The organism is Ignavibacteriales bacterium (genome assembly GCA_026390595.1).
GTDB lineage: Bacteria > Bacteroidota > Ignavibacteria > UBA10030 > UBA10030 > UBA9647.
This window is the reverse complement of the sequence record JAPLFQ010000021.1, coordinates 57,672-115,342: the sequence shown is the minus strand read 5'-3', so window position 1 is coordinate 115,342 and position 57,671 is coordinate 57,672. Positions and strand designations below refer to the sequence as shown.

Sequence of the window (57,671 nt, the reverse complement as noted above, 5' to 3'; positions counted from 1 at the left end):
ATATGCTGCACAGCGGTCACGTCGCGTTTCTCAACGAAGCGGCGGAACATGGCGATGTGCACGTTGGAATCGGGTCGGACGAGACGGTAGGCAGACTCAAGGGAAGATATCCGATTAACAACCAGGATGAGCGAAAGTACATGCTCGAGGCGCTGCGGTGTGTCACCCGGTGCACAGTGAACGCCGGCTCGGGAATCATGGACTTCGTCGGGAACGAAGATGTGCTGTCGGCGGATATTTTGTTCGTGAATGAGGACGGTCATACTCCCGAAAAAGAGGAATTCTGCCGGAAGAACAACCTCCAGTACGTCATCAGCAAGAGGATTCCGCATGGCGATCTCCCTCCGCGTTCAACAACTGCGTTGAAACGGGAATGCAACGTCCCGTTCCGGATCGATCTTGCCGGAGGCTGGCTTGATCAGCCGTATGTGGCGAAGCATCATCCGGGGGCCGTCGTCACGATCTCGATCGAGCCAACCATCGAGTTCAACGATCGGAGCGGCATGGCTTCGAGCACCCGCCATCGCGCGATCGATCTCTGGCATACTGATATTCCGGCAGGGGACAAGGAGAAGCTTGCCAAGACGCTCTTCGCGTATGAGAATCCACCGGGAACAGAAATCGTGTCCGGTTCCCAGGATGCCCTCGGCATCGTGATGCCCGGCCTCAACAAACTGCATTATGACGGCCGCTATTGGCCCCAGAGCATCGAATCGGTTCATGATGAGCCTATCCTCGGGTTCGTTGAGGACCATCTGTTCCTGCTGACGCTTGAGCCCCGGGTGAGCACCTTCTCCGTGCTGGAAGGGACGAAGATCGATGCGGGCGGAGCACGGCGGCTCGCGGAAGCAACAGATCAATGCTGGGACGCGATCCTGGCGAGGGACTTGGTGCAGTTTGGCAAATACTTCACTCACTCGTTTGACGCTCAGGTGGCGATGTTTCCCCATATGGTTGATGACGCGATCATGTCAGTGATCGATCGCTACAAATCACATGCGCTCGGGTGGAAGCTCTCGGGGGCCGGCGGGGGAGGATATCTGATCCTCATCGCAGAGAACAAAATCGAGAACACGATTCAAGTCAAGATCCGCCGAAAACAAGGGAGTGACTGACATGACCAAACGCTATTGCCTGACGCTCGACCTGAAGAACGACCCGGAGCTGATTCGCCAATACAAATACTGGCATGAAGACAAAAACATCTGGCCGGAGATAACGCGTGGAATCCGGGACGTAGGTCTTGAGGATATGCAGATCTACCTGCGCGGCACGAGGATGTTCATGATTGTCGAGGCCGGAGCAAGCGTAGATTTCGATGCTGCGATGAAGCGGCTTGGCACCTTGCCGCGCCAGAAAGAATGGGAAACATTCGTGGCCAAGTTTCAGGAGCCGCTCCCGGATGCGAAGCCGGGTGAAAAGTGGCTCCCGATGGAAAGAGTTTTCAAGTTGCCGTAATCATCTTCTCGTCACCATTGCTCAATGGAGGTTGCATGAAAGACCATCGAATCAGTAGAAGAGATTTGTTGAAGAAAGGGTCTCTCCTCGCGCTGGGAGCTCCGTTCTTGCACGCCAAAGAAGCAAGCGCATCTGAGCCGGAAATGCTCTCCATTCCACAGGACATGGATTCGTGGAAACCGGATCGGCCGCTGACGGCCATCGTCCTTGGCGCCGGGAACCGGGGCAATGTGTACTCCGGGTACAGTCTGAAATTCCCCGACGAGTTGAAGATCGTCGGCGTGGCAGAGCCTAACGAGTTCAGGAGGAACAGATTTGCGAAGAAGTATCAAATACCGGAGCAGCATCAGTGGGTGACGTGGGAACACGCGCTGAAAGTGCCGAAGTTCGCCGATGCGCTGATCATCACAACGCCGGACCACCTGCACTACGGCCCGGCCATGGGCGGACTCAAAATGGGATATGATATGGTGCTTGAGAAACCGATTTCCCAGTCGTGGAGAGAGTGCAACGACATCATGAAGCTCACCGAGAAGGCGCAGAGGATTGTCGCAATATGCCATGTGCTGCGCTATACTCCGTATTTCAGAAAACTCAAAGAGATCATGAATTCCGGCGAGATCGGGGAAGTTGTCAGCATCCAGCACCTGGAGCCGGTTGAGCATGTCCACATGTCGCACTCGTTCGTCCGGGGCAATTGGAGAAACACAAAAGAATCGAATCCCATGATTCTCGCCAAATCATGCCACGATCTCGACATTCTGCGCTGGATGATCGGCAAGCAGTGCACGAGAGTATCTTCGTTTGGGTCGCTCACATTCTTCAACAAGGCGCACGCGCCGGAAGGATCCACCATGCGTTGTACGGGCGGCTGCAAAGTGGAGTCAACCTGCCCGTTCTCGGCGCTGAAGATCTATTACCGCAATCGCACGTGGCTCACACACCTGGATCTTCCCGCAGAAGGAGATCAGGGGCCGGCAATCATGAAACACCTCACAGAAGGCCCGTACGGCCGCTGCGTGTTCCATTGCGACAACGACGTCGTCGATCATCAGATCACGAATCTCGAATTCGGGGGAAATATCACTGCAGCATTCTCGATGGAGGCTCTGACCTCCTACGCCGGGCGGCGCACTCGCGTCATGGGTACGAAAGGGGACATCGTGGGTGATGAGAACATCTTGACCGTGTTCGACTTCAGCACTCGCAAAACGAAAACCTGGGACGCCAGCGCGGCGATCAAAGTCCAATCCGGTCACGGAGGCGGCGACTATGGCTTGCTGCATGATTTCATTCACGCAGTGAGCACGAAGGATGCGAAAGTGCTTACGTCCACGATCCAGGAATCCATGGAAAGCCATCTGATGGCGTTCAAAGCTGAGGAAAGCCGTCATGGAGGAAAGACGATGGCTGTAAAAATGAGTTGAACTTGCCTTTCATGGGCTCAGCACGTATGAACAATATGGTGAGACCGACGTCCCCTCTCAAATTGCTCATGCTCATGGTTCTGCCGGTCCACTGAGAATATTCGTGTGGATTCTGACGGTGAATATGAGTTCTTTGTCAGATGCGGTGAAGGCTTGAATGAGGACAAATCTGATGCGAAATATGCACGGACTCTCCAATCCGACCTAAGATGAGAAAGAACGATCTCGTTTGCCTCCTTGCAGCCATCGTGACACTCACGTCATCTTCCTATGCCCAACTGGACGCGCGCTGGATTGGCGATTGGAAGGGCATGATGCAGATCTACAGGCTGGGCAAGACTGTTGACAGCGTATCCGTCACGATGACGATCAAACCCTCGGCCAGGCAGGGGAGCTACATCTGGAGAACAGAGTATCACTCTGCGAAACAACCGATGATAAAGGACTATACGCTGCGAACTATCGATGCCGCCAAGGGAATGTACGTCACCGATGAGGGGGAAGGCGTTGAACTAACCACCTATCTCGTTGGGAACAAGATGTATAACGTCTTTGAAGTACAGAACACGATGCTCACTGCCACCTACGATCTGATTGGCAATGAGCTGATTTTTGAAGTGACATCGGGCAAGAAGGAGCCCCCGACAGGGGGAGGGGTCACTAATTACTCGGTGAACAATCTCCAGCGAGTCGTTCTGAAGAGAGCGGATCCCTCTAAGTAGTGACTTCGTGTGCTCACTGTGATCTCCAGCGTTGGAATTTCTCTATGAACACTCTGCGAGACAGGCTGCTGAGAATCATCGCTTCTCTCTTCGTATTGATGAGCGGTGGGTTGTTTTCTCAAAATCCGATCACGCCATCCGGCGTCTACATTGCAGATCCTTCGGCACACGTTTGGCCGGACGGCAAGATGTATATCTACGGTTCGTTGGATGAAAGCCCGCAGTACTACTGTTCGTGGAAACATCACGTCCTTGTGACGGATGATCTAAAGACCTGGAAAATCTACCGGAATGCCTTCTCCTCGAAGGGAGACGGAGACGCCGTCTCATACAACGACGATCTTCTCTTCGCCCCTGATTGTGCGGTGAAGAAAGACACTTTCTATCTCTACTATTGCCAGCCAAGTCGCAAGGTGCCGGAAGGGGTTGCGACATCCACGAGCCCAACGGGTCCCTTCGAACATGGTCAGGCGCTCGATCTGGGCGGACAAAACCAGATCGATCCGTCGCTGTTCATCGACGATGACGGCCAGGCGTACTATCTGTGGGGACAATTCACCATGAAAATGGCGAAAATGAAGCCCACCATGCGCGAACTGGATCTGTCGACAATCAAAGATAGCGTGCTGACGGAAGGAGAACATTTTTTTCACGAAGGTGCATTCCTTGCCAAACGAAACGGCATCTACTATCTGATCTATTCCGACATCAGCCGGTCCGAAATGCCGACGTGTATCGGTTATGCAACCAGCACGTCACCGTTCGGTCCATATAAGTACGGCGGAGTCATCGTCGACAACGACCATTGCGACCCGGGCAATTGGAATAACCATGGCTCCATTGTGAAATTCAGGGAGAAGTGGTACGTTCTCTATCATCGCTCCACGCACGGCTGCAACACGATGAGGAAAGCATGTATCGAACCGATCCGGTTCAATCCAGACGGATCGATCCCGGAAGTTGAAATGACCTCCCAGGGAGCCGGCGATCCCCTGCCTGCCACTTCCACGATCGATGCTGAACGAGCGTGCCTTTTGTATGGCAACGTCAGAATCCAGGCGTTCGCATCCGATAACGAAGAGCTTGCAGGAATGGGGAACGGTGACAAGGCGGTTTTCAAATATGTGGACTTCAAGGCGGGTGTGAAGAGCATTTCTCTTCGCGTCGCTCCGGGTGAAAACGGGGGACGGATTGTCGTTGCCATCGACCAGCCGTGGCACAAGAGACTGGCCAATATCACTATTCCCGGGACGAAGGGAACGAAAGAGTGGCAGACTCTGACGTTTGATGTTGAACCTGTTGCGGGGGTACACGCGCTGTGGCTTCAGTTCTTTGGGAAGGGCAGCCAGATGTTCTCGATCGATTGGCTCAAGTTCAACTGAGATGGGCATACAGATTTGAACTATCATTTTCCACCAGGGTAATAAGAAGGAGCACAGAGCATGATCTCACGCCGGAGTTTTCTGAAAGTCGGAGGCTTGTCCATCTCGGCAGCCGGATTTGCCAGCAGCCTGTTCGCAAACACCTCGTCTTCGCAGGAGGCCAAGCTTCAGAACATGGTATCGGGTGTGAAACCCCTGACGCCGGAAGACTATGAAGAGCGTTTGGAGCAGGCCCGGAAACTGATGGCGAAAACGAACATGGATGCATTGTTCGTGAGTGGCGGATCTGATCTTGGCTACTTCACGAACGTCAACTGGTTCCTCAGCGAAAGGACGTTCGGAGGGATCATCAATCGCAAAGGAAAGACAATCTGGGTTTGGCCTGCCTTCGAGGCAGAGAGCGCCAGGGAAATGATACCGAAGGAACAGGAGCTTCGCACCTGGGAGGAACATGAGAATCCGTTTCAGTTGATCGGCGGAGTGATGAAGGATCTTGGTGCCGCATCAGGAAGGCTCGGCATTGCTCCTGCGACGCGGAGTTTCGTTGGCTTCGGACTCAAGAAGGAAGTTCCGGGACTGGAACTCGTCAATGGAGCGGTCATCAGCGAAGGGTGCAGGGGCATCAAGTCTCCGAAAGAACTTGCGTATATGGAACTTGCGAACAAGATCACCAAGCTCGCATATGCTGAAGGCTTCAAACAAATCAAGGAAGGCATGTCCCCGCGCGATCTTTCGGGCGCCATCAGTTCTGCTCATCAGCAGATGGGTGTCAGAGGGAGCGGCGGACCTCAGTTCGGTTTGAGCACCGCGTTCCCCCATGGATCGCGGGCTCAACGTACGCTCCATGACGGAGACGTTGTTATGGTGGACGGTGGATGCAGCGTCGAGGGATTCCAATCGGATGTCACCCGGACGGTCGTATTTGGAAAGCCCACCGACAAGCAAAAAGCAGTTTGGGATATCGTGAAGAAAGCTCAGTCAGCTGCCCTGAAAGCGGCCCGACCGGGCGTCCCGTGTGAAGAGGTCGACCGTGCCGCCCGGAAGGTGATTGAAGATGCAGGATACGGTCCGGGGTACAAATACTTTGCCCACCGTCTCGGGCACGGAATCGGCATGGACGGTCATGAATTCCCCTACCTCGTGAAAGAGAACAAGCTCAAACTGCAGACTGGCATGACGTTCAGTGATGAGCCGGGAATCTACATCTACGGCGAATTCGGCATCAGGATCGAGGATTGCTTCGTGGTTACCGAAGATGGGGGCCGTTTCTTTGGTGGAATGGAAGCAACAGCAATCGACAAGCCCTTTGGCGAAGCGTAGCTGTTTCCGTTGTTTTGGGTCACCAAAACGACGATGAACCGTGTCTGAGCCGCTGAGCGGAGTATCACCTCGCCCGGCAGGTGCGCTCCGAACTGATTGATCTTCGATTTCTTGTCGGAACTCGATGCGTGCACGAGCACGTTCATGTAGTGATGAGCATCGATGGAAATCTGGAGGAGAGCCTACAATCGCTGGATAATTCGATACTTACGCCGTACCTTCAGTTGCCAGCCGTATCTGCTCTATTCTTCATGTTTCGCTACACCGCGGACGGGCTGTTATTACCGCTCTCCTCGACTCATATCAAATGAAAATGCCTCGCAGTATCTGAAAGGTGTCACGCGTATGAGACCATACAAGAATCGTCTGTCGTTCCTCTGCTTGCGCCCGCTGGCCATTCTTCTTGTTGTCGCGTACTCCTTTTCCTTTGGTCGGCCTCAGCGAGAGCAGAAGTCACAACCATCGATACAAAAAGCTCTGACGATTGAAAACCAGCAGGTGCGATGCACAGTCCAGCTCGACGGGGCAAAGCTGGTCTCCGACGGCCTCGAAGCATTGCCTGCGTGGGCATCGAGTCTCGGAGGAAGCGCGACGAGCATCGAAACTGACGCCGATTTCGCAATCGACCTGATGTACACCGATTGGGACGCACCGGGGAAAGCAAACAACGCCGACAATTTGATCACATTTACAAAAAGTTCATTTCTCTACCAGCGCCAGGAGACTCGTGAAACATCAGACGGCGCGAGGGAGCTTGTGCTCTACTTCGGTGGATTGGGGCACTCCATCCAGCTCGTCATGACGTATCGTCTTGAACCGAAGACGTTTTATGTAAAGAGGAACATTGCGCTTGTCGATACGACATTGAACCGGCATTTTGTGCGCTTCATCTGGCCGCGCTCGGGAGAAGTACTGGGTGTAACAAAAGTGATCAAGGATGGTGGTTTTGGCCAACCCGTCGCTGTTCTCCTGAAACGGGGAGGAGCGTTTTTCGGAGACGAGTACCCGGCGTCAGACAATCGTCTGTCCGCACTCTCAAACGGGAAGTACCTGATCAAGTGCGGGGCAGAGATGGGCGAGCGCATCGGGAGGACGTTGCTCGCAAGCGATTGGTCGGTGGAGGGTATCACTCCGGATCCGTACGTGAAGCTCTGGTTCTCCAGGTATGTGGACAATATTCGTGTGGCGCCGCTGCGATCGTTTTCACTGTACAACACATGGTACGATCTGCGATCGCCGGAATACCCGCGTTGGTCGAAGGACAATGTGATGGGCATCGAGACGTCCTTGAAGATGGTCGATATCCTGCGGCGGAACATGATTGAGAAGCATCACATCCAGCTGGACGCGTTTGTCCTTGACGACGGGTGGGACGTGTACAAGAGCGATTGGGTGCTGAGAAAAGAGCAGTGGCCTAACGGGTTGAAGCCTTTGGCAGACGAACTCGGCAAGACAAACACGAGCCTTGGTGTCTGGATCGGTCCCACGGGCGGCTATTCGTTCCATTCGCAGCGGTTCAATTGGATGAAGGAACATGGGTATGAGACCGTTGGCGACATGATGTGCGTTGCCGGAAAGAACTATGCCGCGCTCTTGCGTGGCCGGGTTTCGGACTTTGTGCAGAATGACGGTGTCGGATATTTCAAATGGGATGGCATCCAGTTCTCCTGCAGCGAACCGAATCACGGCCATCCCGTCGATGTGTATTCGAGGAGAGCTGTGCTGAACTCGGTTGCATCGATGTCCAAGGCTGCACGCGACAGGAACCCCAACATGTTCCTGAATATCACCTCCGGCACCTGGATGAGCCCGTGGTGGGTCACATACGCCAACACAATCTGGATGCAGGGTGCAGACTATGGATTTGCCGATGTCCCGTCGATAAGCTCACGCGACGGTTCCATTACGTACCGCGACTTTGTCCTGTATGAAGACTGGAAGCTTAAGGGGCTCTGGTTTCCCATCTCGAACCTGATGACGCACGGTATTATCAAGGGAAAGAACTTCTCCGTCGGGAATGCGGCCGAGCCGCTTGACAAATTCACCGACGATGTGCTTTTGTACTTCGCACGCGGGGTGGCAATGTATGAGCTCTACATTTCGCCCGATATCCTCTCCGATGGTGAATGGACCTCGATCTCCCGCTCGATGGCTTGGGCGCGGAAAAATTTTGATGTTCTGATGAATACAGAGCTGGTTGGCGGAAACCCGATGAAGGGGGAGACGTACGCCTATGTGCACTACAAGGGAGCGAAAGGAATCATAGCTGCCCGCAATCCCGTCATGGAAGCCTCCAAGGTGGATGTGGAACTGGCAGTCTCACAGGGGCTCGACCCGAAAGCCTCTTCTTTGGTATTGCAGCGGCTCTATCCGACTCGCTGGACTTCCCCGAAGCTCTACAAGGCAGGAGACAAGATCACCCTTCCGCTTGATGGCTTCGAAACTGCGGTCTACGAGCTCTTTCCGATACAAGATGCTACTGAACCGCTTCTTGCCGGAGCAGTGTACGATGTCGTCGGCAACGATCATGTCGCATGGAAATCCGTGGTTCATTCGGTAACTCCGGATTTCAGGATACTCAATCCGTCAGTTCTCAGATCAGAAGCAGATGCTTCGAATACAATCCGCGATTTGCAGATGGGGCTCACCGGAGGCCGATCGGCCGCCGTCGTCGGTGACGTGAAGATCGACGGGTCCCAGAGTTCGACCGGCGTGGTCGCTGTCACGTTCACCGCCGCAGAGAATGCAGCGGATGCAATGATGGCCGTCCTCCTTGCGCAGGACAATTCCACCAAGGCAAAAACAACATTGAAAGTGACGGCGCAGGTTGACGGACAAGACACAAAGGTATCGACGGAATACCAGGAGGGAAAGTCGCAATGGTACACAGTCGCTGTGACGCCTGGAAGGCATAGTTTGACCCTGAAGATTGCGCCGACGAAAGACAGCCTCTCCTGGCAGGGGAAGGCGACAGCCTGGTTTGTCGCGAAGCAGCGGCAGAACACGAAGGTTTTGGAAATAGCTCTTAAGCAGTCTCCGCTGGAGCGATCACTCCCACCGATCGTCTGGCAAAGCGGTGAAGTGCGGAAGAACTTGAAATTGGGAGAGGTGAAGCTTTCCGCAGCGAAATTGAAGTAGTGTGAACCGATAACAGGTGCGTATGAGCGAGCAGTTGACTGATCGGCGTGAAGCCTTGTTGAAACTATCCCATGAGCTGGGGCGTGAGGATCGCGGATGGGCGATCCTGGGCGAAGGAAACGCGTCAGCTCGCGTTGACACTGAGAGCTTTCTTGTGAAGGCGAGCGGTAGCAGCCTCGGAACGCTGCGTAAGGAAGAACTCGTGCAATGCAAATCGCTGCAGTTACTGAGTCTCATGGACAGACGGAGTGCGACAGACCAGGAGGTCGATTCCGCTCTCTATGCATGTAGAGTGGGAGAGGATACGAAGAAGCCATCAGTTGAAGCGGTTTTCCACGCTTATCTCCTGAGCTTGCCGGGTATTGCGTTCGTAGGTCATACGCATGCTCCGGCGGTAAACCAGGTGCTCTGCTCGCGCCGAGCGAGGGAATTTGCAGTGAAGAGAATATTTCCGGACGAGGCTATTTGTTGCGGAACCGAATCGGTCTTCATTCCGTACACGGACCCTGGTCTGAAACTTGCACAAGCTATCAAGAAGACCACTGAATCATACCATAAACGAAAGAGAATCTATCCTCGGGTCATCGTGCTTCAGAACCATGGCATTATCACGATCGGCGGAACGACGCAAGCCGTGCTTGCCGCGATGATGATGGCAGAAAAGGCTGCAACGATCTGGGTGGGGGCAGTCGCTTTGGGTGGACCTGTATTTATGACGAAGCAACAGGTCGACCGGATTGCTACCAGACAGGACGAAGAGGTTCGTCGTCGTGCGATGGGAATTTGAGGTCAAAGGGAGAAAATCTTGGAAACGCGAAAATCGTACCGCTTTGTAAACTATCTTTGGGATGATGCCGTCGCTGCAAAGCTCGATCCCGTGGGACAGCTGATCTACCGCTCCAATCTGCTGGGAACCGATCAGCGCATCACAAATACGGGCGGAGGAAACACTTCGGCGAAGGTGAAGGAAATCGATCCGATGACCGGACTCCTGGCAGAGGTCCTTTGGGTCAAGGGCTCAGGCGGAGACCTGCGGACTTCGACGAAAGAGAACTTCTCCTCTCTCTATCAGGAGAGACTTCTCGCATTGCAGCCGAAGTATCTGAGGGCAGGGAAGAAGGGGCCGAAAAGTGAGATCGAGGATTCCATGGTCGGAGCGTATCCTCACTGCACGTTCAACCTGAACCCCAGGGCGACATCGATCGATACCCCGCTCCACTCATTTGTACCGTTCACGCACGTTGATCACATGCATCCCAACGCGGTGATCGCGATCGCAGCGTCGAAGAACTCCGAGAGATTGACACGGGAGATTTTCGGTGACGATATCGTCTGGATAGGATGGCAGCGACCGGGATTCGATCTCGGACTGAAGCTGCAGGAAATCTGCACGCAGTATCCGAAAGCCAGGGGTGTCCTCCTCGGTCAGCATGGGATCATCAATTGGGCCAATGAGAGCCGTGCATGCTATGACCTGACGCTCGATCTGATCGAAAAAGCTGCAGCGTTCATCGATACACGCGACAAGAGAGAGAAGACATTCGGCGGAGAGAAATATCGTTCGCTCGATCCTCAGAAACGGCGTGAAGTGTTCGTCCAGATTCTTCCGTGGCTCCGTGGACAGGTGAGTCAGCAGAAACGCTTCATAGGAACAGTCCAGGACGACGACACGATGCTGCGATTCGTGAACAGCGTCGATGCTCCGCGGCTGGCTGACCTCGGAACGTCCTGCCCCGACCATTTCCTCCGGACGAAAATCAAGCCGCTCTACGTCGATTGGAACCCGGGTGAGGAGAATCTCGATCAGTTGAAGAAGAAGCTGGCCGACGGATTGGCCCAATACCGGAGAGACTATGCAAGCTACTACAACCGCTGCAAGCACTCCGACTCACCTGCCATGCGCGATGCCAATCCAACTGTGATGCTAATCCCGGGCCTTGGTATGATCGCGTGGGGGAAAGACAAAAGCGAATCACGCGTAACCGCGGAGTTCTACAATTGTGCGATCGATGTGATGCGGGGTGCAGAAGCGATGGATGAATACATTCCGCTCCCCCAGCAAGAGGCATTCGATATCGAATACTGGCTCCTCGAGGAGGCAAAGCTCAAACGCATGCCTCCTGAGAAAGAACTCGCACGCCAGATTGTGGCAGTGATTGGTGCTGGAAGCGGGATCGGAAAAGAAATCGCTCATCGCGTCGTGAGAGAAGGAGCGCACGCGGTGTGCGCTGATGTCAACGCCGATGCAGCGAAAGCGACCGCGAAGGAGATAACCGATAAGTTCGGGCTCGGCATCGGTGTAGCGGGAACCGGTATCTCGAACTGCGGTCCGGCGATCGGCCTCCTGACGGACACAACGAACAGGAACGCCATCAAAACGATGCTCGAGGACATCACGCTTGCCTATGGAGGCATCGATGGCGTCGTAGTCACGGCAGGTGTGTTCGTTCCTCCTGATATGAGCGGCCACATTCCGGATGACAAATGGGCGCAGACGTTCGCGGTCAATGTCACGGGTGTCTACCTGGTTGCAGATGAAGCGTGGAAGATCTGGAAAGAACAGGGGCTGAAGGGAAGTCTTATCGTTACCACCAGCGCGAATGCGGTTGTCGCCAAGAAGGGGAGCCTTGCGTACGACAGCAGCAAGGCAGCAGCAAACCACCTGGTGCGGGAACTGGCGCTTGAACTGGCGCCCCTGGTTCGTGTGAATGGCGTCGCCCCTGCCACGGTAGTTGAAGGCAGCGCGATGTTTCCTCGTGATAGAGTCATCGCGTCCCTCGCGAAGTACAAGATTGTCTATTCCGAGACCGACAGCGATGATACGCTGCGGTCGAGGCTGGCCCAGTTCTATGCGGAGCGGACGATGTTGAAGCAGGCGGTCACGCCGGCCGATCAGGCAGAAGCAGTGTTTCTGCTCCTCAGTAGTCGATTGGCGAAGACTACGGGCCAGATTCTTAGCATCGATGGCGGGTTGCACGAGGCGTTCTTGAGGTGAAAGGCGATGGATGGATCATCGTCCCCATCGATGTGAGCCCTCTCTAACGGCGTAAGGATCAGTCCATGAAACGAGCAGACACGTCTCTCATCCCCACTGAGCGAATAGAGCGCTCAATCTTGTCAATCAGAACCCATAAGGTCATTCTCGACAAAGATCTTGCTGCGCTCTATGGCGTTCAAACTCGTGATCTCAATAAGGCGGTTGGGCGCAATTTCGATCGTTTCCCGCCAGATTTTTTGTTTCAGTTGACTGCTGGTGAATTCAGAGATTTGATGTTCCATTTTGGAACATCAAGTTGGGGAGGCACTCGGAAACTCCCTTACGCCTTCACAGAATTGGGAGTTGCGATGCTCTCCAGCGTTCTAAAAAGCAAGCGGGCGGTGTTGGTCAATATCCAGATCATGAGAACCTTTGTAGCGCTTCGAAAGATTTTTGAACCCCACAAGGATGTCTCCAGGAAGCTGGATGAAATGGAAAAGAAATACGACCGACGATTTCAGATAGTCTTTGAAGCAATCAAGCAGCTATTGGAACCGCCGGCGAAGTCAGATCGAAAGATTGGATTCAGGATTGAGGAGCCAAAGACCCCATACCGAGGAAGAACGAAACGGTAATCTACGTTCGCTGGAGAATTTCTGATGGGAGTGGCGCGAAATACGTTACTGTGGATATCGGAAAACCGAAAACTCCGACAGGCCTTGCCGAAGTACAGGTTCATCCGGCGGGCGGTCTCTCGGTTTATGCCGGGGGAACTGCTTGAAGACGCCCTTCGGGCGGCGGAGAGACTGAAGCCGCTGTCTATCTCTTCGGTCTTCACGCTGCTCGGGGAGAACGTAGCCGACGAACGGGAAGCGAAGCAGGAGGTCACACACTACGTCGCTATGCTGCGCCAGATCAGCACGCGCGGCCTGGACACTCACGTCTCTGTGAAGTTGACTCACCTTGGCCTCGATCTCAATGAAGATCTTTGCGTCAACAACCTTTTGGCGATAGTCGCCGAGGCCAAAGCGCTGAACAACATGGTCTGGATTGACATGGAGCAAAGCCAATATGTTGACCGCACCATCGATGTGTACAAAAAGGTCCGCAAAGACTATCCAAATGTCGGGCTCTGTCTGCAGGCCTACCTCTACAGGACGGAGAAAGATCTCGAAGACCTCTTTCCTCAGAAACCTACAATTAGATTCGTGAAGGGGGCATACAAAGAACCCCCGTCGGTTGCATTCAAAAAGAAATCCGATGTTGACGAGAATTTCTTCAAGCTCAGCAAAGCATTGCTTGGCCAGGTTGGGAACGGAGCGAAACTTGTTGCCGGAACTCATGACATGCAGTTGATTCGCAGGATACAAGTGGAAGCAGAACGGGTGGGAGCACAGAGGTCTGACTACGAGTTTCATCTTCTCTATGGGATACAGGCGAACGAGCAACAGCGTCTTGCCCGTGAAGGATATTCTGTTCGCGTGCTGATCAGTTACGGGAGCTTCTGGTTCCCCTGGTATATCCGCCGGCTTGCTGAACGGCCTGCTAATGTCTGGTTTGTTGTGCGGAAGATGTTCTCATCATAGAAACATTGCCGGAACCCCGGGTTCGGGTCTTGTGACGAACCCAAAAGAAACAGGAATTTGATCAATTCAATGGGGACTCAACTATGAGAATGCGCATTTTTGTCGGCATTATGATGATCAGCCTCATGTCGTGCGTTGCGCTGGCACAGTCGAAAATCAAGATTGCCGTGATACCCAAGGGGACGACGCATATCTTCTGGAAATCGGTAGAGGCCGGGGCACAGGCGGCGGGGAAAGAATTGGGAGTTGAAATCATCTGGAAGGGACCGCTCAAGGAAAACGATCGGGCTCAGCAGATTGCAATCGTGGAACAGTTTGTTCAGGAGGGGGTCTCGGGCATCGTTCTCGCTCCACTGGACAACACTGCATTGCAGCGTCCTGTCGCGACGGCCGTGAGCAAAAAAATTCCTGTCGTCATTTTCGATAGCGCCCTGAAAGGAGAGCCTGGCAAGGATTTCGTCAGTTTTGTAGCGACGAATAACAAAAAGGGGGGATCCCTGGGAGGAGAGTATCTCAGCAAGCTGCTGAATGGAAAAGGAAAGATCGTCCTCCTGCGCTATCAGGTGGGATCTGCCAGCACGCAAGAACGCGAGGATGGATTTGTCTCTGCTCTTGCAAAGAGTCCGGGGCTCAAAATGACTGTGGACAATCGCTATGCCGGAGCCACTGCCGGAGAAGCGAAGACCGCGGCAATGAATATTATCGACAAGCTGAAAGAGGCGGATGGCGTTTTTGCACCGAACGAATCTTCCACATTCGGGATGCTCCTGGCGCTCCGACAGAACAACCTTGCAGGCAAGATCAAATTCGTCGGGTTCGACACTTCCCCGCCGCTCATCGAAGCATTGCAAAGAGGTGAGATTGACGCTCTCGTCGCGCAAGATCCGACGAAGATGGGATATGAAGGGGTCAAGACCGTCGTTGCGTCCATCAGAGGCAAACAGGTCTCTGCGACGATCGACACCGGCGAGCGCGTGATAACACGGGAAAACCTTAACACCCCTGAAATCAAAAAACTTCTCGGCATCCAATAAGCTATGCAGGAGTCAACCAATGAAATCCATCAGACTCACAATACTGGTTTTTGTCATGGTTACTCAAGCTGTCCTTGCTCAGGGCGCAGGTGCCCCGAAATTCGGCGATGATGTCGCGTTCCTCAAGAAGCATGTTGACGTCATCGTTCTTTCCGACAAGTCATCGTCGACACAAGTCGCTGTGATCCCGTCATATCAATGCAGAGTGATGACGAGCACTACAGGGGGCTCTGATGGCCTCAGCTATGGATGGGTGAATCGTGATCTCATTTCATCAGGCAAGACGCAACCTCACATTAATGTCTTTGGCGGTGAAGACCGCTTCTGGATCGGTCCGGAAGGGGGGCAGTTTTCCGTCTTTTTCAAGAAGGGGGACGCCTTTGACCTTGAGCACTGGTTCACTCCCGCCTCCATCGATACGGAGCCGTTCGAGTTGGTGAGCAAGAGCTCTGATCGTGTCGTTTGCCGCAAGTCAATCCAGCTGACGAACTACTCGGGTACGACGTTCGATCTGGTAGTGAATCGCGAAATCAGTCTCCTGGACACAAAGTCAGCTCAGAAGTACCTTGGCGTTTCTCTTAAACCCGGCGTAAGAGTCGTCGCGTATGAATCCGTGAACTCGGTCAGAAACACCGGCACAAATCTGTGGACCAAAGAAGGGGGACTTCTTTCCATCTGGATTCTGGGTATGTTTAACGCTTCACCGGCCACGACCATAGCAATCCCATATGTGAAGGGGGATGAAACCAAACTGGGTCCCGTTGTGAACGACTCCTATTTCGGAAAGGTGCCTGCGGATCGCCTGGTCGTGAAAGACGGAATGATCTACTTCGCCGCTGATGCAAACTACCGGAGCAAGATCGGCATTCCTCCGCTCCGTACGAAGCCCATGCTGGGAAGCTACGACGCCGTCAACAAAGTCCTCACGCTCGTCCAGTTCACATTCCCGAAGGGTGCGGTGGACTACGTGAATTCGATGTGGGAGGTTCAGAAGAAACCCTTCGGCGGCGATGTCGTCAACAGCTACAACGACGGTCCTCCGAAACCCGGCGCGGCCCAGCTGGGGAGATTCTACGAGCTCGAGACCTCTTCGCAGGCGCTGGCATTGAAACCGAATGCGAGCGGAACTCACGTGAGCCGGACAATGCACCTTCAAGGCCCGGAGCCTGAGCTCGACGCAATCGCGCGCGCAACCCTGGGTGTTGGACTCGATCAAATCAAGAACGGATTGAAGAAGTAAACCTACTACTTTCGTCGAACCGAATGAAAGTCTGGCTCAAGAAGCTCGGACCTCTCGTTGGTCTGGCTTTCGTTTTCGCGCTCTTCACGTTGCTGACGCCGGGGAAATTTGCGTCCGTCAGCAACCTCCAACTGATGCTGATGCAGACCGCCGTCGTCGGCACTGCCGCTTTGGGGATGACGATGATCATCATCAGCGGAGGGATTGACCTCTCTGTCGGATCTGTTATTGCCCTGACAACTGTCGTGGTTGCTCTGCTCCTCAACATCGGTGCCCCGCCATTGCTTGCAGCCGCTGGCGGTGTTGTGGCGGGGATGATTTGCGGTTCCATGATCGGCCTCCTCATTACTCGTTTCCGGCTTGCACCCTTCATCGTCACACTCGGCATGTGGGGCGCCCTTCGCGGCACCGCAAAGGGACTGGCAAACGAACAGATTGTCGTTACTCCCGGCACCTGGCTCACCAGACTCCTGAACACTCTCACGGAAGAACAGGCCTGGATGCTCCTTCCTCCCGGCGTCTGGATGATGCTGTTTCTTGCTGTCGTTATCGGCGTTGTGCTGAAGTACACGAAGCCGGGGCGGTATATGTTCGCTGTGGGATCGAACGAGGCAGCCGCCAGGATTTGCGGAGTCCCCGTCGAGCGGACGAAACTCCTGGTATACATCCTCGGGTCCGGGTTCGCTGCGCTGGCTGGAGTTCTCCAGTTTTCGTATCTGACCGTCGGTGATCCGACCACGGCCTCCGGCATGGAGTTGGACATCATCGCTGCTGTCGTCATCGGTGGAGGAAGCCTTGCTGGCGGCGAGGGAACTATCCTTGGCAGTCTCGTGGGAGCGCTGATCATGACGACAGTCGGAAACGGTTGTACAAAGATGGAGTTCCCAAACTGGGTACAGGAAATCGTCGCCGGTGCCATTATTGTAATCGCCGTGGCTCTCGATCGGTTCCGCCACCGCACCCGTCAGTAGCCAATTCTCTTTCTCCCGATCACATTCACTATTCCGTTCCTCCAATGAAAACCCTGATCGCTTTTCTGCGATGCCTTTTCCTCATCGTTCTCACGACCTTCACAGCAATCGAGGGGAATGCTGTAACAATGGACAAGAAGGGACCAGCAATCTCCATTATTCCCAAGCCCCTCTCGATGAAGTTGGATGACGGCACGTTTCTTCTCACCAGGAATACAAGTATCAGGTTTGTTGACGATTCAAAAGACGTGCGCATGATCGCAGAACGTCTCGCGGCAAGGCTTTCGGCGCCCACCGGATTCGCGGTCGCCGCCACGCTTCAGAAAGAGGGAAAGGTGCCTTCCGACGCAATCGTTCTCGCACTGGTTGATGACGTGAATCTCGGTCCCGAAGGTTACCGGGTCAGTGTGACGAAGAAAGCGGTCCGCATCGAGGGCTCGGCAGCCGCCGGATTGTTCTATGGGGTGCAGACATTGTTCCAACTCCTGCCGGCAGAGATAGACAAAAGCACCGTGACCTCAGGCGTTGCGTGGTCGGCTCCGTGTGTGCGCATTGAGGACAAACCGCGGTTTACCTGGCGGGGGATGCATCTCGACGTCGGAAGACATTTCTTTTCCAAGGATTCTGTCAAACGTTACATCGACATGATCGCTTCATACAAGATGAATACCTTCCACTGGCATCTGACCGAAGACCAGGGGTGGCGGATCGAAATCAAGAAGTATCCCCGCCTGACGACTGTCGGCGCATGGAGACGTGAGACGATGATGGACTGCACGCCTCATGGCGGGTTTTATACGCAGGACGAAGTGCGCGAGATCGTCGCGTATGCGCGCGAGCGATTCATCACGGTCGTCCCCGAAATTGAAATGCCGGGCCATTCACTAGCGGCCTTGGCTGCCTATCCCGAGCTGTCCTGCTCCGGAGGACCATTCAAAGTGGGAACGGAGTGGGGCGTCGTCAATGACGTCTACTGTGCGGGGAATGAAAAGACATTCCAGTTTCTCGAAGACGTGATAGCCGAGGTCGCCGCACTGTTTCCGGGTCAGTTCTTCCATATCGGCGGCGATGAATGTCCAAAACTTCGCTGGAACAACTGTAAACGATGCCAGGATCGCATGGCGGCAAACGGCCTGAAGAACGAGCAGGAACTTCAGAGCTATTTCGTGAAGAGGATCGAGAAGATGCTGGAAGCTCAAGGAAAACGCCTTGTCGGATGGGATGAAATCCTCGAAGGGGGAATTGCTCCGCGAGCAACCGTCATGTCGTGGCGCGGGATCGTCGGTGGAATCGAAGCGGCCAAATCAGGGCACGATGTCGTTATGACGCCCACATCATACTGCTATTTCGACTATTACCAGGCAGCCGCCGGTGAACCAAAAGCTATTGGCGGCTTTCTCCCGATTGACACGGTGTATGCTTATGAACCGATTCCGACTGAACTGACTGCCGATCAGGCGAAACACGTGCTGGGCGCTCAGGGGAATGTGTGGAGTGAGTGGATCCCCAACTACCGGCAGGCCGAATACATGGCGGCGACACGCATGATGGCTCTGAGTGAGGTCGTCTGGTCCGCCCAATCGCATCGAAACTTCAAAGACTTCATGCATCGCATGACTCCGCAGTACAAGCGGTTGGGATATCGTGACATCAACTACCGCGTCCCGGGTCCGCTCGGCATCGGTGGACGAAAGATCATCTTCCGTGACACGATCGCTGTCATAACGAGTCCGGTACAGGATGCCATACTCTGCTTTACGATGAACGGCGATGAGCCAACACGCAACTCACCTCAGTATTTTAAACCTATTCCGATCAAGGGGGACGTGACGCTGAAAACCATCCTCGTTCTTCCGGACGGAAAGACGAGCAGCACCGTCACGACAAACTTCATGATGGTTGATCCGAACTTCAATGGTGTGGCGTTCAATTATTTCCAGGGAGAATGGGTGATGGTCCCGGACATGAACGCAATGAAGCCGGCACAGTCAGGGGTGGTGTTCGATATCGGACTAGGGAGCGTCCCCAAGCGTTGGGACAACTATGGGCTCCAGTTCAAGTGCACCGTCACAATACCGAGCGCCGGCGAGTATGCATTCTATCTTGCTTCTGACGATGGCAGCAAGCTGTTTCTTGACGACAAAGAGCTTATCAATAACGATGGTGCTCATGGCATGGTTGAGGCATCGTCGAAAACCACACTCACCAGCGGCAAACACAAACTCGAAGTTCGCTATTTTCAACAGGGGGGAGCGCAGGATCTCAACGTCTCGATCGAGGGGCCCGGCTTGCCGAAGCAGCCATTACCCCCCAGATTGCTGTCCATCCACTAGGAGCCGGACTCTCTTGAGCGTACTCTCCGCCCGTCTATTCGCCAGGTCTGCTTTTGTCGGAGGCCTCCTCGCGTGCTGCGCCATTTCGACGGCTCTTGCGCAGCGAAACCTGACCCGCCTCGTCAATCCGTTTGTTGGTACGGCGAAGAACGGCCATACGTATCCCGGGGCAACGGTACCGTTTGGGATGGTACAGTTGAGTCCCGATACCCGCACTGAAGGGTGGGATGCATGCTCCGGATATCACTACTCAGATTCCAGCATCCTCGGGTTCAGCCATGTGCATCTGAGCGGCACCGGCGTTGCCGACTACGGCGACATTCTCATCATGCCGACGGTCGGACCACTCCGCGTCATGCAGGGGGATCCTGTACGTGGCGTGCGGGGGTACTGGTCGAAGTTCCGCCACGCAGAAGAATCGGCTTCGCCCGGATACTACCGGGTGAAACTTGAAGACTATGGCATACAGGCAGAGTTGTCCGCGACGAAGCGAGTCGGTGTCCACAAATACACATTCCCCAAGGCCGATAGCGCAAACATTGTAATCGATCTGAACCATGGACTCGGGCTCGACAAAGTGAAAGAAGCGAGCATACAGATTATTGGGGACGATGAAATTGTTGGGTTCCGGAGATCGGAGGGGTGGGCGAAGGACCAGGTCGTGTATTTCGCGGCGAAGTTCTCCAGGCCGTTCAAGTCATTTGGAATTGCACTTGACGATGTCATACGATCCCAGCGCCGGGAGGCGTCGGGGGAAAATGTGAAGGGGTTTATCCGCTTCAAGACGCAGGCCAACGAGACGATTCTGGTTAAGGTCGGTCTGTCGTCGGTAAGCATCAAAGGAGCCCGGAAGAACTCGATAGCTGAGGTCCCCGGTTGGGATTTTGAGAGCGTGAAAGCCGGGGCGGAGCGTGCTTGGAACACGGAGCTGAACCGGATATGGGTTGACGGGGGCTCGGAGACTCAACGTCGCACGTTTTATACTGCATTGTATCACGCGATGCTCGCGCCGAATACGTTCAGCGACGTGGACGGCCTGTATCGCGGCATGGATGGCACGGCGCGCCAGGCGAACGGATTCGAGATGTACTCCGTGTTTTCGCTCTGGGATACGTTCCGGGCGGAGCATCCGCTGTTCACCATCATCGACCGAAAACGTGCGAGCGATTTCGTCCTGTCCCTGCTGCAGAAGTATGAGGAATCAGGCATCCTGCCCGTATGGGAGCTGGCAGCAAACGAAACATGGTGTATGATCGGGTATCACGCTGTGCCTGTGATCCTCGATGCCTATGTGAAGGGGATACGTTCATTTGATGCAGAGCGGGCGCTGGTTGCGATGAAACACAGCGCCAACCTCGACCATTACGGCTTGAAATCGTACCGAGAGAACGGATACGTCGCAGCGGAAGTGGAATCTGAATCCGTATCGAAAACTCTCGAATACTCGTACGACGATTGGTGCATTGCACAGTTTGCATCATGGCTTGGGAGGAAGAGGGAGGCGGCGGAATTCGGTGAGCGGGGAGCGCACTTCCGGAACCTGTTCGACCCTTCAACCGGCTTCATGAGAGCCAAGGAGAATGCGGCTTGGGTGGAGCCGTTCGATCCGAGGTCCGTGACGGTGCATTATACCGAGGCAAACGCGTGGCAATACAGCTTCTTTGCCCCGCAGGATATTGCCGGCCTGATTGAGTTGAACGGAGGAAGAGAGAGCTTCGTCAGCAAACTCGATCAGCTTTTCTCGGCGAAGGAAGACCTGACGGGCCGTAACCAGCTCGATATCAGCGGAATGATTGGTCAGTACGCTCAGGGGAATGAACCGAGTCATCACGTGGCGTATCTGTATGACTATGCCGGCGCGCCCTGGAAAACTCAACAAATCGTAAGACGCATACTCGATTCATTGTACACCCCGGAACCGGACGGTTTGTGCGGCAATGACGATTGCGGACAAATGTCCGCCTGGTATGTATTCGGCGCGATGGGGTTTTATCCCGTGACACCGGGCCTGCCATACTATTCAATCGGGAGCCCGATATTTGATCGCGTCACCCTCAACCTGGAAAATGGAAAGCAGTTCGTCATCCTGGCGGACGCGAACTCGGGAGCGAATCGCTTCATTCAATCTGCCCGTTTGAACACGATCCCTTCTACGCGCACATACATCGGTCACGAAGAGATCATGCGCGGAGGAATTCTCGATTTTGTCATGGGTCCGCGGCCAAACGAACAATGGGGCTCCGGTCCCGCTGATGCTCCTGCAGTCTCTCCAACGGTTGCCGCGGTCTCAGCGCCGGTGTTGAAGGCTTCATCTGCTGTCTTCACCGATTCTCTTGAAATCAGTATGAGTTGCACCACGCCCGGGACTTCTATCTACTACTCTTTGGCGGGAAACATGAGAGATGCGACATTCCGCAAGTATGACGCTCCGCTTGTTCTACGGGAAGGTACTGCCATCTCGTTCTATGCACAAAAAGAGAACGCCGGAAGGAGCAAAACGATCAGGGCTTCGTTTACGAAATTCACACCACCCGGGACAATCACCCTCAGCACTTCCTACAGTCCTCAGTATACCGGAGGCGGAGATCCGGCGCTGATTGACGGGCGGCGCGGAAATACGGACTTCCGCCTCGGTGCCTGGCAAGGGTACGAAGGGAATGACCTGGACGCTGTGCTTGATCTTGGGAGCATCAAGCGTGTTTCTCGCATCGCGCTTGGCTGTTTGCAGGACAACAATTCGTGGATCTTCTTCCCGACAAGCGTCGAATTCTCTCTTTCGTCGGATGGAGTCTCCTTTGGAAATCCTGTTGTGGTCGCCAACAACGTCAGCCAGAAAGATGAAGGGGTTCGTCTGAAGGAGTTCTCGACCGACACCCGCTCAGCGAGTGCACGGTACGTCCGGATCAGAGCCAAAAATGTCGGCCTGTGCCCTGAATGGCACAAGGGCGCCGGCAGCAGGGCGTGGCTCTTCGTAGACGAAATCAACCTGATCGCGCAATAGTCCGCCCATGAAAATTCAGTTCACTCCTGCATTCATTCGTTCCTCGTCAAGATTGGAGAGATAGGATCATGAAAAGAAGGACATTCATCAAGACGGCCTCGCTGGCAAGCGCGGCAACGTTGATATCTCACGAAGCCCCTTCCGGGATGCCTGCTGCAATCTCGCATACTACCGGGGGAGCGAAGGGATCGGTCATTCTCTCTACCTGGGATTTCGGCAAGGCGGTTCCTGAGACCGCCTATCGAACACTGATGAATGGCGGAACTCTCATCGACGCAGTCGAGAAAGCCGTGATGATTCCCGAAGCCGATCCGAAAGTGACAAGCGTCGGGTATGGCGGCTATCCGGACCGTGATGGCAGAGTCACGCTCGATGCGTGCATCATGGACGGTAACGGGAACTGTGGATCGGTCATGTGCCTCGAACACATTATGCATCCTGTCTCCGTTGCCCGGCTCGTGATGGAAAAAACGCAGCATGTGGTGTTGGTGGGAGAGGGAGCTCTGCAATTCGCGTTGGAGAACGGATTTAAAAAGGAGAATCTCCTGACAAAGGAGGCAGAGAACGCTTACAAGGAATGGTTGAAGACCAGCAAGTACCTCCCTCCAAAAGTCGATGAGCACAATCATGATACCATCGGTCTTCTGGCAATGGACGGCAAGGGGAAGATGGCGGGTGCGTGTACGACGAGCGGGATGGCATGGAAAATACGCGGACGAGTGGGCGATTCACCGATCATCGGGGCGGGACTCTATGTCGACAGCGATGTCGGTGGCGCGACTTCCACTGGATTGGGTGAGGCGGTAATAAAAGTGGCCGGGAGCTTCCTCATCGTGGAATTGATGCGCAACGGCAAATCACCGCAGGAGGCGTGCAAGATCGCTTTGGAGCGGATCGTGCACAAGCAGCCGCACTATGCAGAGAGGGGTGATTTCCTCGCCGGATTCATCGCAATGACGAAGGATGGCGAAATCGGAGCAATGAGCTATCGCAAAGGCTTGCAGTATTCGCTTCACAAGGACGGGGTTGTGAGCATCGTCGATGCAGAGTACATGGTGAAATAGAATCTGGGGGGACGTGCTCTGTCACGTCCCCCCTTCAAGATCGGTCACACCCGCAAGGTGACCAGATAGACGCAAAAACCCAATGGAGTTCTCCCCGTGATCCTCGAAGTCTGTATCGATTCGGTTGCATCTGCGCTTGCTGCTCAGGAAGGGGGAGCAGGAAGAGTCGAGCTCTGTGCTGACCTGGATGTCGGTGGCACGACGCCAGATGCAGGCGTGATGAAGTCCGTTCGCGAGAGCATTTCGATTGCTCTGCACGTGATGATAAGACCAAGACCTGGAGATTTCTGTTATTCCGACCTTGAGTACGATGCGATGAAACGGGAGACAGAGCTGGCCAGGAGACTTGGAGCTGATGGAGTGGTATTCGGTATTCTCACACCGAAAGGAAGAGTCGATCTTGAACGATCCGGCCGCCTGCTCGAGTTGGCAAGACCGCTCTCGGTGACTTTTCACCGGGCGTTTGACGAGACCTTGGACCTCTTGCAGGGGATGGATGACCTGAAAGCTCTCGGAGTCGACCGCCTCCTGACATCGGGCGGCAAAGGAGATATTCTTGGAAACTCGAGATTGCTTGGGGACATTGTTCGCAGATCGGACAGAGCGGTGAAGGTAATGGCGGGTGGGGGAGTGCAATTCGAGAACGTGAGGGAACTTGTGAAAAGATCGAGAGTCCACGAGGTCCATACGCTCTCTGCAGTTCTGCTTGATGAGCCTTCTGGAGCAGATGTATCGAATCGTTCGAGGGTCAATGGCAGGATAGTCGACCGCGAAAAGGTGAGGCGAATGGTTGACCTTCTTCAAGGGCTCTCTTCGAATTCTCCCAGGTGACTTCCCGGTCTGGGATCTGATTTCCACTCACCGATTCCCAAGCATATCACTGGGCTTTTCTTGACTTTTCAGTTCAGAAATGGTATGCTTACCACTGAATGTGAGCGATAACATCAGCACGACCATGAAGATCCCGTCTTGATTTCTCTCTTGGATCAACAGGATTGGCGTTTCTCTCGCTCGCCGCTGATGTATGCCGGTCCCGACATCGCAGCCCCTCCACCGGGCGCTCGGGCCCCGGCATCGTCTGAATCCCTATAAATCACTGCTCCTCCACTCGCAAGGACTGGCGCCGATGCAATCCATCCATCTTGCATTCTCCGACTGGCTAATTATCGCCATCTATTTTGGTTTTGTTCTCGGGATAGGCTTCTATCTCAAACGGTTCACGAAAAACGAAAACGACTTCTTCCTCGCGGGCAGGAAGAACAGCGCATGGGTCGCGGGCCTCGCTTTCCTCTCAGCGAACCTCGGCGCACTCGAGTTGCTGGGCATGACGGGCAATACATTCAAGTACGGAATGTATGTCGCCCATTTCTACTGGATAGGGGCGATTCCGGCTATGCTTTTCCTCGGACTCTACATGATGCCGTTCTATTACAGTGCCCGCATCAAGTCCGTTCCCGGATATCTCAAGCTCCGGTTTGATGAAAAGACCCGGGTCCTCAACGGCATTGCCTTCGCAGTTATGACGCTCCTTGTCTCGGGCATTAACCTCTATGCCATGGCTCTGGTCCTCCACACATTCCTTGGGTGGGACTGGAACATAAGCATGTGGATCTCGGCGGCGACGGTCGCTGGCTATGTAACCCTCAGCGGACTCTTGTCTGCAATCTTCACGGAGATCATGCAGTTCTTTCTCATCTGGTTCGGTCTGTTTCTTGTCTCCGTCCTCGGTATCATCGAGATTGGCAGCGTGAGCGACATATTCCATCGCGTCGATGAACTCTACAAGACCGTGTCATACACGACGCTCTGGTCGACAAGCGGTGATCCCAATCTGAACGGCATGCTCATCACATGGGGGGGCATCATCCTGGGACTCGGTTTTGTTCTTTCGTTCGGGTATTGGACCACTGACTTCCTCGTCGTGCAGCGCGCCTTCTCCGCCAAGGACCTTCGTGCCGCACGTATGACTCCGATTCTGGCCTCCTTCTTCAAGATGGCAGTCCCGTTCATTGTCATCCTCACGGGCCTCATCGCAATAGTGCTCGCCAACGATGCCAAGAGCGGATTCGCTCTCATAAAAGATGGAGGGCAAGTCAATTATGATTCTGCTCTGCCTCTCCTTATTGCACGATACTATCCTCCCGGACTTGTCGGCCTTGGAGTGACCGCTCTTCTTGCCGGATTCATGGCCGGCCAGGCCGGCAACATCAGTGCTTTCAATACGGTATGGACGTACGATATTTACCATTCAGTTCTGAACAGGAAGGCATCCGACGCTCATCTGCTCTGGATGGGGCGCGTCGCGACAATCGTCGGAATCCTGATCAGCGTAGGAACCGCATACTGGGCAAAGAGTTTTCCGAGCATCATGGATTATATGCAGGCCATCTTCTCGTGGGTGAATGCTCCATTGTTCGCGACCATGCTCCTTGGCATGTTTGTCCGATGGATTACCCCAAATGGTGCGTTCTGGGGACTGTTGGCAGGCATGGGGTCTTCCTTCACACTTTTCCTTGCGGTGAAATTCAATTGGTTTGCGGTGAAGTACCTGACACTTTCAGGCACTGCGAGTGATATGGCTGCGAATTTTTGGCGCGCATGGTGGGCCTGGCTGATCTGCTTCTTCGTCACCATCGTCATCAGCCTCTTCACCGAGCGCAAACCGGAAAGCGAGCTGGTCGGTCTCGTGAAGGGTCTCACTCCGGACGTCAGCTCCGAAGGAATTCCGTGGTACCAAAAACCCGAAACGTTCGCGATCATATCGGTCATCGTGCTCGTCGCCCTGAACATCTACTTCTGGTAAACTGGAGCGTGCAATGGAACAGGAACCCAAACAAATGAAGCCGATCTGGTATTTCGTCGGCCTGATGCTGACCGCGATGGGAGCCGTCGTTCTCATCTCGGGAGTGATCGATTACCTGGGAGAGGGGACCTCGAAAACCGTTTTGGCGGAGCTCCATCCCGCTTTGTGGTGGGGTGCGGTGATGATAGTCGCCGGACTCATTTTCTTCCTTCCGAATCGAAAACCGAAGGTTCAATAACCGGGACCGCTGACATTGAACCATCTTGCAAGCAAGCTCGATGCCCTCTTTCAGAAGAGATTCGGAATAAGGGACGACCGGATCATCGTGCGATCGCCCGGAAGGGTCAACCTGATCGGCGAACACACCGACTACAATGAAGGCTTTGTCCTACCCGCCTCGGTGGACAAAGCCATGATTTTTGTCGTCGCGCCTCGCAAAGATGACCAACTTCACTTCCATGCTGCTGATCTGAACGACGATTTCAGCGGATCTATCGCAGCGATTCAGAAATCCTCAAAGAGCTGGCCGAACTACCTTCTTGGCGTCATCGACGAGCTGACCAGGTCCGGGAAACGCCTCCTAGGCTGCGACGTGGTATTCGGTGCCGACATCCCTATCGGCGCCGGCATGTCCTCTTCGGCCGCCATCGAATGCGGCCTTGCGTTCGCCCTGAATGAGCTTTTTCGACTCGATCTCGGCAAGCTCGACCTCGTGAAGCTTGGCCAGAGGGCTGAAAACAAGTTCGTCGGTGTGCAATGCGGCATCATGGATCAGTTTGTCAACATCTTCGGTCAGGATCGCAAGGTGTTGAAGATCGATTGCCGAACGCTCGACTTCGAGTATTTTCCCTTCGAGCGGCCGGACCTCAATATCGTCCTCTGTGAAACGGAATCGAAACGATCTCTCGCCTCGTCTGAATACAACATCCGGCGTCAGCAGTGCGAGGCTGGCGTCACAATCCTTCGGCGCCATAACAAGGAAATTTCAAGCCTGCGTGATGTGACCACGGATTTTCTGCTGGAACATCGGGCCGAGATGGAACCGGTAATCTATCAGAGATGCGAGTACGTTGTGCAGGAGAACCAGAGAGTCCTTGCCGCATGTGAAGCCCTTCAGCGAAACGACTTCCGTTCCTTCGGTGAAAAGATGTACCAGTCACACGATGGGTTAAGCCGCGGATACCAGGTCAGCAGTCCCGATCTCGATTTCCTCGTCGATGCGGCTTCATCCATCAACGGAGTGCTCGGGGCTCGCATGATGGGAGCAGGATTCGGAGGATGCACGATTAACCTTGTCGAACAGGCCAGAGTTCAGGAATTCGTAGACACGATTCATGAGCGGTGCCGCAAGCGTTCGGGCACAGCAAACAACGTGTACGTGACCCGGATTGAGTCGGGCACAGGCCTGGTTTCGGCACTCTGAGGCTGAGCTGCTGCACATACTGCATCGGGAGCATGCTGCTCAGCGTGCCTCACGATGTTGACCATTGTGGAGGAGAGGGTTTACTGAAGCCCTCCGTTGAACTCATCAGGTGTATCCCTCATCGTGTTCTGAATGCTCTGACCGGAAAGACGGACGAACGGGAATCGATATGACGCGAACATTCAGGTTCATCCTCACATTTCTTTTTTCCTTTTCACTGCTTCAGGGCCAATCCCTTAAGACCCTCGATATCAGCACGGCTTGGGGACTCGCGGTCACCGGGTTCCGTTCCGGAACCGGCGCGCATTACGGGTGCGACGATACACTGCCTCTGTTCACATTTGAATTGAATGACACCGTGGTGAGTTCCTTCGCGGTCTCGGCTGTGCAGGAGAAGGACAGCATCCGGTGGACACATGGTTCGGGGATCGAAGGCTCGGTCAGAATCCAGGGAGACTTCTCCCTCGGTTGGAAAGCGCTCCTCACCTTTCGGAATGCGTCCGCACGGAAACTGCAGATCTCGAACGTCGTTCCCCTCGGTGTCGCGCCTGATCACGTCACCATCATTTCTGCAGGACCTGCTGACGTTGCCCATCGTCTGAGTCGCTCCCAGTTGTTCAGGCCTGGAGTCGGACCGATTGGCGTAGTTCTCCCGGACAACGCGTGGGAGCTCGGGTTTTGTGACGTCGCGATTTCTGACTCCCGTTCGCTCACGTCTCTTGCTCGGCGGACGGAATCAGGCAAAGCGGACGTACGCCGGTTCAGGACCATTCTGGAGCCGGGTGGTTCCGTGCAGTACGCGTGTTTTGTTGACCAGCACGAAGGCGATTGGCGAAATGGATTGAGGATGATGTTCCAGGAGCGATGGTTGTATGACCTCGGCAGATTTGACAACACGCTGTTCGAGCGCACAGACCTCGGCTGGATTCGTCAAAGCTATCTTCTCCTCCTCCAATTCGCGTGGGATCAACAGTACTACGACGCCGCTCAGGGTAAGTCTCTCTTTGATCGCTTCATCGCCGAGCAGGACAAGGTGCTCGGCGGTTATGAGGCATTCATGATTTGGCCTACGTGGCCCCGCCTCGGTCTTGACCAGCGAAATCAATGGGATATGTACAGGGATCTGCCGGGTGGGCTGAAGGAGCTGCGGCGTCAATCCGCGGTCATGCACAAACGCGGCGAGAGATTTTTCATTTCCTACAACCCATGGGATGAGAGCACCCGCCATGAAGATCACATCAAGGGCATGGAAATGCTCCTGAAGGAGATCGATGCTGACGGCGTCGTGCTCGATACCTGGGGAGAATCGAGCAGGGAATTTCAAGCAGCAGCTGATCGCGTGAAACCGGGGATTATTCTCTACAGCGAAGGGATGGCCGTTCCAAAAGACATGCCCGGCATCGTCGCAGGCCGCGTTCACGATGCCATCTACCTGCCGCCGCCGCTGAATCTCAACAAGCTCATCAAGCCCGACATGGCAATCTTCCGTGTGATTCAACTGGCCGAAGGCAGGATCCATCGGGAGACAGCAGTGTCGTTCTTCAATGGATATGGGGTGGAACTCAATATCATGAGACCGGGGCGGCCCGACTGGATAGGCGAAGAATTCGCGTACCTGGGAAGGACGACGAAGATCTTGCGCGAGAACTCCTCTGCGTTCCTCAGTCAGTCCTGGACTCCATTGCTGCAAACGAGGATGGACAGCATATGGGTCAATCGATGGCCCACGCCGTCGAAAACGCTCTTCACGGTCTACGGTTTGCGTCCGGAAGGATTCACCGGGCCGCTGTTTGAAGTGAATCCGCCGAAGGATTCACACTACGTCAGCCTCTGGAATCACGAAGAGCTCACGCTCAAAGTGGTGAACGGCACATCGTTCGTTCCGGCGACGGTTGATGGCTTCAGCCGGGCCTGGCTGGATACACGACGGGAAGGAAATGTCGATTGCATAGCGTTGCTTCCAAATCTGCTGAGAGTGAATGTCGATCAGGACTCGCTTCGATTCGAAGCTTCACAGGGAACGAAAGTTGTCGTCTGGGCCGGATTGCCGGCGTACGGCTGCCGCTCGGTTGAATTTCCGATAGGATCACGAACGATCTCTCTGCGTGAGCGCCTCGGGACTCACGAGGAAAAATTTGTGGTGCAACTCTTCCGGGAGAGGGAACTCCTTGACGAACGCGTGGTGAACGTACCGCTGGCCACTCCAAGATTGGTCTCACACGTTCAGCGAACAACTCCGGCATCTATCCATCCGGAGGGAATGGTTGAATTATCATCAGGAACCTTCAAGTTTAAAACATCCAGAAGTTTTCTAAGCCCCAACGAGGCGATTCCCTATCCTGATTATGCCGATGGCCGTATCGTTGGCGTTCAACGACTTTATATGGACAGGTATCCGGTCACCAACTCGCAGTTCAAAATGTTCCTGAAGGCGAGTCGCTACAAGCCAGAAGACACGACGAATTTCCTGAGGCACTGGGCTGCAGGGAGCCCGCCAAAGGGACTTGAGAATCATCCCGTTGTCTATGTGAGCGTGGAAGACGCAAGGGCGTACGCGCAGTGGAGCGGTAAGCGTCTTCCCACTGAAATCGAATGGCAGTACGCGGCGCAGGGGACGGATGGACGGAAATATCCATGGGGAAATACCTTTGACTCGACGCGGTGCAACAACAGTCTGGGGAAATCGACTCCAGTTGGCATGTTCCCCTCCGGAAAAAGTCCGTTCGGAGTGGAAGACCTTATCGGAAATGTCTGGCAGCTGACGAACGATGTGTATGACAATGGCAGCAACTATTTCGGTATCGTGCGCGGCGGTTCCTTCTACAACCCGAGTTCCAGCGTATGGTATATCAAAGGGGGACCTCAACCGGTGGACAATCCCCAAATTCTATTGATGGTTTCACCCGCGCTGGACCGCAACGCTACGGTTGGTTTTCGATGTGTCAAGGATGCAGCTCAAACTCAGTGAAGCGGCAGCATGCTGTTGATCGAAGAACTGCATGATTGGACGATGAGCAAACCAAAGCGGGAAGACGGGAACTCGGCGAAGAATCCGGATGGGCGCGTAATGGCGAAAGATGTTGCCGCGAAACTCGGCATCTCGTCCATGACCGTTTCGAGAGTCATGAACAAACGCTCAAACGTCGGCGAGCAGACGCGCACGCTTGTCCTTGAAGCGGCGCGGGAACTGGGGTACAGTCCCAATCGCATCGCGAAAAGCCTCGTCCTCCGGCGGACAAATTCACTCGGCGTTGTTGTCCCGGAGATCACGCATTCCTTTTTCCCCGAAGCGATACGGGGCATGGAAGAAGTCGCGTATCAAGCGCACTTCCGGCTGATCCTGATGCATTCGGCCGAAAGCGCCGAGCGGGAAAGGGATGCCATCCTCACGCTTGAATCGGAAAGAGTGGATGGGATTCTGATTTCCATGGCCCAGACTGTCGAAGACTACCAGCCGTACCGGCAGGTCATTCGGCTGGGAGTGCCGATAGTGTTCTTCGACCGCTGCGTCCAGGGGATCGGCGCCAGTTGTGTCAGTCTGGATGACGACGACAGCGCATTCAGAATCACGAACCACGTCATCGATCACGGATACACGCGCATCGCTCACCTCTCGGGGCCGCAGAAAGTGTCGATCGGTCGTGAGCGGCTGCGCGGGTTCAAACGCGCTTTGAGCGAACGCGGATTGCAGTGTCGTGACGAGTGGATCGTCGGGTCCGGATTCCAGGAAGAGGATGGCTATGTCGCCATGAAAGCACTGCTGGCGCTTTCGCCCGACCGCCGGCCGCGCGCGGTGGTGGCCGTCAATGACCCGGCCGCGTTCGGGGCGTTCAAAGCTGTCAAAGAATGTGGATTGCGGATTCCAGAGGATATCGCTCTTGTCGGTTTTTCGGATGACATCAGAGCCGAGCTCATGCCGACGCCGTTGACGACTATACGTCAGCCGGCGTATGAGGTGGGGAAGAGAGCCATCCAGAAATTGATAGGAATTATTGAGGGAGAATCTCCGGAAATTGAGAATATTGTGCTTCGGGGAGAGGAAGTTCTCAGAGAGTCATGTGGTCCGGGACACCGGCGTTGTGCGCAACCGGAGTTGGAAGTTCAATCTGACATTCCGGTTGGTGAAGAAGCGAATGCTAAGTAAACCCGGTCGGTGCAGCGCAGGCCCGGGTTCTTGCGTTGTCCGGCACAGTATTGACGAAAACAAAAATCTACGGGAGATCTATGAACGCCTTTCTTACGAAGCTTCTCACCGAACAACCTATCATCACTGATGGTGCGTGGGGAACGCAGATCCAAAGTCTGGGCCTCGCGGCAGGCGCCTGTCCCGATCTATGGAACCTCGAAAACCCTTCTGCAATCGAGAAGGTCGCAACAGCGTACGTCGATGCCGGAAGCCGGATCATACTGACCAATACCTTCGGCGCGAGCCGGATCATGCTCGAACGCCACGGTTTGTCAGACAAAGCGGCGGCGATTAATCGCGCTGGGGCGGAGATTTCACGCAAGGCGGCCGCGAACAAAGCGTTTGTGTTCGGGTCGATCGGCCCTACAGGGAAACTCTACTTCACCGGCGAAATTGCAGAGAAAGAACTGAGCGACGCGTTCGAAGAGCAGGCGATGGCGCTGGCCGAAGGGGGCGCACAAGGAATAGTTATCGAGACCATCAGCGAACTCGATGAAGCGAAGATCGCTCTCAAAGCTGCGCGAAAAACGGGGTTGCCGGTGGTGGTGTCCATGGTGTATGATTCGGGGAAGGAATTCGATCGTACGATGATGGGGACAACGCCCGAAGAAGCGGCCCATGAGTTGCACAACGAGGGAGCGGATGTCATCGGCGCGAACTGCGGCATGGGCATCGAGTTCATTCTGACTGTTACGAAGCGCCTCCGTGCGGCAACAGACCGCCCTGTCTGGATCAAGCCAAACGCCGGTTTGCCAGAGGTGATCGAGGGAAAGGTTGTCTACAATATCGATCCTGCCCATTTTGCAGCGCACGCATCAGAAGTCGTGGCGGCCGGTGCGGACTTTATCGGCGGATGCTGCGGTACTAGTCCGGCGTTTATCAGTCTACTCAAGCGAACGCTTTCGGGCAAATAGCATCAGGCGTTGTCGTCCCGGAACACTCATCCGCAGGAGAAACCAGAGACCCGTATGGGCAAGCCTACCGTTCATCTCATTTGTAACGCACATCTCGATCCTGTGTGGCAGTGGAGGTGGGAAGAGGGATGTGCCGAAGCGATTGCGACATTCGGCAATACCGTCGAACTTCTGCACTCTCACAAAGACCTTGTCTTCAACCATAATGAGGCAGTGCTCTATCGTTGGGTGCAGCGATACGATCCAGCACTTTTCAGGCAGATCCAGAAGCTCGTAAAGGCGAAACGATGGTGCATCAGCGGAGGATGGTATCTGCAGCCGGACGTCAATATCCCCGGTATTGAATCCCTGATAAGGCAGATTCTTGTCGGACGGAAATTCTTCCGAGAGCATTTTGGCGCCGAACCGTTGGTGGCTTATAATTTCGATTCATTCGGACATAGCGGCGGGCTCCCGCAGATTCTCCGACAGGCCGGGTACAAGATGTATATCCACATGCGCCCGCAGCATCCCGACCTGAAGCTCCCCGCGGATCTCTATCGATGGCGCGGTGTCGATGGAACAGAAATCCTCACTCATCGAATCTCAGTCGGGTATTACCACTCGGAGCGTGACAACATCGAAGAAAAACTCCGCGGGGGTGTTGAGGCTGCCCTGAAGATGAATCGCGATGTCCCCGTCTTCTGGGGAATCGGCAACCATGGAGGAGGTGCAAGTCGTGAAGCGCTCGAACAGATCGACGCGTTCATGAAAAAGGAACGACGGGTCAGGATCGTTCACAGTACGACTGAAAATCTCTACATGGCACTCAGGAAACACGCTGCATCGGCTCCTCTCTTCCAGGGCGATCTTCAACGCGTGTTTACAGGCTGCTATACCTCGCTCTCGCGTGTGAAGCGTCGAGCTCAACGCAGCCTTGGCGACATCGTGCAGGGGGAAGCTCTCTGTTCCTGGGCATGGTGGCTGGCAAAGGATCGATATCCAGTGAAAGATCTCGGAGAAGTGTGGGCCGATCATTTGTTTAATGACTTTCACGACATCCTGCCCGGTTCGGGCGTCGAAACGGCCGAGCTGGACGCGTTGGATCAATATGGAAAGATCTCGGAGAGTGTACGCCGCCTGCGGCTCTCGGCAGTCAGCGCATTCAATGCCGGGAAACACCGCAAGCTGTACATTCCGGTTTCAGTCTGGAACACAAACACTGCGACTGCATTCGTCCCGATTGAGCTGGAGTGCATGATCGATCTCCGCCCGCGGTGGACCGGTGATTGGCACCTTCGTCTCCACTCGCTCGATGGTGAGGAAATCCCCTGCCAGGAAGAACAACCTGAGTCCCTCATGCCTTTCAACTGGCGCAAGAGGATTTCGTTCATGGCAGGTCTGCCGCAGGTGGGTGCCGCAAGGTATGAGCTGCGAATTCACGAAGGCAGGAAGATTGACAAGAATGCTCCCGCATTGCTCAGCCATACATTGGATCCGCGGAAAGGATTGATCACAAGCCTTGACGCCGGAGGAGGGAGAGAGTGTCTGTCCGGACCATTGCTCCAGCCGATTGTGGTGGAAGATGACGGAGATTCGTGGGGAGCCGATCGATGGTGCTATCGGGAGGTTGCAGGTCTGTTCCAGGCAAGACCTGACAAGCATGTGGTCCTGGAGAAAGGCCCGATTCGAACCATCACACAATCGGTTTTTCAGTATGCTCGCAGCTCAATTGAGATGCGGATGATTGCGTACTCATCCTGGCCGGTCGTGGAATTCCTGCTCAGGATCAACTGGGCAGAGTCGGCCAAGCGGCTCAAGCTCTCGATTCCTACCGCGTTCAGGAATGAAGCGATCTATTGCGAAGTTCCCGGAGGTGCAATCCTCAGGCCTGCCGATGGCGAAGAACATGTTCACGGTCGCTGGTGTATGCTTGAAGGCAGCATCCGGGGACAAAAGACTGCATTGGCAATCGTCAACAGCGGCCAGCATGGATTTGATTTCTATAACGGTGAGATCCGGCTCTCGGTCCTGCGCAGCGCTGCGTACTGTCACGATCAGGGATTCAAAATCAGCGGGCCGACGGCAAGAAAATACATGGATCAGGGGGTTCACGAAGTCCGGCTGCTTGTGACGGCGGGAAATGCGGAGGAGATCCTCACATCACTTTCCGGCCTGGCCGACTGGCTGAGTGCGCCGCCAATTGTGTATTCTCATCTTCCGATTGGATCGGCGATGAGTCCGTCGGACGAGTTCGTGCGACTTCAGCCCCGGCATGTCCGACTGCTTGCCTCGAAGCAATCCGAAGATGGGAAGGCGCTCATTCTCCGGATGCAGGAGACGGTGGGGCTTGCCTCGAAAGCAAGGCTCTCGATTGGGACGAAGAAGCCAATCCCGCCTCTTTTATTCAAACCATTTGAAATCAAAACGATCCGATTTGAGAAATCCGGTAAGTGTCGGGAAGTCGGATTGATCAGCGAACGTTAGGGAGTTCATGAGACCAGACATCACGCAACTGATCAAGACATTACGGAGGGGCAAAGGGACGCACATCCCCATGATCGAACTTGGGGTGCATCCGAAAATCAAAGAGCGTTTTCTGGGAAGGGAAGTAAAGTCGCTGCAGGACGACATCGATTTCTGGCGAACAGCCGGATACGACTACGTGAAGATCCAGCCTGTGGCGGATTTCAATCCTGCGAAGATTGGTCTCTCGGAGCATCTCACGTACAATCAAGATGGGACGCTGTTTCGGAAATGGGCGTCAGAGAACAAGGGGGTCATCGCCGATTTCGGGGATCTCGAGAAATACACGTGGCCCTCGAAAGCCGACTTCGACTACAAAAAGTTCGAACAAGTGCGCTCCCTGCTGCCCGAAGGCATGGGCGTGATCGCTCAGTACGGTGACATCTTCACGATGACCTGGGAGATGATGGGATTTGAATCATTCTCGCTCGCTATTTTCGAGAATCCGGATCTCGTCAAGGCGCTCAACAACAGAATCGGCGAGCTCGTCATAAGCATGTTCGAGTATTTTGCCCAGTCGGATGCGGTCGATGCCATCTGGTACAGCGACGATATAGCCTTCACAGAGGGGCTCTTAGTGTCTCCCGATACGCTCCATTCATATTTCTTCCCATGGCTCATGCGTATCGGAGAACTCGCCCGTAACTCGAACAAACCATTGCTCTACCACACCGATGGAGTGCTCTGGGATGTTTTCGAGGACATCATCGGCTGCGGGGTCGATGCGATTCACCCGATCGAACCCAAGGCCATGGAGATCGCTGAAGTCAAGCTGCGCTACGGTGACAGATTGTGCCTGCTCGGCAATGTCGATGTGGATACACTTGCCAGGGGCACGCGTGAGGATATTCGGAGAATCGTGAAAGCAAATGTCGAAAAGGTTGGACAGAACGGTGGCTATTGCATTGGCTCAGGGAACAGCATCCCGGAATATGTTCTCTATGATAATTATCTGGCTCTCCTTGAGGCGTCCCGTGAATTCGGCGGGTGAGTTCCATGATCAGAGAGCGAATCCGAAGTGAAATACACGACTGAATGGTATTTCTTGAGCTTCCCGAAGGAGGGTTGAGTAATGAAAACGAAGGTCATCGTTCGATATCTTCTACTGGGCTGTGCTCTCGCCCTGGCAGTCCCTTTTGCGCGCGGGCAGCAACAGAAGACAAGGGCAAAATACCTCGACCCGAAAGTGGCCATCGAAGACCGCGTGACAGATCTTCTCTCCAGGATGACTGTTGAGGAGAGAGTCGCACAGCTTCAATCTACCTTGAAGAAGATCGAGTGGGGCAAGAACTTCACGGTGAACGGACTCGGAGGCATCGGGCCGCTGCTCCGATGGTCTGTTGCGAAGGAGGCGGCTGAGAAGGCAAACGAGTACCAGAAGATGGCACGCGAGAAAACGAGGCTGGGAATCCCGATCATTATTCATGACGAAGCGCTGCACGGCCTCATTGCCAATGGTGCGACGAGTTTCCCGCAGGCGATCGGTCTGGCGGCGAGTTGGGATACCGATCTGATGGCGAATGTTGCGACTGCAATTGCGAAAGAAACGCGCAGCCGCGGTATCCGTCAGGTGCTCTCCCCCGTCATCAATATTGCCAGAGACGTCCGCTGGGGACGAGTCGAAGAAACGTACGGTGAAGATCCCTATCTGCAATCCCGCCTCGCTATCGAATTCTGCAAGAACATTGAAGATGCAGGTGTTATCACGACCCCCAAACACTTCGTGGCAAATGTCGGCGACGGCGGGAGAGACAGTTATCCGATTCACTTCTCGGAGCGGGAGTTGAGGGAAGTGTATTTCCCCCCGTTCAAAGCTGCGTTCCAGGAGGCAAATGCCTCATCTGTCATGTCCGCTTATAATGCGATCGATGGCATCCCGAGCACGTCAAGCAAATGGCTCCTCACGGAGGTTCTGAGGAAAGAATGGGGATTCAAAGGATTTGTCGTGTCCGATTACGGCTCTGTATCTGGCATTATGGATAAGCACCACGTAGCCGCTACGCCGAAAGAAGGGGCCGCGAAAGCTGTGGAGGCGGGGCTCGACGTGGAATTGCCGGACATCTATTTTTATGGCGAGCCTCTCCTTCAGGCTGCCAGGGACGGATCCGCTTCGATGAAAGCTATCGACGAGGCCGCGCGGAACGTCCTGCGCGCAAAGTTTCGGCTTGGGTTATTTGAGAATCCGTACGTCGATCCCGAGAGCGCCGCTTCAGTAAATGATTCGCCCGACCATCGGGCGCTTGCGCGGGACGCCGCCCGCAAGGCAATCGTGCTTCTGAGGAACGAAGAGAATACGCTTCCATTGAAGAAAGAGGTCAAATCCATCGCGGTGATCGGTCCCGAAGCTGAGGCGGCCAGGCTTGGCGGGTACAGCGGTTTCGGCACAAAAGTCGTGACGCTGCTCGATGGAATCAAGAGCAAGGTTCCCGCGGCGAAGATAGTGTACGAGAAGGGTTGCGATGTCGGCTTCACGGCGCTGCCGCCGATATCATCGGAATTTCTAGTGCCTGCAGATGCCAAGCCGGGTGAGCACGGTCTGCGCGGCGAGTACTTCAAGAACAAAGATCTGCAGGGGCCGCCTGCACTCGTCCGAACCGACAAGGTCATCAACTTCGAGTGGGCGATGGGATCCCCTGAGCCGAACATCGCTCCTGACCATTTCTCGGCGCGTTGGACCGGCAAGCTGATTCCGAAGGAATCGGGAACCTACAGTGTGGGGTTCAGCTCGGATGACGGAGTCCGTTTGTACATAGACGGGAAACTGCTCATCGACAGCTGGTTCGACCGCGGTGCCACGCTTGACGTCGTCACGATGAAGCTCGAGGCAGGTCGAGAGTATGATGTCAAGATCGAATACTATGAGAACGAAGGATGGGCCTATGCGAGCTTCGTGTGGGACATGAAGCGTCCCGTTGATCCGCGCATACAGGCGGCCGCAGACGCGGCGAAGAAATCCGACGTGGCCATTGTCGCCGTTGGAATTATCGAGGGGGAGGGATACGACCGATCAAATCTCGATCTTCCGGGCGAGCAGGAGCAGCTGATTCAAGCAGTGGTCGAGACGAAGACACCGACCATTGTCGTCCTGATCAATGGCAGCGCTGTCACGATGAGGAAATGGGTGAACAAGGTTTCAGCAATCGTCGAGGTGTGGTATCCGGGTGAAGAAGGGGGCAATGCAGTGGCGGATGTGCTCTTCGGTGACTTCAATCCCGGCGGCAAGTTGCCCATCACATTTCCCCAGGCCGTCGGCCAGGTTCCCTTGTACTACAATCACAAACCCACGGGGCGGGGAGATGACTACACAGATCTCAGCGGCAAACCGCTATTTCCATTCGGTTTTGGGCTAAGCTATACAAAATTCAAGTACTCAAATTTGCAGGTGTCCCCTCAGCGAATAAACCCGGACGGGAAAGTTCAGATCTCCGTTGATGTTGAGAACACCGGACGTCGGGCAGGGGACGAGGTTGTCCAACTGTATTTGCACGATCCTGTTGCGAGCGTCACGCGGCCCGTCAAGGAGCTGAGAGGTTTCAAGCGAATCTCCCTCGCCCCCGGAGAAAAGAAAGCCATCGTGTTCGCTCTTTCCAAAGAGGAAATGGGATTCCTGGACGATGCTTTGAAGTTTGTCGTCGAGCCCGGTACTATCGAGGTTATGGTGGGAAGCTCGTCAGATGATATCCGCGTGAAATCAGAGATTGAAGTAGTGAAATAAGACCAGGTGGAGTTGGGTGTGGGGGGTGAATCAGCAACAACATAGCGCTCTGGAGTGGAAATGCACCGTGATATGATGAAGTGGAAACAATCGGTCCTGGATTCGAAGAAACGCCTGGCTGTGCCCGTGATGACGCATCCTGGCATGGCGCTGCGGGGCAACACTGTCCTGGCAACTGTAACGAATCCCAGGTTTCATTTTGAAGCGGTGCAGGCCGTCGCTCAACAGTATCCGACCGGTGCTTCGACGATGATCATGGACCTCTCCGTCGAAGCCGAGGCGTTTGGCGCGACCATCCGGTTTGCCGACGACGAAGTTCCTTCGGTGACGGCGCGATGTGTCCATGACGCCGACTCGATCGAGCAGCTGGCAATCCCCGGTCTTACACAAGCGCGGGTTGGTCAATGGCTTGAAGCATCAAGGCTTGCGGCGAATTCGATTTCGGACAGGCCGGTCTTTGCCGGTTGCATCGGGCCTTTTTCGCTCGCAGGGCGTCTCTTCGATGTCACGGAAGTGATGACGGCGATTCTCACGGAACCCGACAGTGTTCTTGCTTTGCTCGAAAAGTGCACTCAGTTTCTGATGGCATATGTGAAGGCATTCAAGGCGGCCGGGGCCAACGGAGTGCTGATCGCGGAGCCAGTAGCCGGTGTGCTCTCTGCTGACCACTGCACGGAGTTCTCGTCGAATTTCATCAAGAGAATTGTGGAAGCCGTGCAGGACGATAGCTTTCTGGTGATCCTGCACAATTGTGGGGATACGGACACGCTCGTTTCATCGATGCTCTCGACCGGTGCGGGAGGACTGCATTTCGGTAATCGCTGCAACATCGTGAAAGCACTCGAGCAGATTCCCGGAGACACACTCGTATTTGGCAATATCGATCCCGTTGCTGTTTTCAAATCGGGATCACCAAAATCAGTCCGCTCGGCAACGCTGCAATTGTTGCAGGCCACGAAGGGTTTTTCCAATTTCGTTCTCTCATCAGGCTGCGATGTTCCGCCCCACGTCCCTCTCGAAAACATCGATGCTTTCTTTGCGGCATTGAGTGAATTCAATGCTGGACCGTAGGTGTGCTGAATTCCTAAGACCAGCGTCACGAGTAGTGTGAAGCTTCACACTCACCGTGCAACCGAAAGGGGATTGCATGAAGTCCCGAAAACGAACACCTAAGAATATCAATCGGCGAGATTTCTTCCGGAAGACAGCCCTCGGCGGTGTGGGGCTTTCCTTCCTTTCGTTCACTCCTCAAAGCAAGAAAGAGAAGCCTGTGCAGACTGCGCCCGTGTCGTTGCGCATACCAGACAATTCTCTTCCCTCGCCGCGATACCTCAATCTGAGTCCGGCAGAGTGGATTTGGTATCCGTCGGGAAGAACCCTGTGCAATACGGTGGTTCTGTTTCGCCGTACGCTCAGTCTTGCGGCGCCCGTCAAAAGAGCTTCCGGTTGGATTGTTGCGGACAGCCGCTACCGGTTGTTCGTGAACGGCAAGCGAATTCAGTGGGGGCCTGCGCCATGTGATCCTCGGTGGGTCGAAGCGGATCCGCTTGATCTTACTGCGAGTCTGAAGGAAGGAGAAAATGTCATCGGGGCAGAAGTCCTGTACTTCGGCCTTGGTGATGGCACGTGGCCTATTGGCAAGACCGGATTTCTGTTCAATCTCGAGATAGAACTGCAGGACGGAAGCCTCGTCAAGGTTGTATCCGATCCTTCATGGCTCACGCGCCTTGCATGGAGCTGGAAACCCGGCCGGTACAAACGATGGTATCTGCGATCGCTGCAGGAGGAATTCGATGCGCGTCTGTATCCCTACGGATGGCTGCAATCGGATTTCAAAACCGACGCGAACTGGCTGCCGCCGATGAACCTCAGATGCCCGGCAGACAAGCCAAGCGGGTGTTCATCGTATCCCGAATACGCAATGGAGATCCGCGGCACCAAGGACGTATCAGAGCTCAGACGCCGGAGCATTCCGATGCTATCGGAACAACTTGTCCCGGTCAAGCAGCTGAGCGAATCACTGTGGATCCGCTGGAAGCGAACGCCGGATGAGTACTTTGACAACATGACTCCCGACTGCTTCGACGCGATCCGCGCTTCAAGCGCAGCGCAGGTTGCCCCAGGTACATGGAAGGTCTCTCTCGATGGATCCCGCGCCGCTGCACTGACTTTTGAATTCGAAGAACAGATCGTTGGCTGGCCTTCCTTTGTCATCGAGGCCCCGGAGGGAACGATCGTAGAACTGATGGTTCAGGAGTCCCACGAGGTCGGCGGGCCCGCACTCCTGAATACGCAGTTCTACTCGTGGACAAGGTTTATCTGTCGAAAGGGAGTGAACGAATTTGAAACGTTCGATTTTGAAAGCTGCCGCTGGATGCAGCTCCACATCAGGGGTGTAGCCGGAGATGTGGTCATCCGGAACGTCGGTCTGCGCCGGCGTGTGTTTCCCTGGCTGCATCAGCCCGCAATCGTTTGCTCTGAACCCGGACTGCAGAGTCTGTTTGATGCTTCGGTGAATACGCTCAACAATTGTGCACAGGAGACCATCGTGGACGGCATGGCACGCGAGCGCCAGCAGTACAGCGGCGACGGGGGACACCAGCTGCACGCGATCTACTACGCGTTCGGAGAAACAAGACAGACAGCTCGGTATCTCGAGACGTTTAGTCAGGGAATCACGATTGACGGATATTTTCTCGATTGCTGGCCTGCGTATGACCGGCTTGCGCGCCTGCAGGAACGCCAGCTGCAGATGACCTTCTGGGGGCCGCTCCTTGACCACGGGGTTGGGTTCAACTTCGATTGCTGGCATCACTATCTCTACACCGGAGACCTCGAATCTGTGCGGGAACCGTACCCGCGGCTTCTCCGGTTTTTCAACTACCTGCGGTCCATCAAAGGATCCGATGGGCTGCTCCCGGTCGAAAATCTTGGCGTTCCATCGCTCTATATCGATCACAGTGCATTCAAGCAGCAAAAACACAAACAATGTTCTTTCAACCTCTATGCGTCAGCGATGTCGCTGCACGCTTTGGCGCCGCTGTGTGATGCGTTCGGTGATCGGCGTTGGGGGGAAGAAGCAAGGGAGTTCGGAACTGAGCTTCTGAAGTCGACCGTGCGACTATTCTGGGACAAGAAACGGAATCTTTTCGTTGACAATCTTCCCTGGTCCGAAAAGGAAAACGGGCTCCGGTTCTCAGACAGGACACTCGCGACGTCGGTCTTGTTCGATCAATGCCCGGGGGCAAAACAGCAGCCCGCAGTTGAGATGCTGGCCGCGTGTCCGCCGGAGATGGGATTCTCCTATCCGGCAAACGCCGGGTGGAGACTCTGGGCCCTCTCCAAGGGAGGGCGAGCCGACGCGATTGTCAATGATCTTCGCACTCGCTGGGCTCCCATGGATTCGGTGCGACTGAACAACACGCTGCAGGAGTTCTGGACAGCAAGGTTAGATTCTACAGATCAATGGAGCCACTGTGCGGTTGTTCCCCTTTTCGTGTTGTACATGAATATCGCCGGCATCCGGCCCCTGACGCCTGGATACCGGACGTACGAAATCGTCCCGCAGTGCGCGGACATCCGTTCGATGGATCTTACCGCTCATACAGTCCGTGGACCGATTCGAGTGAAATGGGATGGGGCCGTCGGTGGGAGGCAACTCATCATCGAGACTCCGCCGGAAGGAGCAGGGGAGATCGCAATCGACAAGCGTGAGGATGTTGCTCTGAAGCGTCTGCGGGGTATGGGGCAGTTTGGCCGGGTACGCTACCAGCTCCCCGCCGGCGAGAGGGTGACCTTAAATCTGACTCACACATAGCATCAATAGGTGCATTTCCGCGCTTCATCTGCGAAGGCTTTCAGCAGTTCCATATCAGCATCGAAAAAGTGATCCGACGGGCACAGAATGTAACCGCCGTCCCGACCGGCTTCATCGAAGCACTTCCTCACAGCTTTTCGCGTCTCCTCGGGAGTGCAATCCTTGAAGTAATGGAATTGATCGAACCCTCCAATCATGCATACTTTGTCCCCAATTCGTTCCCTGGCCTCGGCGAGGAGAGTGTCTCCTCCCATTGAAGAGGGGGTGAACGTCTCCATCGCGTCCGGCATCATTTCGGCGAGGCGTTCGAGGAATGGCATCATTCCCCCGCAAGTATGATACACGACGCGCTGACCCACCGCATGGGCGAGGTCAATCAACGGCACATCATAGGGTGCAACGAATTGGTCGAAGATGTCGGGAGAAATCACCGTTGAAGACGCATCACCGCCGCCAAGCTCGATGACGTCGTACTTCGCCCCTTTGAGCGATTGGATGAACACTTGTTTTCTTTCCAACATCACCTTCATGAAGGCATGTACCCAATCGGGATCTTCGAATGAAGCCATGATCAAATCTTCGATGCCGTACAAAACCGATGCATCCTGCCAGCACCCCGGTTGTCCATACACGTCGAACGAATTCACAAAGCCCCGTATCATGCCCCGCTCTCCAAACGTGTCCGCCTCCCGGTTGACCATCGCCACATCGCACGTTGGCTTCACGGCAAATTCGCCTATGATGTCGATATCAGATTTTTCCTTGATCAGTCGCTCGCTCACCCAGGAGGTATGGTCGTTGCTCTGGAGAACTGTTGTGAGGGTCTTTTTTGGGGTGATGAACTTGTACCGGACTGTCTCATAACGAGGATCGGCAAGCGGTTCATGTTCAATGCGCCAATTGTCCGAGACAATCCTGTGAGCCTCGAGGTATCCCGGTGTATGAATCGGATCGTAGAACTCACCGTTGGCTTCGTCCGGCTTGTAGGCTATCAGCCAGCGGATCGGGTCGAGCCCGATGGTGTCAAAGAATTCGTCGTTTGTAATGCCGTTCATATACTTCTTCAGGAAATACGGCATCACATGATGTGTCGTGACCGGAAGCCGGTCAGCTTTCTGGCGCGTGAGCGCCGCGATAAATCGCTGTTTCGGAGTCAAGCTGTTGTCCTGGGTCTTCTGAGCGCAGCGTTTCTGCTCATTGCCTTGCCGCCCATGGGAGTTACAGGGGGCAGGCGGGTGTGAGTCGTATTTGAGGATGAATACTATTCGATTTCGGGCATCCTTTTAATGTTCGGGTCGGAAAACACGTCAAGCTCATCCGTGTTGGTTGATGAGAATTCAGCGACGATCGCTCCGTTGTCGCCTGCCTGAAACCAGTGAAGCGTGTCCGATTTGATGGTGTACTGGTCTCCTGGTCGCATGACTATTTCCTGCCAGACGGACAAGTGTTTTTTGTGTCTTTCGCTCACGACGGCCTTCGGGTTCGGCGTGGCCATCCCTTCAACGTAAAGATACACTTCCCCCCAGCGGCATCGGAACGTCTCTTGTTTCCCGGGGTTGACTGGATCAACTCTCGGATGGCGGTGCTGCGGGCACATCTGCCGGGGAAAAAGGACCAGTTCCTTCGCACAATACCTGTCGTTGTTTTCGTAGACTACGATCTCCAGCCCGATATTCCTGATGTCATTCAGGCCGAAGTCTGCCACTTCAATCGATGCTCGTTCCTTCTCGGTGATTGTAATCGAGGCCTTCTTCAAAAACTCGGCGGTTTCTGCCCGGAGTCGTTCCACTTCATCTCTTTTCATGTTCTTCCTGTCGTCGATAGTTCAAACCAAGATAGCCAATTGTTTCCCTTGTCTCAACCCGCATACGATGCTGATCGGGAGTTTGTACCATTCAGCAAGGTCTCGATTTCCGCCCGCTGAGGTGCTGAAGGTTGTGCCCCGAGTTTTGTCACCGAGAGGGCGGCCGCTGCACTTGCGAAGCGAACAGCATCTCTCAATGCAGTCCCTTCACCAATCGAGACCGCAAGAGCGCCGCTGAAGACATCCCCCGCTGCCGTCGTATCGACTGGATCAACCGTGAATGGAGCAACGAACTGATCGCCTGATTCTTCACTAAGGTATGCGCCCCGGGCTCCGAGGGTGATGACAACGGCAGGAATACCCATGTTCCTGAGGATCAATGAAGCCGCCACAATGGTTGCATCATCAGAAATACGCATTCCGGTCAGGATCTCGACTTCGCTTTCATTGGGAGTGATGATTGAGACATGTCTAAGCAGTGACGGCTCGAGTGGAAAAGCCGGAGCAGGGTTGAGCAGAACGGGAACTCCGGCGTCAGACGCGATGCGGATGGTAGCTTCTACTGTGGAAAGCGGTATCTCGAGTTGCAGGAGGAGAACGTCGGCTGATATGATGAGCTCGCGCGCCTTCTCAACGTCGGCGGGGAGAAACTCACTATTTGCACCGGACGCCACGCCGATGCAGTTTTCGCCATGCCCGTCAACAAAGATGAGCGCAATCCCGGATGCGGTCGTTGTATGGACGCCCACGAACCGGGTATCGAGAGCGTCGTTCTTGAACGCGTCGAGAGCTTGTCTGCCGAAATGGTCGTCACCGACTTTCGATACAAACGCAACGCTGCCCCCGGCCCTCGAAGCGGCGACGGCCTGGTTCGCCCCTTTTCCTCCGGCAGCCAGCGAGAATGTTCCACCGATAACCGTTTCTCCCTTTCCGGGGAGGCGAGGAAGCTTCACCACAAGGTCGGTGTTTGAGCTCCCAACGACAACGATGTTCGGTTTCATTCTCTCTCCGATGCCGGTTCCGGCTCTTCCCTTCTTCGAAAACAGTCTTTGAGGTCGCAGATGGAGCACTGAAAAGCGCCCCGCTTGACGTCAGGTCCAAGTCCGATGATGCCGCTCAGCGATTTGATAGGCACCATCAATGCACTTTCGGTGAGTGTGATACCGCAGAATTTTGGCGGGAGGAGTGAGAAGAGTTTGTGCTGTTCGGTGACAGGCCAGTCGCAGTAACCCGGGCTGTACCTGTTGGTGATCTTCCACCCGCGGGATTGCACGTGTCCTGCGATCTGCTTCTCCAGCCAGATGGAGGCCTGCTCCACGTACTCCGAAGCAATCGCATCGACGATGTATCCCCGCATCATATCTCCTCCAGCCATCAGTTCGCCCGACCAATGTTCCAGCCGCGGACCGGTGGTGGAGACGAACAGAGCAACGGAGGTGGATCGCTTCAACTGGTTTGTGATAATGGGCCCGGTGTTGAATTCAACGCCGTAGCACGCAACTGCCGAATCGGAAAGGCTGACCGACCCGGCGGGAAGAATGCCATATCCGCATTGAAGAGAAATATGGAGCGGGATGAGAGGAAGGATCTCGTCGATGAGATCCCCGATCATCTCGGGGGCTTCACCGTCACGATATCCCAGATCTGACAGGACAAGATTTCTGTTCACTCCCAGGTCGCGAAGCGGGGGAGTGAATGTGGCGACGTCGATTGCTGGCGACACGGGCATTTCTAGTTCGTCGCGCACCGGCTGTTCAAAAACTCGACCGCTCCCTGCGGATCGGACGAATACCCGTCAGCGCCGATCTTGAGGGCGAACTCCTCCGTGACCGGAGCTCCGCCGATAATGACTTTGATGTTCGGGTGTTTTGCTTTGACGTGCTTGACCGTCGTTTCCATGTTCACCATCGTCGTGGTCAGCAGCGCACTTAGTCCGATCACGCAGCCCGGGTGTTCGTCGGCTGCTTTGAGGAATTTCTCCGGCGACACGTCCGTCCCGAGATCGACGACCTCCCATCCTGAGCCCTCGATGACCATCGACACGAGCTTCTTACCGATATCGTGGAGATCGCCCAGAACGGTTCCAATAACGATTGTGCCCTTGTGCTTCAGCGCATCCGATTTGAAGAAGGGTTTGAGGTGTTCCATGGCGGCGGCCATGGCCTTCGCAGCCATCAGAACATCCGGCACGAAGATCTCCTTGTTCCGGAATCGTACGCCGACGCGCTGCATGCCGATGATCAGTCCGTTCGAAAGAATTTCCTGAGGCGGTAGTCCCGCTTCGAGTGCTTTCCGGGCGAACTCGTCTGCTCCGTCCTGTCCCTTGAGATCCGGCGGGTAGGGGGATTTGCTGTTGACTTTTCCGCGCTCGACGCAGCGGGTAAGAGATTCAAGGATCTCGTTCATCGTTCTTCCCTGGGATAGTAGTAGTGAATGTTGAAGGCTGCCGACGGTTCGGTGAGTCGGATCGTTCCCTGACTCAAGTATACACCATTCATTGAAAAAACTCAAGCGCCGGAAGGTGTTTTTTACTCACGATACATCGATTCATATGTGAAACTGATTTGCCCCGGGGCAGGAACGCCGGCGTTGGGATCCCGGCATATCAGCTGCTCTCTGGAAGGACGATTGGCTCCGGGCGAATTGCATTTGTTATTACTGGAAAAATTTGATTATTCCTATGGAACTTGCTACTTTCCACGCACTGAATTCTACTCTGTCACGACAAACCACACATCCTCGGCGTGAGAACAGTCCAGGCCCATATCATAGTCAATCCGTTCTCCTCAGGAGGGAAGACGGCGCGCCGCCAACCGGCGATCATCGCAGAAATCGCAAGACGGCTGGGAGTGAGCCCGATTGTCCATGTCACTTCGAAGCCGCTCGAAGCGACTGAGAGTACCCGTGAAGCAATCAGGGCGGGGGCGGATCTCGTTATTGCTGTGGGGGGAGACGGCACGATGCACGAAGTTGTCAACGGCTTCGCGGATCGTGGAGTTCTTCTCAACCCCAGGTGCCAGCTCGGCATCATTGGAAGCGGCACCGCACAGGATGTCATCCGCAGTTTCGGCCTGCCGGCCAAAATGAATGAACAAATCGCTGTGGCGTGCGGTGACGGGAGCCGTGCAGTAGATATCGGAAAAGTCAACGTGGTCGATTCCCAGGGTGCCTTCTGCGAACATTTCTTCCTCAATGAATGCCAGCAAGGTATCGCCGCCGTTGTCGTTCAACGCTTTCAGTCGCACCACAAGTGGCTCGGGGGTTTTCTGGGTTTCGGCCTCACGGCGGTCTCCACTGCAGCTCGCCATCGTGCACAGATGATGTCAGTCGAAATCGATGGAAAACTCGTATCTTCTGATCTCTTGCTCGGCGTGGTTGTCTCCAATGGCGGATATGCCGGAGGGGGAATGAACTTCGCACCGGGTGCCGTGGTGAATGACGGATTGTTCGATGTCATTCTTATTCACCAGCAGAGCATCCCATCGCGGCTCGTCAATTTCCCCCGTATCTACTTCGGAAGCCACATCAACCTTTCCTGGGTAAGCCATTTTCGCGGGAGACACGTCTCGGTCACATCGGAGGAGCATGTCCCTGTTGAATCCGACGGCGAGTTCCTCGGATACCTTCCGTGCATGATCGACGTCCTCCCTCAATCACTCCAGCTGAAATCTCCGCACTGATTGGCGCTGGCGCGATGCCGCATAGTCGAATCCTACCGATCGCCCACACCCCAACTCCGGCGCCTTGCCCCCTCAGACGGTAAATTGTACAATCTTCAGAACTCCGAACGCGACCTGATTCAATGGCATGATTTTGGACTTCGTAATTCCGTGGCTGGCAGACATTTGCAGACGCGGCCAATCCCAGTTCCGGCACGAGTGGTTTGGTACTGTTTGTGATGTCATGAACCAAGAGTGAAGCAGAGCGATTCAATTCCGTGTTTTCTGAGGCCACCTGAGGCGGTGTTGGGGCATCACCGAATTCCATAGAGGAAGCTCCCGACTGCGTAGACAAAGAGCTTGAGGGGGAGGTACGCAGCCGGGGTTTCTTTTGCTCTTCTGGGTCTTTTCGTATTCTTCCCGTTTTTATTCCAAATCCTCACAACAATGGACGCCGGGAGTTGTATTCCGTGTCCTCTTCTATTATCTTACTACCTGAAACCCCAGATTCCTGTAACGACTGGCCGTCCCGCGTCATGACAAAAGTACTTGTGATCGATGATGACATGGCAATCCGCGAGGTTATTGCCATCACTCTTCGAAAAGCCGGATATGAAGTGTTCAAAGCGACGAACGGCGCAGAGGGACTTGAGCTCGCCCGCAAGCAGCTCCCCGGATTGATCGTCTGTGACGTTCGCATGGTGCTCGTCGACGGTTACGAAGTGCTCGCAGCGATCCGCAATAATCCCTCGACCGCTTCCATCCCGTTCATCCTTGTTACGTCCATGGCAAGTGTGGAGCGCATGAGGCAGGGGATGGAACTGGGCGCGGATGATTTTCTCCCGAAGCCATTTACCCCGGCGCAGCTGCTCTCGGCAGTCAGTGCCAGGCTCGAGAAGCATCGTTTGTTGATTCAGGAGGCCGAGACGAAACTCGAGCTCCTGCGCCAGCACCTGAGCACGGCCTTGCCGCACGAACTGCGAACTCCACTCAACGGTATCCTCGGATACGCGGACATCCTGCGGAAGCAGTTTTCCGATCTCGAGCCGCGCGAAGTTTCTCAGATGGCGGAGCGGATCTACAAGAACGGCAAACGGCTGAATCGCTTGGTCGAGAATTTTCTGATCTATGCGCAGATCGAAATTCTCAAGATGGATTACCACAAGATCGAGCAGCTCCGGAAGAACAAAGCTCCCGATGCGCAAAAGATCGTGGACACTGCGGCCTGTCAGCGGGCGTACGAATCTGAGCGGGCGGGAGATCTGACTTTGAGGCTGGCTCCCGGGAGTGTGGCCATGTCACCCGACTACTTCTCGAAGACTTTTGAAGAACTTTTTGACAACGCTATCCGGTACTCGAAAAAAGGATCGCCGATCATTGTCGAAACGGAGATGCGTGGCGACGAGTTTGTCCTGACGATTCGCGACCACGGGCGTGGAATGTCTGTAGAACAGTTGCACAACGTCGGTGCTTACATGCAGTTTGAACGCAAAGTGTATGAACAGCAGGGCTCCGGCCTGGGTCTGACGGTTGCCAGAAGGCTCACCGAAATCCACGGCGGGTTCCTTAAACTTGAAAGCGAATACGGAAAAGGGACGACCGTTTCGGTAACGCTGCCGGCCTCCCGCGACGATGAGGCCGCACCGCCGGATCAGCAATCCGCAGAGAAGTGAGAAGGAGCCGGGCGGGCACGAAGTCAGATTTCAGTCTTGTCGCTGTCCCGGTCCCTGCATCGACGCGCGGCTGCATCCATAGCTCGGGAATTTCTGTCCTGCGCCTTGTAACCAAGAACAATGTGAGGAAGGGTGTGGCGGACACGTCGCAACTGCCAGACGATAGTGAGGAACTCACGCCCCAGTCCGGCGTCGATGATGCCTCTTCACGGCGGGCCTCCAAACGGGTGAAGCCGCTGTCGCAAATCCCACTTCCGTTCGCTCCTCCATCTCCAAACATCATCATCAGCGATCGCGAGCAGCTACGCGCTCTCCTTTCGTCACTCCCCGTTCTTCTCTTTGCACTCGATCGACAGGCAAATCTGCTGATGCTCGAAGGAAAAGGGCTGGCAGAGTTCACGCCAGTGCAGCGGCAGTCGGTCGGACGCTCCTTCTTCGAATTTTATCCCGAGAGCCATGAAAACCGCCAGCGCCTGGCCCACGCGCTCGATGGGACTGTTGTCAGCTGGACGGAGCGCATCGGGGACCGAACGCTTGTGACGACTCTATCGCCCCTCCGGGACCGCGATGGCATCGTTACTGGTCTGCTCGGCGTTGGCCTCGCAACCCCGACCACATCACAAGAGATGACAGGGGAACGCGAAGCTGGCCTAACATCACCCGGCAGCCAGTTCTTCGCTCAAGTAAGTCATGAATTTCGCACGCCGCTGAATTCCATTGTTGGGTTCGCAAATCTCCTCTCCAACAAACAAGAATCACGTTTCAGTGAACAAGACCTCTTTTATGTCCAGCGGATCATCGGAAATGCGACGCACTTGCTTGGCGTGGTGAGTGACATGCTCAACCTGTCAGTCATCGAGACGGGGAAGGTCACGATGGTGCTTTCGGAGGTTGACCTTGGTGACTTGATACGGGAGACGATTGGAGAAATCGGTGTTGACGCTCGGGGCGGAGCACTGGAGATGCGCACAGAAATTCCGGAGGGTGTGCTCCCGGTCGTAACGGACAGACAAAAGCTGAAACAAGTCTTGATCAATCTCCTGGCGAACGCGCGGAAATTCACGCAGCAGGGATCCATCACGGTTTCCGTGGTCATGGATGAGTTCCTCAGGCCGACACGAATCGACGTCCAGGATAACGGGATGGGGATATCAGAAGAGAAGCTCGAAGCGGTTTTTGAAGCTTTTGAAAGAGGAGAACAAGCCGTTGGTCAGTACATCGAGGGAACAGGACTGGGATTGACGATTTCGAGGGCTTTGTGCAAGTTGATGGGTTACAGTCTCCGCACAACGAGCGAGTTGGGGAAAGGCTCGACGTTTGCCGTCGATTTCTCCCTGCGTTCGACACCACAGGCCGGTTGACGAATTTCTTATGCCAATTATGAAGGCTGTCCAAAATGCAGGACGAAATGATATTCAGACCTGACTGAGATTCACCAATGACCTGAGTTCAAAGTCTTTCCTCTATCTTTCTGCCTGCTGCAAGTACTCTTTGGACAGCCTCCCAATGACCCATCTCTATTTCGCTCCGAGAAGCTCCACTTCAAAGATCAATGTCGCATTCGGTCCGATATCTCCTGGGCCGTTTTCACCATAGGCAAGGTTCGAGGGGACGAATAACTGCCATTTCGAGCCGACCTTCATTTTCTGAAGAGCCTCAACCCAGCCCGGAATAAAGCCCTTCAACGGGTACGTCGTGGGTGCGCCCCCCTTGTATGAACTTTCAAATTCCTTCCCGCTGACCAGCGTGCCGCGGTAGTGCACCGTAACCGTGTCAGTCGCCTTCGGTGACTTTCCGATCCCGTCTTTCAGAATCTTGTATTGCAGTCCGCTTGGGAGCGTCACGATGCCGGGTTTTTTCTTGTTCTCGGCAAGAAATGCCTCGCCTTCTTTCTTGTTCTTTTCGCCCGAGACTTTCTGCTTTTCCTGCATCTTCGCCATCATCTCCTTCTGGAATGTAGTCATAGCTTCCCTCATCTCCGCATCCGTCAAAGCCGGGGCCGCTTCGGCAAGCCCGTCACGTATGCCGCGGAGAAGGAGATCCAGATTGAGTTCCACCGACTGGCTCTTCATGTTCTTTCCAAAGTCGAGGCCGATACTGTAGCTCACTTTGTCTTTCTGAGACTTGATTGGTTCTTTTCCCTGCGAGGAGAGTAGCGCAGGCACGAGAAGGAATATCCCTATGATCTTGAGATGTGATTTCAACGATGCACCCTTTCTATAGGTATTTGTAAGGGAATTATTGAATAGCGCTCAATGTTGAATAGTACAGCTTTTTCGCCCAAACCGAAACATATAATCCAAAGGCCTTTCCGCACACGCCCTCGTGAGCAGCGGATCACGGGCGGTTCGTGTTCTCAGAAGGCTGCTGCGCCGGACAATATTTCGGTTGGTCATTCGTCATACTAAGAGAATGGGATTCTTGATAGGAATACAGAGCATACCGGTCCAGGATATCAAATCGCTCGAAGACGCGGTCGGCGCCGAACACCGTCATCTTTTCGATTTCATCCGAAGGAGAGTCCGAACAACGGAGGACGCCGAAGACATCCTGCAGGATGTGCTCTTTCAGTTCGTTGCCAGCTACAGTGTGACGGAGCCGATTGAGAAACTGACTGCTTGGTTGTTCCGTGTTGCACGCAACAAGATTATCGATTGGTACAGGAAAAAGAGGCCCGATTCGCTCCCCCGGGATGAAGCGAATCCCGGCGAGCCGATCAACCTCGAAGACATTCTCTATGACAATTCCATGAGTCCGGACAGCCTGTATGCGAGGTCGGTCGTGTGGAGTGAATTATCTGATGCCCTCGAAGACCTCCCCGAGGAGCAACGCGAAGCGTTCGTGATGCATGAATTGGAAGGAAAGAGTTTCAAGGAGATTGCGGCGGAGACAGGCGAAGCCGTCAACACGCTGTTGTCCCGCAAGCGATACGCGGTCCTGGCTCTGCGCGAGCGGCTGCAGGATCTCTATGATGAATTCGAAACAACCACATAAGGAGTATTGCTATGAGACCATGGTGGATAAAAAAAGTTGGAACGATGGTGGCGTTTGTTGTGTTCGGTGGAGCAGTGCTGGGGCTCGTTGTCATGCTGCTCTGGAACGCGCTGATCCCGGATCTGTTCAGGGGGCCGGCGCTCACGTTCTGGCAGGCAGTGGGGCTGCTCGCACTATCCCATATTCTGCTGCGCGGCTGGGGAAGATGGCGCTATGCGAATGGCTGGCGCCACGATCGCTGGCGCCGCAAGTTCGAGGAGAAGCTCGCTGCGATGGCTCCCGAGGAAAGGGAAAAGTTCAGAGAAGAATGGAATCGGCGCTGCGGCCACGGATGGGGAGAACACGCAGACAAACCGGCCGAGACGAAAGCGTAGAATCTCGCATCAGATCGGGAGTATCGGCTATTTGCATCACGTTCTCCCGAGTGGTATTTTCATGACGGGTCGACGCCGGCGGTCTGGGGCTGGACCAGAAGAAACCTGTGATAGTCATACCGTTGACGCTGCCGCTCGACCAAATGTCTCCTCCGGCATTGCAGCCGCTGCACTGAAAGAAGGGTCGCCTCCAAATGAATGAACTTCTGACGATATCCACGGAGAGCGACATTCCTCCGCAATACCGTGGAACCCCTATCGGGCTGCTGCTCGAATACCATAACCTTGATCGCGCGCATGAAATCTACGCAGCTGCGCAGTTGCTCGTCGGAATGTGCATGGACAATCGAAAGCATCTTCACATCCCCGACAATTTTGCGTTCATCATACGGTCCGGCGGTGCAAATCTGCGGTACAGCGAATTCAAAGTATCGTACGCCATCGCTGTCGGTAATGTGCACTGCATAGCGCTCGTTGGTCACAACCAGTGCGGAATGGTCAACCTCATCAGCCGGAAGGAGCAGTTCATCAGCGGCCTTGTGCAAAGCGCCGGATGGCAAGCTCAGGCTGCAGAAGAGCATTTCCATCATTTCGCGCCAATGTTCGAGATTGGCAATGAAGCTGACTTCATCCTTAGCGAGGTCAAACGACTTCGTCTGCGGTACCCGAAAATTCTGGTTGCCCCGCTCATGTACCGTGTGGAAGACAACCGATTGTACTTGATCCGGGAAGACACGGTCAGCGGCGGCCTGCTGTAGTATTTCCTGCATCTCCTTCATGGAGTTGGTGCTTTGACATCGCTCATTCCTTCAAGCCCTCTATGCCAGAGGGCTTTTCCATTCGCGGGCAGCACAACCCGCTCGTCTTGATAATGTGAGACATATCCGCTACCTTCGTTCAGATCCATCCTTCCATGAGAAGCACATCTCACGTCATAAGGAGGTCTTCCCCATGAATCGAACCATCCGAATTCTCTGTCTCTTACTGGCTGGAGGCTTTATGGCTCACGAACTCGACGCACAGGGAACATCGTACAATGGACTCAATTTGGGTCTGGGCAACTTGTCGCGACTCTCCAAAGCGAAGACCCGATCAATTTCGCCGGAAAACTTCACAGGCGAGAAAGGTGAAGCGGGAAAAGCAACGAGCGGCACGGGCGAGAAGGCCGCACGGGATCTCGGGAAGGGGTGGAAGATTTCGCCCTCAATCAAAATCGAAAAGCGAAGCACATACACGCTGGCAGAAATCGACGGCCCCGGGGCCATTCAACACATCTGGATGACGCCAACGGGAACCTGGCGTTATTCGATCCTGCGCGTATATTGGGATGGCGAAAAAGATCCGTCGGTGGAAGTGCCTGTGGGCGATTTCTTCGCAAATGGCTGGGGCACGTACTCACACATCACCTCTCTGCCGGTTGCCGTCAACCCCGGCAGTGCATTCAATTGCTACTGGGAAATGCCATTCCGGAAATCGTGCCGGATTACGATGGAGAATATCGGCGAGAACGACATGACGCTGTATTACCAGATCGACTATACCCTTACAGATATCCCGCCGGATCTTGCCTATTTCCATTCCCAGTTCCGAAGAGTCAACCCGCTTCCGTACAAGTCCATCTACACAATCCTGGACGGAGTGAAAGGGTGGGGACAGTACGTCGGCACATACCTTGCCTGGGGCGTGAACAACAACGGATGGTGGGGCGAAGGGGAGATAAAGTTCTTCCTCGACGGTGACACCGAATTCCCGACCATTTGCGGGACGGGCACTGAGGATTATTTCTGCGGCTCGTACAATTTCGAAAACCAGACGACGCACCAGTACCAGGAATTCACGACGCCGTATAGCGGTCTGGCGCAGGTCATCAGGCCCGATGGTGTGTACAATTCACAGCAGCGGTTCGGACTCTACCGATGGCATATCATGGATCCCGTCCGGTTTGAAAAGGACCTCAAGATCAACATTCAGGCTCTTGGTTGGAGATCCGAAGGACGGTATCTCCCGCTGATGGATGACATAGCTTCGGTGGCGTTCTGGTACCAGACCGAACCACACGCCCCGTTTCCTAAACTGCCGGATCGGGATTACCTTGAAGTAAAATAGACGCACGATGGACGCCGGAGCTGACGTATGGAAATTGTATCACTTTTGCACGACTCTTCTGATGAAATCCTCGCCGCGGCAATGGAGGCGGTCGAGAGAACGCATCTGAAGAATTATGAACGAGCTGGGAAGGAACACACCCACCAGCGCCTGAAAGCGCTCCTGGTCCTGACCACGCGTGGAGTCAAAGAACGCAACCTTGGTCCGATGATTGCCCATGCTGAGACCATCGCGCAGGAACGCTTCGCCGCAGGATACGATCTCTCGGAGGTACAAACTGCGTTCAACGTCCTCGAAGAAGCCATCTGGACTCGTGTCCTCAAGGTGCTTCCTCCTGCGGAGTACGGCGAAGCTCTGGGACTTGTCGCAACAGTGCTTGGTGCGGGAAAGGACTCCCTTGCAAGGAGGTACGTGACCCTGGCAAGCAAATCGAAGACAGGGTCTCTCAACCTTCAATCTCTGTTTTCAGGCACGGAAGGAGTCTAAGTATGGTGCGTTCATTTTCTTTTGATCGACGGGTGGACAGGAGAGAATGAGCTATATCGGCGAAATGTGCGCGCTGCTGACTGCGTGTTGCTGGTCCGGCAGCGCGCTTGCATTTTCTGCGGCAACCCTGAGGGTCGGCCCAATCCGGCTCAATGTCACTCGTCTCCTCATGGCGGCTCTTCTCTTGTTTGTCACCGTCATACTCGCCGGTGTCGAAATTCATCTCTCCTCGTCCCAGCTCCGGAACCTGGCAATCAGCGGAATCATCGGCCTGGTCATCGGTGACACCTACCTTTTCAAGGCGTACGAGAATATCGGAGCGCGGAGTGGCATGCTCATCATGTCCTTTGCCCCGGCGATAAGCGCTCTCCTTGCGTATGTGCTTCTCGGCGAAGTGCTCGGATCGATGGGTGCGATTGGCATGGGAGTGACGCTGCTGGGTATCGCGGTCGTTGTCCTTGAACGGCGTGAAGCCGTCAGAGGAACTCGGAGAACGCACGCGCTGGGAATCCTCTACGGATTCATTGCCGCCGCGGGGCAGGGTGCGGCCCTTGTCCTGGCGAAGATGGCGTTTAACGAAGGACCTGTCAATGGTTTTGTCGCATCCCTGATCAGGATCTCGTCCGCCGTCATCATCATTTTCCCGCTCGCCCGGCTGGCCGGTGAGTACAGCAATTCAATAGAGATCTATACGAAAGATCGCCGCGCGCTCTGGCTGACCATACTCGGTTCGTTCCTCGGACCGTTCCTGGGCATCACGCTGAGTCTCGTTGCCGTGACGTATACGACAGTGGGAATAGCGGCCACGCTTATGGCGACAGTACCGATTCTTATGCTCCCTCTCGTAAAATACGTCTTGAAAGAGAAAGTCTCCTGGCGTGCGCTCGCTGGAGCCGTCGTTGCGGTGGGGGGAGTAGCGATTCTCTTCCTTCGTTGAAGATCCATGATTGTGAACATGCGTCGGGACATCGAACGTCTCGAACCTCATTCATTCTACAGAAAGGTGGTTTTCTGATGGCTGCCATCACGCGATTGTCTCGCCCCATTCTTGTGTTTGTCTCCGTTGTCGTCTACGCCTCGCTTTGCGTGGCTCAGAAAAATGTCCAGTACCCGGAAGATCAGTTGCGCCAGCAGGACGCAGCCGCCCATCTCCGTTTCCTCGCCTCGGATGAGCTCATGGGGCGCATGACCGGATCGCCCGGCATCGATGTCGCTGCCCGCTACATCGCAGAGCAGTTCCGTGCGTGGGGTCTCGAAGTGTTTCCAGGTATGGAAGGTTATTTCCAGTCAGTGCCGCTGCAGCGCCGCGTTCCTTCGGCGAGCGGCCAACTCGTCCTTCTCGGCGATACGCTTCTGCAGGGGAAGAAGATGGCAACGCGGAGTGGTGCCCCTCTGGAGTGGAAAGGGGAATACATCTTCGTCGGTTACGGGTTGATCGATCCGGCAGCGAAAATCGATGACTACAAGGGGATCGATGCCAAAGGGAAAACGGTCGTCGCCAGATTCGGATCGAAGGCGGACCTCAACCCCATGGCGGCACTCGAGCTCTCGGCGACGAA

At 54.8% G+C, this 57,671-nt stretch carries 45 protein-coding genes (2 of these 45 cut by a window edge); 39 read left to right on the top strand and 6 right to left on the bottom strand.

Annotated features, from left to right (window positions below):
- The 29 genes from NTU47_10630 to NTU47_10490 all read left to right on the top strand — a co-directional run.
- On the top strand, positions 1-1,115 hold the 3' portion of the coding sequence (locus tag NTU47_10630; GenBank protein MCX6134255.1) for an adenylyltransferase/cytidyltransferase family protein. The gene continues 40 nt to the left of window position 1, outside the view; the window shows 1,115 of its 1,155 coding nt (coding positions 41-1,155); the start codon falls outside the window, past its left edge; its stop codon occupies positions 1,113-1,115.
- 1 nt (position 1,116) lies between these two features.
- Positions 1,117-1,458, top strand: a complete 342-nt coding sequence (locus NTU47_10625) for an L-rhamnose mutarotase (GenBank protein MCX6134254.1) — start codon at positions 1,117-1,119, stop codon at positions 1,456-1,458.
- A 35-nt stretch (positions 1,459-1,493) separates the two neighbouring features.
- Positions 1,494-2,885, top strand: a complete 1,392-nt coding sequence (locus NTU47_10620; protein ID MCX6134253.1) for a Gfo/Idh/MocA family oxidoreductase — start codon at positions 1,494-1,496, stop codon at positions 2,883-2,885.
- A gap of 209 nt (positions 2,886-3,094) precedes the next feature.
- A complete protein-coding gene (locus NTU47_10615; GenBank protein MCX6134252.1) occupies positions 3,095-3,607 on the top strand; it encodes a hypothetical protein in 513 nt (170 codons plus the stop codon).
- Between the two features lie 44 nt (positions 3,608-3,651).
- Complete coding sequence (locus tag NTU47_10610; protein ID MCX6134251.1) at positions 3,652-4,989, top strand: family 43 glycosylhydrolase; 1,338 nt, start codon at positions 3,652-3,654, stop codon at positions 4,987-4,989.
- A gap of 60 nt (positions 4,990-5,049) precedes the next feature.
- The gene (locus NTU47_10605; GenBank protein MCX6134250.1) at positions 5,050-6,309 is read left to right on the top strand and encodes a Xaa-Pro peptidase family protein; all 1,260 of its coding nucleotides are present in this window, start codon (positions 5,050-5,052) and stop codon (positions 6,307-6,309) included.
- 345 nt (positions 6,310-6,654) lie between these two features.
- The gene (locus NTU47_10600) at positions 6,655-9,447 is read left to right on the top strand and encodes an alpha-galactosidase (protein MCX6134249.1); all 2,793 of its coding nucleotides are present in this window, start codon (positions 6,655-6,657) and stop codon (positions 9,445-9,447) included.
- Between the two features lie 22 nt (positions 9,448-9,469).
- Positions 9,470-10,234 (top strand): class II aldolase/adducin family protein, encoded by a 765-nt coding sequence (locus NTU47_10595; GenBank protein MCX6134248.1) that lies wholly within the window; start codon positions 9,470-9,472, stop codon positions 10,232-10,234.
- A gap of 18 nt (positions 10,235-10,252) precedes the next feature.
- The gene (locus NTU47_10590) at positions 10,253-12,442 is read left to right on the top strand and encodes a bifunctional rhamnulose-1-phosphate aldolase/short-chain dehydrogenase (protein MCX6134247.1); all 2,190 of its coding nucleotides are present in this window, start codon (positions 10,253-10,255) and stop codon (positions 12,440-12,442) included.
- Positions 12,443-12,507: 65 nt separating this feature from the next.
- Entirely contained in the window at positions 12,508-13,059 is a 552-nt protein-coding gene (locus tag NTU47_10585) for an ORF6N domain-containing protein (protein ID MCX6134246.1), read from the top strand.
- Positions 13,060-13,083: 24 nt separating this feature from the next.
- The gene (locus NTU47_10580; protein MCX6134245.1) at positions 13,084-14,010 is read left to right on the top strand and encodes a proline dehydrogenase family protein; all 927 of its coding nucleotides are present in this window, start codon (positions 13,084-13,086) and stop codon (positions 14,008-14,010) included.
- Between the two features lie 83 nt (positions 14,011-14,093).
- Positions 14,094-15,044, top strand: coding sequence for a substrate-binding domain-containing protein (locus NTU47_10575; GenBank protein MCX6134244.1), 951 nt, complete (start codon positions 14,094-14,096; stop codon positions 15,042-15,044).
- Between the two features lie 19 nt (positions 15,045-15,063).
- A complete protein-coding gene (locus NTU47_10570; GenBank protein MCX6134243.1) occupies positions 15,064-16,284 on the top strand; it encodes a hypothetical protein in 1,221 nt (406 codons plus the stop codon).
- Positions 16,285-16,307: 23 nt separating this feature from the next.
- Positions 16,308-17,255 (top strand): ABC transporter permease, encoded by a 948-nt coding sequence (locus NTU47_10565; protein MCX6134242.1) that lies wholly within the window; start codon positions 16,308-16,310, stop codon positions 17,253-17,255.
- 44 nt (positions 17,256-17,299) lie between these two features.
- Complete coding sequence (locus NTU47_10560; GenBank protein MCX6134241.1) at positions 17,300-19,588, top strand: family 20 glycosylhydrolase; 2,289 nt, start codon at positions 17,300-17,302, stop codon at positions 19,586-19,588.
- Between the two features lie 13 nt (positions 19,589-19,601).
- Positions 19,602-22,589, top strand: a complete 2,988-nt coding sequence (locus NTU47_10555; GenBank protein MCX6134240.1) for a GH92 family glycosyl hydrolase — start codon at positions 19,602-19,604, stop codon at positions 22,587-22,589.
- Between the two features lie 68 nt (positions 22,590-22,657).
- The gene (locus tag NTU47_10550; GenBank protein ID MCX6134239.1) at positions 22,658-23,653 is read left to right on the top strand and encodes a N(4)-(beta-N-acetylglucosaminyl)-L-asparaginase; all 996 of its coding nucleotides are present in this window, start codon (positions 22,658-22,660) and stop codon (positions 23,651-23,653) included.
- Positions 23,654-23,749: 96 nt separating this feature from the next.
- Positions 23,750-24,484 (top strand): copper homeostasis protein CutC, encoded by a 735-nt coding sequence (locus tag NTU47_10545; GenBank protein ID MCX6134238.1) that lies wholly within the window; start codon positions 23,750-23,752, stop codon positions 24,482-24,484.
- A 295-nt stretch (positions 24,485-24,779) separates the two neighbouring features.
- Positions 24,780-26,456, top strand: coding sequence for a sodium:solute symporter family protein (locus NTU47_10540; protein ID MCX6134237.1), 1,677 nt, complete (start codon positions 24,780-24,782; stop codon positions 26,454-26,456).
- 13 nt (positions 26,457-26,469) lie between these two features.
- On the top strand, positions 26,470-26,694 hold the full coding sequence (locus NTU47_10535; GenBank protein MCX6134236.1) for a hypothetical protein: 225 nt from the start codon (positions 26,470-26,472) through the stop codon (positions 26,692-26,694).
- A gap of 15 nt (positions 26,695-26,709) precedes the next feature.
- Positions 26,710-27,879, top strand: coding sequence for a galactokinase (galK, locus tag NTU47_10530; protein MCX6134235.1), 1,170 nt, complete (start codon positions 26,710-26,712; stop codon positions 27,877-27,879).
- Between the two features lie 169 nt (positions 27,880-28,048).
- Entirely contained in the window at positions 28,049-30,847 is a 2,799-nt protein-coding gene (locus NTU47_10525) for an SUMF1/EgtB/PvdO family nonheme iron enzyme (protein MCX6134234.1), read from the top strand.
- Between the two features lie 9 nt (positions 30,848-30,856).
- Positions 30,857-32,023, top strand: a complete 1,167-nt coding sequence (locus NTU47_10520; GenBank protein ID MCX6134233.1) for a LacI family DNA-binding transcriptional regulator — start codon at positions 30,857-30,859, stop codon at positions 32,021-32,023.
- Between the two features lie 80 nt (positions 32,024-32,103).
- On the top strand, positions 32,104-32,979 hold the full coding sequence (locus tag NTU47_10515) for a homocysteine S-methyltransferase family protein (protein ID MCX6134232.1): 876 nt from the start codon (positions 32,104-32,106) through the stop codon (positions 32,977-32,979).
- 54 nt (positions 32,980-33,033) lie between these two features.
- Positions 33,034-35,445 (top strand): hypothetical protein, encoded by a 2,412-nt coding sequence (locus tag NTU47_10510; GenBank protein ID MCX6134231.1) that lies wholly within the window; start codon positions 33,034-33,036, stop codon positions 35,443-35,445.
- A gap of 7 nt (positions 35,446-35,452) precedes the next feature.
- Positions 35,453-36,475 carry a nucleoside 2-deoxyribosyltransferase gene (locus NTU47_10505; protein ID MCX6134230.1) on the top strand — a complete coding sequence of 341 codons (1,023 nt, stop codon included), beginning with the start codon at positions 35,453-35,455 and terminating at the stop codon, positions 36,473-36,475.
- A gap of 81 nt (positions 36,476-36,556) precedes the next feature.
- A complete protein-coding gene (locus tag NTU47_10500) occupies positions 36,557-39,199 on the top strand; it encodes a glycoside hydrolase family 3 C-terminal domain-containing protein (GenBank protein MCX6134229.1) in 2,643 nt (880 codons plus the stop codon).
- A 60-nt stretch (positions 39,200-39,259) separates the two neighbouring features.
- The gene (locus NTU47_10495) at positions 39,260-40,270 is read left to right on the top strand and encodes a uroporphyrinogen decarboxylase family protein (GenBank protein ID MCX6134228.1); all 1,011 of its coding nucleotides are present in this window, start codon (positions 39,260-39,262) and stop codon (positions 40,268-40,270) included.
- 76 nt (positions 40,271-40,346) lie between these two features.
- A complete protein-coding gene (locus tag NTU47_10490; GenBank protein ID MCX6134227.1) occupies positions 40,347-43,016 on the top strand; it encodes an alpha-L-rhamnosidase N-terminal domain-containing protein in 2,670 nt (889 codons plus the stop codon).
- A 2-nt stretch (positions 43,017-43,018) separates the two neighbouring features.
- Here the strand turns inward: NTU47_10490 and NTU47_10485 are convergent, their stop codons facing one another.
- From NTU47_10485 to NTU47_10465, 5 genes are all read right to left on the bottom strand, one after another.
- The gene (locus tag NTU47_10485; protein MCX6134226.1) at positions 43,019-44,173 is read right to left on the bottom strand and encodes a hypothetical protein; all 1,155 of its coding nucleotides are present in this window, start codon (positions 44,171-44,173) and stop codon (positions 43,019-43,021) included.
- A gap of 104 nt (positions 44,174-44,277) precedes the next feature.
- Positions 44,278-44,820: a D-lyxose/D-mannose family sugar isomerase gene (locus NTU47_10480; GenBank protein MCX6134225.1), complete on the bottom strand. Its 543-nt coding sequence runs from the start codon at positions 44,818-44,820 to the stop codon at positions 44,278-44,280.
- Positions 44,821-44,873: 53 nt separating this feature from the next.
- On the bottom strand, positions 44,874-45,821 hold the full coding sequence (rbsK, locus tag NTU47_10475) for a ribokinase (protein MCX6134224.1): 948 nt from the start codon (positions 45,819-45,821) through the stop codon (positions 44,874-44,876).
- Positions 45,818-46,549, bottom strand: coding sequence for a hypothetical protein (locus NTU47_10470; GenBank protein ID MCX6134223.1), 732 nt, complete (start codon positions 46,547-46,549; stop codon positions 45,818-45,820). Before NTU47_10470 ends, rbsK begins: the two co-directional genes overlap by 4 nt.
- A gap of 2 nt (positions 46,550-46,551) precedes the next feature.
- Positions 46,552-47,226, bottom strand: coding sequence for a cobalamin-dependent protein (locus NTU47_10465; protein MCX6134222.1), 675 nt, complete (start codon positions 47,224-47,226; stop codon positions 46,552-46,554).
- Positions 47,227-47,564: 338 nt separating this feature from the next.
- Between NTU47_10465 and NTU47_10460 the strand changes: the two genes are divergently transcribed.
- From NTU47_10460 to NTU47_10450, 3 genes are all read left to right on the top strand, one after another.
- Entirely contained in the window at positions 47,565-48,500 is a 936-nt protein-coding gene (locus NTU47_10460; GenBank protein ID MCX6134221.1) for a diacylglycerol kinase family lipid kinase, read from the top strand.
- A gap of 515 nt (positions 48,501-49,015) precedes the next feature.
- Entirely contained in the window at positions 49,016-50,152 is a 1,137-nt protein-coding gene (locus tag NTU47_10455; protein ID MCX6134220.1) for a response regulator, read from the top strand.
- On the top strand, positions 50,149-51,513 hold the full coding sequence (locus tag NTU47_10450; protein MCX6134219.1) for an ATP-binding protein: 1,365 nt from the start codon (positions 50,149-50,151) through the stop codon (positions 51,511-51,513). Before NTU47_10455 ends, NTU47_10450 begins: the two co-directional genes overlap by 4 nt.
- Before the next feature lie 156 nt (positions 51,514-51,669).
- On the opposite strand, the gene NTU47_10445 is transcribed toward NTU47_10450, so the two are convergent.
- The gene (locus tag NTU47_10445) at positions 51,670-52,356 is read right to left on the bottom strand and encodes an FKBP-type peptidyl-prolyl cis-trans isomerase (protein MCX6134218.1); all 687 of its coding nucleotides are present in this window, start codon (positions 52,354-52,356) and stop codon (positions 51,670-51,672) included.
- A gap of 217 nt (positions 52,357-52,573) precedes the next feature.
- Here NTU47_10445 and NTU47_10440 point away from each other — a divergent pair, with 217 nt between their 5' ends.
- From NTU47_10440 to NTU47_10410, 7 genes are all read left to right on the top strand, one after another.
- The gene (locus tag NTU47_10440; protein ID MCX6134217.1) at positions 52,574-53,146 is read left to right on the top strand and encodes an RNA polymerase sigma factor; all 573 of its coding nucleotides are present in this window, start codon (positions 52,574-52,576) and stop codon (positions 53,144-53,146) included.
- 11 nt (positions 53,147-53,157) lie between these two features.
- Positions 53,158-53,520, top strand: a complete 363-nt coding sequence (locus NTU47_10435) for a hypothetical protein (GenBank protein MCX6134216.1) — start codon at positions 53,158-53,160, stop codon at positions 53,518-53,520.
- Between the two features lie 194 nt (positions 53,521-53,714).
- The gene (locus NTU47_10430) at positions 53,715-54,278 is read left to right on the top strand and encodes a carbonic anhydrase (GenBank protein MCX6134215.1); all 564 of its coding nucleotides are present in this window, start codon (positions 53,715-53,717) and stop codon (positions 54,276-54,278) included.
- A 193-nt stretch (positions 54,279-54,471) separates the two neighbouring features.
- Positions 54,472-55,626 carry a DUF2961 domain-containing protein gene (locus tag NTU47_10425; protein MCX6134214.1) on the top strand — a complete coding sequence of 385 codons (1,155 nt, stop codon included), beginning with the start codon at positions 54,472-54,474 and terminating at the stop codon, positions 55,624-55,626.
- A 27-nt stretch (positions 55,627-55,653) separates the two neighbouring features.
- Complete coding sequence (locus NTU47_10420; protein ID MCX6134213.1) at positions 55,654-56,112, top strand: hypothetical protein; 459 nt, start codon at positions 55,654-55,656, stop codon at positions 56,110-56,112.
- A 46-nt stretch (positions 56,113-56,158) separates the two neighbouring features.
- A complete protein-coding gene (locus tag NTU47_10415; GenBank protein ID MCX6134212.1) occupies positions 56,159-57,049 on the top strand; it encodes a DMT family transporter in 891 nt (296 codons plus the stop codon).
- 77 nt (positions 57,050-57,126) lie between these two features.
- Positions 57,127-57,671, top strand: partial view of a M28 family peptidase gene (locus NTU47_10410; protein ID MCX6134211.1) — the 5' portion only. 973 nt of this gene lie beyond the right edge of the window; 545 of the gene's 1,518 nt are visible here — the first part of the coding sequence; its start codon is at positions 57,127-57,129; the stop codon falls past the right edge of the window.

Coding starts and splice junctions, on each gene's coding strand:
- NTU47_10520 (MCX6134233.1), top strand. CDS start 30,857: ATGCTGTTGATCGAAGAACTGCATGATTGGACGATGAGCAAACCAAAG.
- NTU47_10500 (MCX6134229.1), top strand. CDS start 36,557: ATGAAAACGAAGGTCATCGTTCGATATCTTCTACTGGGCTGTGCTCTC.
- NTU47_10565 (MCX6134242.1), top strand. CDS start 16,308: ATGAAAGTCTGGCTCAAGAAGCTCGGACCTCTCGTTGGTCTGGCTTTC.
- NTU47_10615 (MCX6134252.1), top strand. CDS start 3,095: ATGAGAAAGAACGATCTCGTTTGCCTCCTTGCAGCCATCGTGACACTC.
- NTU47_10480 (MCX6134225.1), bottom strand. CDS start 44,820: ATGAAAAGAGATGAAGTGGAACGACTCCGGGCAGAAACCGCCGAGTTT.
- NTU47_10435 (MCX6134216.1), top strand. CDS start 53,158: ATGAGACCATGGTGGATAAAAAAAGTTGGAACGATGGTGGCGTTTGTT.
- NTU47_10620 (MCX6134253.1), top strand. CDS start 1,494: ATGAAAGACCATCGAATCAGTAGAAGAGATTTGTTGAAGAAAGGGTCT.
- NTU47_10600 (MCX6134249.1), top strand. CDS start 6,655: ATGAGACCATACAAGAATCGTCTGTCGTTCCTCTGCTTGCGCCCGCTG.
- NTU47_10420 (MCX6134213.1), top strand. CDS start 55,654: ATGGAAATTGTATCACTTTTGCACGACTCTTCTGATGAAATCCTCGCC.
- NTU47_10580 (MCX6134245.1), top strand. CDS start 13,084: ATGGGAGTGGCGCGAAATACGTTACTGTGGATATCGGAAAACCGAAAA.
- NTU47_10415 (MCX6134212.1), top strand. CDS start 56,159: ATGAGCTATATCGGCGAAATGTGCGCGCTGCTGACTGCGTGTTGCTGG.
- NTU47_10585 (MCX6134246.1), top strand. CDS start 12,508: ATGAAACGAGCAGACACGTCTCTCATCCCCACTGAGCGAATAGAGCGC.
- NTU47_10595 (MCX6134248.1), top strand. CDS start 9,470: ATGAGCGAGCAGTTGACTGATCGGCGTGAAGCCTTGTTGAAACTATCC.
- NTU47_10465 (MCX6134222.1), bottom strand. CDS start 47,226: ATGAACGAGATCCTTGAATCTCTTACCCGCTGCGTCGAGCGCGGAAAA.
- NTU47_10550 (MCX6134239.1), top strand. CDS start 22,658: ATGAAAAGAAGGACATTCATCAAGACGGCCTCGCTGGCAAGCGCGGCA.
- NTU47_10505 (MCX6134230.1), top strand. CDS start 35,453: ATGAGACCAGACATCACGCAACTGATCAAGACATTACGGAGGGGCAAA.
- NTU47_10515 (MCX6134232.1), top strand. CDS start 32,104: ATGAACGCCTTTCTTACGAAGCTTCTCACCGAACAACCTATCATCACT.
- NTU47_10540 (MCX6134237.1), top strand. CDS start 24,780: ATGCAATCCATCCATCTTGCATTCTCCGACTGGCTAATTATCGCCATC.
- NTU47_10470 (MCX6134223.1), bottom strand. CDS start 46,549: ATGCCCGTGTCGCCAGCAATCGACGTCGCCACATTCACTCCCCCGCTT.
- NTU47_10575 (MCX6134244.1), top strand. CDS start 14,094: ATGAGAATGCGCATTTTTGTCGGCATTATGATGATCAGCCTCATGTCG.
- NTU47_10425 (MCX6134214.1), top strand. CDS start 54,472: ATGAATCGAACCATCCGAATTCTCTGTCTCTTACTGGCTGGAGGCTTT.
- rbsK (MCX6134224.1), bottom strand. CDS start 45,821: ATGAAACCGAACATCGTTGTCGTTGGGAGCTCAAACACCGACCTTGTG.
- NTU47_10570 (MCX6134243.1), top strand. CDS start 15,064: ATGAAATCCATCAGACTCACAATACTGGTTTTTGTCATGGTTACTCAA.
- NTU47_10495 (MCX6134228.1), top strand. CDS start 39,260: ATGCACCGTGATATGATGAAGTGGAAACAATCGGTCCTGGATTCGAAG.
- NTU47_10490 (MCX6134227.1), top strand. CDS start 40,347: ATGAAGTCCCGAAAACGAACACCTAAGAATATCAATCGGCGAGATTTC.
- NTU47_10535 (MCX6134236.1), top strand. CDS start 26,470: ATGGAACAGGAACCCAAACAAATGAAGCCGATCTGGTATTTCGTCGGC.
- NTU47_10455 (MCX6134220.1), top strand. CDS start 49,016: ATGACAAAAGTACTTGTGATCGATGATGACATGGCAATCCGCGAGGTT.
- NTU47_10510 (MCX6134231.1), top strand. CDS start 33,034: ATGGGCAAGCCTACCGTTCATCTCATTTGTAACGCACATCTCGATCCT.
- NTU47_10605 (MCX6134250.1), top strand. CDS start 5,050: ATGATCTCACGCCGGAGTTTTCTGAAAGTCGGAGGCTTGTCCATCTCG.
- NTU47_10560 (MCX6134241.1), top strand. CDS start 17,300: ATGAAAACCCTGATCGCTTTTCTGCGATGCCTTTTCCTCATCGTTCTC.
- NTU47_10525 (MCX6134234.1), top strand. CDS start 28,049: ATGACGCGAACATTCAGGTTCATCCTCACATTTCTTTTTTCCTTTTCA.
- NTU47_10625 (MCX6134254.1), top strand. CDS start 1,117: ATGACCAAACGCTATTGCCTGACGCTCGACCTGAAGAACGACCCGGAG.
- NTU47_10430 (MCX6134215.1), top strand. CDS start 53,715: ATGAATGAACTTCTGACGATATCCACGGAGAGCGACATTCCTCCGCAA.
- NTU47_10610 (MCX6134251.1), top strand. CDS start 3,652: ATGAACACTCTGCGAGACAGGCTGCTGAGAATCATCGCTTCTCTCTTC.